General features: G+C 67.4%; 45 protein-coding genes. 27 read left to right on the top strand and 18 right to left on the bottom strand.

All coding sequences use genetic code 11. From position 1 onward, the window contains the following. Window positions 1–1,499 (top strand): ATP-dependent helicase C-terminal domain-containing protein (locus tag DU478_RS21350; RefSeq protein WP_325048114.1); only part of this gene is annotated, 1,499 nt, incomplete at its 5' end. Between the two features lie 266 nt (window positions 1,500–1,765). Here the strand turns inward: DU478_RS21350 and argF are convergent. Both argF and DU478_RS21340 read right to left on the bottom strand, forming a co-directional pair. Next, window positions 1,766–2,692 (bottom strand): ornithine carbamoyltransferase, encoded by a 927-nt coding sequence (gene argF, locus DU478_RS21345; protein ID WP_114512888.1) that lies wholly within the window; start codon window positions 2,690–2,692, stop codon window positions 1,766–1,768. 73 nt (window positions 2,693–2,765) lie between these two features. Then, entirely contained in the window at window positions 2,766–3,947 is a 1,182-nt protein-coding gene (locus DU478_RS21340) for an aspartate aminotransferase family protein (protein WP_114512887.1), read from the bottom strand. Between the two features lie 311 nt (window positions 3,948–4,258). Here DU478_RS21340 and DU478_RS21335 point away from each other — a divergent pair, with 311 nt between their 5' ends. The 4 genes from DU478_RS21335 to DU478_RS23230 all read left to right on the top strand — a co-directional run bounded on the left by DU478_RS21335 (window position 4,259) and on the right by DU478_RS23230 (window position 8,355). Then, on the top strand, window positions 4,259–4,729 hold the full coding sequence (locus DU478_RS21335) for a GAF domain-containing protein (RefSeq protein WP_114512886.1): 471 nt from the start codon (window positions 4,259–4,261) through the stop codon (window positions 4,727–4,729). A gap of 59 nt (window positions 4,730–4,788) precedes the next feature. Beyond that, window positions 4,789–5,769, top strand: a complete 981-nt coding sequence (locus DU478_RS21330) for a membrane dipeptidase (RefSeq protein ID WP_114512885.1) — start codon at window positions 4,789–4,791, stop codon at window positions 5,767–5,769. Between the two features lie 412 nt (window positions 5,770–6,181). Beyond that, window positions 6,182–7,840, top strand: a complete 1,659-nt coding sequence (locus tag DU478_RS21325) for a hypothetical protein (protein WP_114512884.1) — start codon at window positions 6,182–6,184, stop codon at window positions 7,838–7,840. After that, window positions 7,837–8,355 carry a DUF3726 domain-containing protein gene (locus DU478_RS23230; protein ID WP_199488398.1) on the top strand — a complete coding sequence of 173 codons (519 nt, stop codon included), beginning with the start codon at window positions 7,837–7,839 and terminating at the stop codon, window positions 8,353–8,355. Before DU478_RS21325 ends, DU478_RS23230 begins: the two co-directional genes overlap by 4 nt. Window positions 8,356–8,364: 9 nt before the next feature. Here DU478_RS23230 and DU478_RS21315 read toward each other — a convergent pair whose 3' ends face one another. Genes DU478_RS21315 through DU478_RS21305 form a run of 3 tightly spaced genes read right to left on the bottom strand, consistent with a single transcriptional unit; the run spans window position 8,365 to window position 11,233 of the window. Further along, window positions 8,365–9,369: a YcjF family protein gene (locus DU478_RS21315; protein ID WP_114512883.1), complete on the bottom strand. Its 1,005-nt coding sequence runs from the start codon at window positions 9,367–9,369 to the stop codon at window positions 8,365–8,367. Next, window positions 9,366–9,821: a GNAT family N-acetyltransferase gene (locus DU478_RS21310; RefSeq protein WP_114512882.1), complete on the bottom strand. Its 456-nt coding sequence runs from the start codon at window positions 9,819–9,821 to the stop codon at window positions 9,366–9,368. Before DU478_RS21310 ends, DU478_RS21315 begins: the two co-directional genes overlap by 4 nt. After that, window positions 9,818–11,233 (bottom strand): YcjX family GTP-binding protein, encoded by a 1,416-nt coding sequence (locus DU478_RS21305; protein ID WP_114512881.1) that lies wholly within the window; start codon window positions 11,231–11,233, stop codon window positions 9,818–9,820. Before DU478_RS21305 ends, DU478_RS21310 begins: the two co-directional genes overlap by 4 nt. A gap of 121 nt (window positions 11,234–11,354) precedes the next feature. On the opposite strand from DU478_RS21305, the gene truA reads away from it, so the two are divergent. The 3 genes from truA to DU478_RS21290 all read left to right on the top strand — a co-directional run bounded on the left by truA (window position 11,355) and on the right by DU478_RS21290 (window position 16,134). Beyond that, a complete protein-coding gene (truA, locus tag DU478_RS21300; RefSeq protein ID WP_114512880.1) occupies window positions 11,355–12,122 on the top strand; it encodes a tRNA pseudouridine(38-40) synthase TruA in 768 nt (255 codons plus the stop codon). Window positions 12,123–12,540: 418 nt separating this feature from the next. Continuing rightward, a complete protein-coding gene (gene ileS / locus DU478_RS21295; protein WP_114512879.1) occupies window positions 12,541–15,549 on the top strand; it encodes an isoleucine--tRNA ligase in 3,009 nt (1,002 codons plus the stop codon). A 132-nt stretch (window positions 15,550–15,681) separates the two neighbouring features. Further along, window positions 15,682–16,134 (top strand): methylated-DNA--[protein]-cysteine S-methyltransferase, encoded by a 453-nt coding sequence (locus DU478_RS21290; RefSeq protein ID WP_114512878.1) that lies wholly within the window; start codon window positions 15,682–15,684, stop codon window positions 16,132–16,134. 279 nt (window positions 16,135–16,413) lie between these two features. On the opposite strand, the gene DU478_RS21285 is transcribed toward DU478_RS21290, so the two are convergent. Next, a complete protein-coding gene (locus tag DU478_RS21285; RefSeq protein ID WP_114512877.1) occupies window positions 16,414–17,247 on the bottom strand; it encodes a prephenate dehydratase in 834 nt (277 codons plus the stop codon). Window positions 17,248–17,374: 127 nt separating this feature from the next. Between DU478_RS21285 and DU478_RS21280 the strand changes: the two genes are divergently transcribed. From DU478_RS21280 to DU478_RS21260, 5 genes are all read left to right on the top strand, one after another. Next, window positions 17,375–17,893 carry a c-type cytochrome gene (locus tag DU478_RS21280; protein ID WP_114512876.1) on the top strand — a complete coding sequence of 173 codons (519 nt, stop codon included), beginning with the start codon at window positions 17,375–17,377 and terminating at the stop codon, window positions 17,891–17,893. 162 nt (window positions 17,894–18,055) lie between these two features. Then, the gene (locus DU478_RS21275) at window positions 18,056–19,954 is read left to right on the top strand and encodes an extracellular solute-binding protein (RefSeq protein ID WP_114512875.1); all 1,899 of its coding nucleotides are present in this window, start codon (window positions 18,056–18,058) and stop codon (window positions 19,952–19,954) included. A gap of 30 nt (window positions 19,955–19,984) precedes the next feature. Next, entirely contained in the window at window positions 19,985–21,058 is a 1,074-nt protein-coding gene (locus DU478_RS21270) for a microcin C ABC transporter permease YejB (RefSeq protein ID WP_114512874.1), read from the top strand. 45 nt (window positions 21,059–21,103) lie between these two features. After that, window positions 21,104–22,258, top strand: coding sequence for an ABC transporter permease (locus tag DU478_RS21265; protein ID WP_114512890.1), 1,155 nt, complete (start codon window positions 21,104–21,106; stop codon window positions 22,256–22,258). 154 nt (window positions 22,259–22,412) lie between these two features. Further along, window positions 22,413–24,005, top strand: coding sequence for an ABC transporter ATP-binding protein (locus DU478_RS21260; protein ID WP_114512873.1), 1,593 nt, complete (start codon window positions 22,413–22,415; stop codon window positions 24,003–24,005). Window positions 24,006–24,023: 18 nt separating this feature from the next. Here the strand turns inward: DU478_RS21260 and hemN are convergent, their stop codons facing one another. Next, the gene (gene hemN, locus DU478_RS21255; protein WP_114512872.1) at window positions 24,024–25,379 is read right to left on the bottom strand and encodes an oxygen-independent coproporphyrinogen III oxidase; all 1,356 of its coding nucleotides are present in this window, start codon (window positions 25,377–25,379) and stop codon (window positions 24,024–24,026) included. A gap of 61 nt (window positions 25,380–25,440) precedes the next feature. Here hemN and fnrL point away from each other — a divergent pair, with 61 nt between their 5' ends. The 5 genes from fnrL to DU478_RS21230 all read left to right on the top strand — a co-directional run bounded on the left by fnrL (window position 25,441) and on the right by DU478_RS21230 (window position 30,878). After that, window positions 25,441–26,184, top strand: coding sequence for a transcriptional regulator FnrL (gene fnrL, locus DU478_RS21250; RefSeq protein ID WP_114512871.1), 744 nt, complete (start codon window positions 25,441–25,443; stop codon window positions 26,182–26,184). 94 nt (window positions 26,185–26,278) lie between these two features. After that, window positions 26,279–28,042: a DNA polymerase III subunit gamma/tau gene (locus tag DU478_RS21245; RefSeq protein ID WP_114512889.1), complete on the top strand. Its 1,764-nt coding sequence runs from the start codon at window positions 26,279–26,281 to the stop codon at window positions 28,040–28,042. Window positions 28,043–28,303: 261 nt separating this feature from the next. Further along, window positions 28,304–28,648, top strand: coding sequence for a YbaB/EbfC family nucleoid-associated protein (locus DU478_RS21240; protein ID WP_114512870.1), 345 nt, complete (start codon window positions 28,304–28,306; stop codon window positions 28,646–28,648). Between the two features lie 137 nt (window positions 28,649–28,785). Then, complete coding sequence (gene recR / locus DU478_RS21235) at window positions 28,786–29,379, top strand: recombination mediator RecR (protein WP_114512869.1); 594 nt, start codon at window positions 28,786–28,788, stop codon at window positions 29,377–29,379. Between the two features lie 77 nt (window positions 29,380–29,456). After that, on the top strand, window positions 29,457–30,878 hold the full coding sequence (locus DU478_RS21230; RefSeq protein WP_114512868.1) for a DUF2252 domain-containing protein: 1,422 nt from the start codon (window positions 29,457–29,459) through the stop codon (window positions 30,876–30,878). 67 nt (window positions 30,879–30,945) lie between these two features. On the opposite strand, the gene DU478_RS21225 is transcribed toward DU478_RS21230, so the two are convergent. Then, complete coding sequence (locus DU478_RS21225; protein ID WP_114512867.1) at window positions 30,946–31,725, bottom strand: DUF1013 domain-containing protein; 780 nt, start codon at window positions 31,723–31,725, stop codon at window positions 30,946–30,948. A 151-nt stretch (window positions 31,726–31,876) separates the two neighbouring features. Between DU478_RS21225 and DU478_RS21220 the strand changes: the two genes are divergently transcribed. Next, the gene (locus tag DU478_RS21220; RefSeq protein WP_114512866.1) at window positions 31,877–32,521 is read left to right on the top strand and encodes a ribonuclease T2 family protein; all 645 of its coding nucleotides are present in this window, start codon (window positions 31,877–31,879) and stop codon (window positions 32,519–32,521) included. Between the two features lie 352 nt (window positions 32,522–32,873). Here DU478_RS21220 and DU478_RS21215 read toward each other — a convergent pair whose 3' ends face one another. From DU478_RS21215 to DU478_RS21205, 3 genes are read right to left on the bottom strand one after another with little or no spacing between them, the layout of a single operon-like run. Continuing rightward, window positions 32,874–33,848, bottom strand: a complete 975-nt coding sequence (locus DU478_RS21215; protein ID WP_114512865.1) for a quinone oxidoreductase family protein — start codon at window positions 33,846–33,848, stop codon at window positions 32,874–32,876. Between the two features lie 11 nt (window positions 33,849–33,859). Continuing rightward, complete coding sequence (locus DU478_RS21210) at window positions 33,860–34,846, bottom strand: NAD(P)H-quinone oxidoreductase (protein ID WP_114512864.1); 987 nt, start codon at window positions 34,844–34,846, stop codon at window positions 33,860–33,862. 10 nt (window positions 34,847–34,856) lie between these two features. After that, the gene (locus DU478_RS21205) at window positions 34,857–35,543 is read right to left on the bottom strand and encodes a COQ9 family protein (RefSeq protein WP_114512863.1); all 687 of its coding nucleotides are present in this window, start codon (window positions 35,541–35,543) and stop codon (window positions 34,857–34,859) included. Window positions 35,544–35,656: 113 nt separating this feature from the next. Here DU478_RS21205 and rpsU point away from each other — a divergent pair, with 113 nt between their 5' ends. Beyond that, window positions 35,657–35,863, top strand: coding sequence for a 30S ribosomal protein S21 (rpsU, locus tag DU478_RS21200; protein ID WP_008207378.1), 207 nt, complete (start codon window positions 35,657–35,659; stop codon window positions 35,861–35,863). A 132-nt stretch (window positions 35,864–35,995) separates the two neighbouring features. Here rpsU and DU478_RS21195 read toward each other — a convergent pair whose 3' ends face one another. Together DU478_RS21195 and DU478_RS21190 are read right to left on the bottom strand one after the other, a co-directional pair. Then, window positions 35,996–37,579, bottom strand: a complete 1,584-nt coding sequence (locus tag DU478_RS21195; RefSeq protein WP_114512862.1) for a GMC family oxidoreductase — start codon at window positions 37,577–37,579, stop codon at window positions 35,996–35,998. 36 nt (window positions 37,580–37,615) lie between these two features. Then, window positions 37,616–38,074, bottom strand: coding sequence for an Lrp/AsnC family transcriptional regulator (locus DU478_RS21190; RefSeq protein WP_114512861.1), 459 nt, complete (start codon window positions 38,072–38,074; stop codon window positions 37,616–37,618). Window positions 38,075–38,213: 139 nt separating this feature from the next. Between DU478_RS21190 and ald the strand changes: the two genes are divergently transcribed. The 3 genes from ald to DU478_RS21175 all read left to right on the top strand — a co-directional run bounded on the left by ald (window position 38,214) and on the right by DU478_RS21175 (window position 40,908). Further along, window positions 38,214–39,335 (top strand): alanine dehydrogenase, encoded by a 1,122-nt coding sequence (gene ald / locus DU478_RS21185; RefSeq protein WP_114512860.1) that lies wholly within the window; start codon window positions 38,214–38,216, stop codon window positions 39,333–39,335. 133 nt (window positions 39,336–39,468) lie between these two features. Then, window positions 39,469–39,894 carry a large conductance mechanosensitive channel protein MscL gene (gene mscL, locus DU478_RS21180; protein WP_114512859.1) on the top strand — a complete coding sequence of 142 codons (426 nt, stop codon included), beginning with the start codon at window positions 39,469–39,471 and terminating at the stop codon, window positions 39,892–39,894. A 126-nt stretch (window positions 39,895–40,020) separates the two neighbouring features. Continuing rightward, a complete protein-coding gene (locus DU478_RS21175) occupies window positions 40,021–40,908 on the top strand; it encodes a cation diffusion facilitator family transporter (RefSeq protein ID WP_114512858.1) in 888 nt (295 codons plus the stop codon). A gap of 105 nt (window positions 40,909–41,013) precedes the next feature. Here the strand turns inward: DU478_RS21175 and DU478_RS21170 are convergent, their stop codons facing one another. From DU478_RS21170 to DU478_RS21155, 4 genes are all read right to left on the bottom strand, one after another. After that, window positions 41,014–41,466, bottom strand: coding sequence for a YtoQ family protein (locus tag DU478_RS21170; protein WP_114512857.1), 453 nt, complete (start codon window positions 41,464–41,466; stop codon window positions 41,014–41,016). 78 nt (window positions 41,467–41,544) lie between these two features. Continuing rightward, complete coding sequence (gene pheT, locus DU478_RS21165; RefSeq protein ID WP_114512856.1) at window positions 41,545–43,941, bottom strand: phenylalanine--tRNA ligase subunit beta; 2,397 nt, start codon at window positions 43,939–43,941, stop codon at window positions 41,545–41,547. A 163-nt stretch (window positions 43,942–44,104) separates the two neighbouring features. Continuing rightward, window positions 44,105–44,392, bottom strand: a complete 288-nt coding sequence (locus DU478_RS21160) for a YrhK family protein (protein ID WP_114512855.1) — start codon at window positions 44,390–44,392, stop codon at window positions 44,105–44,107. Window positions 44,393–44,515: 123 nt separating this feature from the next. After that, the gene (locus tag DU478_RS21155; RefSeq protein ID WP_114512854.1) at window positions 44,516–44,917 is read right to left on the bottom strand and encodes a BLUF domain-containing protein; all 402 of its coding nucleotides are present in this window, start codon (window positions 44,915–44,917) and stop codon (window positions 44,516–44,518) included. 180 nt (window positions 44,918–45,097) lie between these two features. Between DU478_RS21155 and eno the strand changes: the two genes are divergently transcribed. The 4 genes from eno to DU478_RS21135 all read left to right on the top strand — a co-directional run bounded on the left by eno (window position 45,098) and on the right by DU478_RS21135 (window position 48,956). Then, window positions 45,098–46,399 carry a phosphopyruvate hydratase gene (eno, locus tag DU478_RS21150; protein WP_114512853.1) on the top strand — a complete coding sequence of 434 codons (1,302 nt, stop codon included), beginning with the start codon at window positions 45,098–45,100 and terminating at the stop codon, window positions 46,397–46,399. 122 nt (window positions 46,400–46,521) lie between these two features. Beyond that, a complete protein-coding gene (locus tag DU478_RS21145) occupies window positions 46,522–47,760 on the top strand; it encodes an aminopeptidase (RefSeq protein WP_114512852.1) in 1,239 nt (412 codons plus the stop codon). Window positions 47,761–47,814: 54 nt separating this feature from the next. After that, window positions 47,815–48,489 (top strand): ligase-associated DNA damage response endonuclease PdeM, encoded by a 675-nt coding sequence (gene pdeM, locus DU478_RS21140; RefSeq protein WP_114512851.1) that lies wholly within the window; start codon window positions 47,815–47,817, stop codon window positions 48,487–48,489. Between the two features lie 53 nt (window positions 48,490–48,542). Beyond that, window positions 48,543–48,956, top strand: coding sequence for a PaaI family thioesterase (locus tag DU478_RS21135; RefSeq protein ID WP_114512850.1), 414 nt, complete (start codon window positions 48,543–48,545; stop codon window positions 48,954–48,956). A 372-nt stretch (window positions 48,957–49,328) separates the two neighbouring features. Here DU478_RS21135 and DU478_RS21130 read toward each other — a convergent pair. Continuing rightward, a partial coding sequence (locus DU478_RS21130; protein ID WP_114512849.1) for a formate--tetrahydrofolate ligase occupies window positions 49,329–50,662 on the bottom strand: 1,334 nt, incomplete at its 5' end.

Here is a 50,662-nt window from a genome sequence, read left to right as displayed (position 1 = left end):
GCGCCGAGGCCGCGCAGCGCGCCGGGCGCGCGGGGCGCGTGGCGCCGGGCGCGGCCTACAAGCTCTGGACCCGCGGCGAAGAGGGCGCGCTCCATGCCTATACGCCCGCCGAGATCGAGGCGGCGGACCTCGCCGGCCTGGCGCTGGAACTGGCGGTCTGGGGTGCCGGACCCGAGGCGCTGCCCTTCCTGACCCCGCCGCCCGAGGGCGCCTTTGCCGAGGCGCAGGCGCTCTTGCGGATGCTGGGCGCGCTCGATGGCGCGGGGCGGATCACGCCGCATGGCCGCGACCTTGCCGCCCTGCCGCTGCATCCGCGGCTGGCGCATATGCTGGCCCGCTCCGGGCGTGAGGCGGCGCCTCTGGCGGCGCTGCTGGCCGACCGCGATCCGCTCACCGGCGCGCCCACGGACCTGACCCTGCGGCTCGAGGCGTTGCGCGACCCCGGGGCCTTCACCGCCGCCCGACCCTATGGCCTGAACCGCGGCAGCCTCGCGCGCATCCGCAGCGAGGCCCGCCGCTTGGCCCGCACCGCGCCCGAAACCGGCCCGCTGCCGCCCGAAGAGGCCGCCGCCCTGGCCTATCCCGACCGCATAGGCCTGCGCCGCAAGGGCGAGGCGCCGCGCTACCGGCTGTCGGGCGGCAAGGGTGCGGTGCTGCCCGAAACCGACACGCTGGCGAACGCACGGCTGATCGTGGTCACCGACACCGACGGCAACCCGCGCGAGGCGCGGATCCGCCAGGCGATCCAGATCACCGAAAGCCAGCTGCGCGGCCTCTTCGCCGACCAGATCGCCTGGGAAAACACCTGCACCTGGTCACGCCGCGACCGCCGGGTCGTGGCACGGTCGCAGGAAAAACTCGGCGCCATCGCGCTGGATGACCGGATCTGGAAAGACGCACCGCCCGAGGCCATCGCCCGCGCCATGCTCGACGGGGTGCGCGAGCTTGGCCTGTCGCTCAGCGATCCGGCGCGCCGTTTCCTGGCCCGCGTCGCCATCGCCCGCGACGCCGGCAGCGACCTTCCGGACATGACGGAACCCGCGCTGCTGGAGCGCCTCGATGATTGGCTGCTGCCCTTCCTCGAAGGCGTGCGCAGCGCCGAGGACTGGAAACGCTTCGACGCGCTACCGGCCCTGCGCGCGCAGCTCGACTGGGACCGGATGCAGACGCTGGATCGGCTGGTGCCGGCGCGCTTCACCACGCCGCTGGGCCGCGAGATCGCCATCGACTACACCGGCGAGCACCCCGAGATCAGCCTGCGCCTGCAAGAGATGTTCGGCCAGACCACCCACCCCACGGTCGGCACCACGCCCCTGCGCGTGACGCTGCTCTCTCCCGCCGGACGCCCGGTCCAGACCACGATGGACATTCCGGGCTTCTGGGACAGCTCCTACGCCGACGTGCGCCGCGACATGCGCGGGCGCTACCCGAAACACCCCTGGCCGGAAAACCCGCGCGAGGCCGACCCGACCCTGCGCGCCAAGCCGCGCGGCCAGTGACCGCCGCCTCCAGCCCGCGCCCGGTCCGGTCCTTCTTTGGTTCACAACACCCCTCAAAGAGCACGAGGGGCAGCGGCTCTTGTATCCCCGGCACGGCGATCCGACGCCCCCGGAGACCCCGCGCGCCGACAATCCGGCTTCGCGCGCCTGGGCGCACGACCCGCGACCGCGTCTCCAGATTCGCGCTGGTCCTGCTCTTCTTCGGTTCTCAATAACCCTCGGAGAGCACGAGAGGCAGAGCCTCTCGTATCCCCGGCACGGGGATATCAGGCCCCGAGACACCACCGCATGATCGCCTTCTGCGCGTGCAGACGGTTCTCGGCCTCGTCCCAGATCACCGAATTCGGGCCGTCCATGACCTCCGACGTCACCTCTTCCTCGCGATGGGCGGGCAGGCAATGCATGAAGAGCGTGTCGGGCTTGGCCGCCTCCATGAGTTTGCGGTTCACCTGGTAGGGCCGCAGCATGTTGTGACGGCGCTCGCGGGCGGACTGCGCGTCATGCATCGACACCCAGGTGTCGGCGATGATCAGGTCGGCGCCCTCGACCGCCTTCATCGGGTCGCGCTCGATGGCGATCTGCGCCCCGGCGTTGCGTGCCAGCCCGACGAATTCCATCTCCGGATCCAGCTGCACCGGCCCGGTGAAGGTGAGATCGAAGCCGAACTGCCCCGCCGCATGCAGCCAGGAGGCACAGACGTTGTTGCCGTCGCCGGCCCAGACCACCTTTTTCCCGGCAATGGGGCCGCGGTGTTCCTCGAAGGTCAGCACGTCGGCCATGATCTGGCAGGGATGGGTGCGGTCGGTGAGGCCGTTGATCACCGGCACATCGGCGAATTCGGCCATTTCCGTCAGCACCGCCTCGTCAAAGGTGCGGATCATGATCAGGTCGACGTAGCGGCTCAGCACCCGGGCGGTGTCGGCGATGGTCTCGCCATGGCCCAGCTGCATGTCGCTGCCCGACAGCACCATGGTCTCGCCGCCCATCTGGCGGACGCCCACGTCGAAGCTGACGCGTGTGCGGGTCGAGGGTTTCTCGAAGATCAGCGCCACCATGTGGTTCTTCAGCGGCTGTTCGGCATCGGGCGTGGCCTTGGGCGCGCCGTTGCGGGCGGTCTTCATGGCGCGGGCGCTGTCGATCATGTGCCGCAGGTCGGCGGGGTCGGTTTTGTGGATGTCGAGGAAATGGTTCATCGGTCTGTTCTTTTTGGTCATGCCGGACCGGGGCGCTGCCCCGGACCCCGGAGATTTATTGGCAAGATGAAGATCACGCCATTTCGTGCGTGAGTGCAGTGGCGGCGGCGTCGAGGCGGGTGACGGCTTCGGCAATCTCTTCATCCGAGATCGTGAGCGGCGGCAGCAGGCGCACGACGTTGTCGGCGGCGGGGACGGTGACGACTTCGGCGGCATAGCCGGCGTTGACCACCTCCGCCGGAGCGGGCTTGCACTTGAGCCCCAGCATCAGCCCGAGGCCGCGGACCTCTTCGAAGACGTCGGGATGCGCGGCCACCAGCCCTTCGAGCTTCTGCCGCAGCAGGCCCGCCTTGCGGTTGACCTCGGCCAGGAAGGCCGGATCGGCCACGTGGTCCATCACCGCGCAGCCCACGGCGCAGCCCAGCGGGTTGCCGCCGTAGGTCGACCCGTGCGTGCCCGCGGTCATGCCCGAGGCGGCCTCTTCGGTCGCAAGCACCGCGCCCAGGGGGAAGCCGCCGCCGATGCCCTTGGCCACCATCATGATGTCGGGGGTGATGCCCGCCCATTCATGCGCGAAAAGCCGCCCCGTGCGGCCGACGCCGCATTGCACCTCGTCGAGGATCAGCAGGATGCCGTGCTCGTCACAGAGCGCGCGCAGACCCTTGAGGCATTGATCGGGCAGCGGGCGGATGCCGCCTTCGCCCTGAACCGGTTCGATCAGGATCGCGGCGGTCCGGTCCGTGACGGCGGCCTTCAGAGCCTCGTGATCCCCCCAGTCGATGTGGGTGAAGCCACCGAGGATCGGCGCGAAGCCCTTGATCATCTTTTCCGATCCGGCGGCAGCGATGCCGGCCGAGGACCGACCGTGGAACGACCCGGAAAAGGTGATGATCTCGGTGCGCTCGGTCTGGCCCTTGTCGTACCAGTATTTGCGCGCCATCTTCACCGCCAGTTCGCAGCTTTCGGTGCCGGAATTGGTGAAGAACACCGTGTCGGCAAAGGTCGCCGCCACCAGCTTGTCCGCAAGCGCCTGCTGCTGCGGGATCTGGTAGAGGTTCGAAACATGCCAGAGCGCGCCGGCCTGTTCGGTCAGCGCCGCCACCAGGGCGGGATGCGCATGGCCAAGCGCATTGACGGCGATACCGGAGCCCAGGTCCAGAAAGCGTCGTCCGTCCGCCTCGATCAGCCAGCTGCCTTCGCCTTTGACGAAATTCAGCGGCGCGCGGTTGTAGGTCGGCAGAACGGACGGGATCATCTGGGTATCCTCCATTGGAAAGCCCGATTGGTGCCAACTGCACCGGGGCAAGTCAAGTTTCGGCAGGTCGAGGTCTGGGAGAGACTGCGCAAACGGCAAACACCCTCGCGATCATCGCGGGGCGGGATCAGGACTGTCGTCGTGTGGCGTTTGCTTGCATCATGCAAGGGCCGTTACGGTCACCCATGAAAAAAATCAAGCGGAAAAGCGCCGCAAGCGCGTGGTCGCCCCACGCGTTAATGATTCGTTAACAACTCTTAACGACGGTACGAGGAAACGAAGGGAGCTACCTCGGAAAGGGGGCTGCTGTCGTGACACTCCGTACCTATCCCCGTCTGGTCCCGGGGCGCCGCTTCGACCAGTTAGTCGATTATGCCTGCGTCGCGCTGCACAGCGAGATCTCGACGATCTCGGTGTCAGAGCCGCATTGGAACCGGTTCATCGCCGTCCACGGCTTGCCGGACGCCCTTGTCGAAACCGGCGGCTACGTGATCGAGCAATCGATTTGCGGCCACGTTGCCGCGATGGGCAAGCCGCTGGAAATCAGCGACGGCCATGTGCACCCGCTGGTGTCGCGCTCGGCCACCGTGCGTGAGGTCGGCATCGTCAGCTACCTTGGCCATCCGCTGCACGCCCCAGACGGTCGCAGCATCGGTGCGATCAGCGTCTGCAACACCCGGCGCCGCGACTGGACCGAGGCCGATCACCACACCCTGTCGCTGCTGGCCAGGCTCACCGACCGGGCCATCCTGCGCGTCCTGTCCGCCGACAGTCCGGCCTAGCCCCGCCCGGAACACGTTTAGGATTTGCTGCTCCGGCAGGGCTCGGCTAGCGTCGGGACATGCAAGCGCCCCTGATCGACAACCTGCAATATGCCAACTGGTCCGAGAAGGTGTTCCGCCAGCTGCGCGGCGGCGGCGTGGACGCAGTGCATGTCACCATCGCCTACCACGAGAATTTTCGCGAGATGGTCGCCAACCTGGAAGCCTGGAACCTCTGGTTCGAACGCTTTCCCGGCCTGATCTTCAAGGGCACCACCGCCGCCGACGTCCGCCGCGCACAGGAGACGCGGCGCACGGCGGTGTTCTTCGGGTTCCAGACCCCCAGCCCGATCGAGGACGACATCGGCCTTGTCGAAATCGTGCACCAGCTGGGCGTGCGCTTCATGCAGTTGAGCTACAACAACCAGTCGCTGCTGGCGACCGGCTGCTACGAGGACGAGGACCCGGGCCTCACCCGCATGGGCCGCGCCGTGGTGGAGGAGATGAATCGCGTCGGGCTGGTGGTGGACATGAGCCATTCCGCCGAACGCTCCACGCTGGAGGCGATCGACCATTCGACCCGCCCCATCGCCATCACCCATGCCAATCCCGACTGGTGGCATCCGGCGCGACGCAACAAGTCGGACGCGGTGCTGCGCGCCTTGACCAACGCGGGTGGGATGCTCGGGTTTTCGCTTTATCCGCATCACCTTGCGGGCGGCACCAACTGCCGGCTGTCGGACTTCTGCGAGATGGCGGCCGAGGCCGCCAGCCGCTACGGGGCCGAGAACCTGGGGATCGGGTCGGACCTGTGCCAGGACCAGCCCGACAGCGTTGTCGCATGGATGCGCGCGGGCCGCTGGACGAAGGCGGCGGACTACGGCGAAGGCTCTGCCGATGCGCCGGGTTTCCCACCGATGCCCGACTGGTTCCAGGACAACCGCGACTGGGACAACCTGCGCGACGGCCTGCGCGAGACCGGGTTTTCGCGGGAAGAGACGGACGGTCTGCTGGGTGGCAACTGGCTGCGGTTCTACGAGACGAGTTTCGGCCCGGCGTGAGGGGGGGGCACGGCAGGTCGCTTCCCGAACCGCAAGATTTTCGCAGCAAGCAATGCAAGAAAGGCCCACACTCCGCCTTGAGCGCGATGGCCGCTTCGAGCCCGTTGTGGACGGCCCCCCTTTCCTCCAGGCACGGAATCGAGGCCGCCACAGGCGGCCGCCGTGCCAGCGCCGGACCGGCCCCATGGGCCGGCGCTTTGTCTGTCCTGGGCGCCTAGCTTTTCGCGACAACGGTCTTGGCGACCATAAAGCGCATCAGCTCAGCCGCCGGATGCGCCGTCCCCCGGTCCGGCGCTGGCACGACTGGGCAACGTCCGCTTCGTCCTCAGAGCCGACATAGGTCTGACCCTCTGAGCCTTGCCCCCGACGCAAATCTCTTCCCAGACGCCCGGTCTTTTGCCACTCTCCTTCCATGAAGGACCATCTGCCCCCGCCCCCTCAGGCCGACCTGCGCGGCCCCGACGAGGTCATGCGCCTTGCGCGTATGGGTGCGGCCTTTCCGACGCGGCTGTCGTTCCTGCGGGTGCTGTTGCGGCGGCTGGGCGCCGAGGGCGCAGAGCTGCGCCGGCCGGTCTGGAACATCGACGCCCAGGGCTATGGCCACGCGGTCTACAGCATCGCGCTCGGCGGGCGGGACTACAGCCTTGTCGCGGTCGCCACCCATCTGCCCGATGCGCAGCGCACCGACCGGGTGATCGCCACCGCCTGGGACAGCTCTTACGTGCTTTTCGACGGCGTGCCGCAGGATTATGACATCGCCCGCATCTGCGCCAACGCGCCGCTGCAGGAGGCCGGGCGGTTCACCGAACGCGACCTCGTGCTGAGCCGGGCCAACAAGTCCGTGCGGCTTTTCGATCATGCGGTGGCGGCGCTGCGGGCGGGGCGGCAGCCCGACGCCGCGCTGGTGCGAGACACCGGATACCTGATGCGCACCACCGCGGTCTACGGCAACGGCAAGTTCGGCATCGCCGACCGCGACCTCTTTGCCGACCGGCCCGGCCTGTCGGGGCCGTTCGCCGCCGAGATGCTCACCGTCTGGATGATCCGCGCCTTCACCCATGACCTGGTCGCGCATCTGGGCGGTGCGCCGCTCGACCGACACCTGCGGCGGCAACTCGGGATCGGCAATTCCACGGGGCTGGGCATGGCACCGTTCCTGGTGTCGCATCCCGTGCTGCTCAACAACTGGATGATGGCGCGCGAAATCGCGCTGGCGCGGGTGCTCGCACAGCCGTCGGTATCCCCCGCGCAGGCAGAGACGCTGCGGCGGCTGGCGCGCCGGGCGGCGCAGCACCTGGCCGAGTGGCAGGTGCCCGACCCCGCCTACCAGGGTCGAATCGCCACGATGCGGCTGGAATGGCCCGCGGTGATCGCGGCGCTGGGAGATGAAACCTTTTCGACGTTTCAACCGTTGGACCGCGTGATGACCAGAACGCGCACCCTCTCCTGCGACACGCAGGAACTGACGGCAGCCCTGCTGATCGAACCCTTCGGCGATCTTGTCGACGGGTTGGCCGAGGGCATGTCTGACCCCCACGGCCCGCAGGCATTGAGGCTGGCGGACACCGGAGCGCTGCGCGATGCCATCGCCGCACGGTTCGGCTGGGCGCTGGCCATCGACTTCGACGACCCCGAAGAAATTCGCCAGTTCTGGTATGTGTCCGAGGAAAAGCTGGAACCGCGGCTGGGCGACCGCTTCGCCGAGCCGGGCGCGGAGCGGGAAAGCCCGCTCGACATTGCGCGGCGGGTGCAGGCGCTCTGGCGCGATCTGCCCGAGGCGGCAGGCGAACTGCGCGCCTTCCGTCTTGCGCATCCCGAGCACGAACTGGCCCTGACCCGTGTCGCCTGCGCGGTGCGGCAACCGTTTTCCGAGATCCGCGACAACCTGATCTCGGCCCGTTGCCTACCCATCGACATGCTGCGCTGCAAACTGGCCTTCTTCGGCGCGTCGAAATTCGATCCCAAATCCGACCGCTGGACCCGCATCACCCTCGCGCAGGGCGCGCCGCTGCCCGACGAAGTGTCGCAGCCGGATGCGGACGACTGGTGGTTGCCGGTGTTCGCGTCATGAGCCTGTCTGCCAACGAAATCCAGGCGCTGGCCACCAAGGCCGCGCGCGGGGCGGGCTTCCCGCCGGGCCAGGCGGAAAGCTATGGCCGCGCAACGGTCATGCATCTTGTCGCCGGGCGCGATCCGCAGCCGCTGCGCGATGCGCTGGCCCAGGTGGACAATAGCCCGATCCTGCGCCTTCCGCTGCTGGTCGACGACATTCTGGCGGCCTGCGCCGCGGTCAAGGGACCGGCGGAACTGACGCTGAACCCGGACGACAGCGCGCTGGCGCCAAGCTATGCCGAGCTTGCTCCGGTGCGGTTGCGCGACTGCACACTGATCACTACCGGCGAACAGCCGCGCCTGCGCGTGGATGCGGAGCTCGACACGCCCTGGCGCCCGAAGCTGCCGCCGCGGCTGGACCTTCCGGCACGGCTGCGCGCGACGCTGAACGAGCTTGCGCAGAACACCTACGTGCCCGCGTCAGAGGCGTCGCGCCTGCGCGGTGCCGGTGCGGGCCTGTCGGACAACGACTGATCCGCGGCATCATTTCTCCTGAGAAAACAGACCGCTGAGCGAGGTTCGGATGATCCCCCGCACCGATGGCCGTTGCTTGCGCGAGAACGGCAGCGGGCGGCAGACCTCCATCGCCGCGACTCCGACCCGCGCGGTCAGCGCGCCATTCACCAGACCCTCGCCGAACCGCCGCGACAACTTGGCCAGCAGGCCGCCGCCCAGGATCGGTTCCAGCATGTCGTCGCCCACGGCGACCGCGCCCGTCGCCACGAGGTGCGAGAATACGGCCCGCGTCAGCCGCCAACTGCCCAGCGTGCCGGAACGCCCTCCGTAGATCTCAGCGATGCGCCGGATCATCCGCAGGTTCGACGTCAGCGCCGCGCCCACATCCGCCAGCGCCAGCGGGACGAGGGCCGTGACCGTGGCCACCTGCCGCGCCGCCGCCTCGACCTCGCGACGGGCGGCGAGGTCGAGCGGCGACAGCAATTCCTGCTCGGCAAGGTCGAAAAGTGCCACCGCGTCAAATACATCCTCCTGCCGCTCGGCCAGCCGGTCGCGACCCCAGCGGGTGTCGTCGCGCCCCTTGTAAAGCGCCACAAGCTGCGCCACCGTGCCGCGTGCGGCGGACAGGTCGTCATCCGCCAGCGCCTTGGCGGCGTCGCGGTGCAGCCGGTCGACGCGGCCCAGTCGCGACATGGCCGACAGCTCCTTTACCACGATCAGCACCACCACCAGCGCAAAGAGCGCCATGAGCAGTGCCACCGCATAGCCCAGCAGCGGCGTGCTTGTCACAAGATCGGTCACGAAACGCCAGGCGGCGATGGACACCAGCGTGCCGACCAGCGCGCCCAGCAACCGCCAGAACCAGCGCGCCAGTTTCGACGGCTTGCGCGCGGCGATGGCAGCCGCGGTGGCCATGGCCTGGCCCTTGGGCGCGGGCAGGTCGGTGTCGGGCACCGGTGGCGCTTCGGCGGGGTTCTGGCCGGGCTGCGACTCGTCGATCTCGAACAGCACCGGGCCCTTGCGCGTGCTCATGTGGCGGCCTTTCTCATCCAGTGATACTCGATATCCGGCAGGCCCTCTTCATTGTTCGACCCGTCGCCGCGCGACGCCTCGACAAAGCCTTCGCGCTGGTAGAAACGCTGCGCGCCGGTGTTGGCTTGGAAGGTCCAGAGCGACAGGCGTTCGGACTGCGCCTTGGCCGCATCCATCAGTGCACGTCCCACGCCTTCGCCGCGGGCCTGGGGCGAGATGAAGACGGCATGGATGAAATCTTCCTCCCGCGCGAGGAACCCGAGAATCAACGGCTTGTCCAGATGCTCGGCCACGGTGACCCAACCGCGGTCGATCATGCCGGCCATGTGGGCGATATCCTCCGCCCCGGTATGCAGCCGCGGTTTCCACGGGTTGGCGGCGACGGCCTCGGTCAGGATCGCGCCCAGCTTGCCGGCGTCGGTGGACCGCGCGGGCCGCAGGAAAAAGCTCATAGCCGGTCTCCGAACAGGAACTGCGCCGCGCGGTCCAGCCGGATGTGCGGCGGCCCCTCGCCGGGCTTGAGGCTGAGCGGCGCGGGCGCGAAACGCATGACCTGGTAATCCTGGTCGAGCCAAGCCTCGGCCCCCTGCCGCGCCGGTCCCAGCAGGTGCGCCGGGTCCTCGGGCAGCGCGCCGGGATAGAAGGCCGCCTGCTTGCCGCTGTCCAGCAGCGTGCCGCGCACCACGTCGAGCGAGCCGCCCTGGTGCGGCCGCGTCTCTTCGGTGGTGGCGCGCAGGGCGGCGATGGACATGGCGGCGGTCTCGGCTCCGGCGAACCGCGCGCGGTCGCGGGCGTCGCGGGTCAGCGCCTCCATGATGCCGGTCAGGCGGCGGTGCTGGGTGTGATGCAGGTGGTCGGCCTTGGTGGCGGCAAAGAGGATCTTCTCGACCCGCTTGCCGCGCAGGATCTGGCTCAGGAAGGCGTTCCGCCCCGGCCGGAAAGCCGACAGGATGTCGGCCATGGTGCGGCGCAGGTCCTCGACCGCCGCCGGCCCCTGGTGGATCGCGCCCAGCGCGTCCACCAGCACCACCTGACGGTCGATGCGCGAGAAGTGATCGCGGAAGAAGGGCTTGACCACCTGGGCCTTGTAGGCGTCGAAGCGCCGCTCCATCTCGCGCCAGAGCGACCGGCGCGGCGGACTGTCCAGCGGCGGCAGCGGCGCGAAGGTCAGGACGGGCGATCCGGCCAGGTCCCCGGGCAGCAGGAAGCGTCCGGGCGTGAGGTCGGAAAATCCGGCCTCGCGCGCCGCCGCGAGATAGTCGGTGAAGCCGCGCGCCAGCGCCTGGGCGCGCCCCTCCTCCAGCGCGGCCGCGCCGTCTTCGGCCCGCGCGGCCTGCAGGAACGTCGCCCCCGCGGGCCGCGTGTCGAGCCGCGTCAGCGTCTCCACCGACCACTCGGCATAGCTCTTGTCCAGCAGCGCCAGATCCAGCAGCCATTCCCCGGGATAGTCGATGATATCGAGATGCACTGTGCGCGGCCCCTGGAACCCGGCCAGCAGCCCCGACGGCCTGACCCGCAGCGACAGGCGCAGTTCGCTGATGGTGCGGGTGCTGTCGGGCCAGTGCGGCGTGCGCGCCGTGAGCGCGGCGAGGTGGTTCTCGTAGTCGAAGCGCGGCACGGTGTCGTCCGGCTGCGGCTGCAGGTACGCCGTCGCGATACGCCCATCCGCCGCCGCCACGAGGCCCGGCATCCGCGCCCGGTCCATGAGGTTGGCCACCAGCGAGGTGATGAACACCGTCTTGCCCGACCGCGCGAGCCCGGTCACGCCAAGCCGGATCACCGGTTCGAAAAACGCTTCCGACACCGTGCCGGTGACGTTTTCGACCCCGCGCGTCAGCGTGTCGGCGATGGTGCCCAGGACCAAAGGTTGCCTCCTTCGTGTGTCTGCCCGCATTGACCTTCGCGACAAGATAGACATGGCGGCGCCCAAGGGCCAGAGCCGGATGGGGATTGCTGCGCTTGCCTGCCCGCGCTAATCCCCGCCCATGCCCCGCTACGCCCTCAGGATCGAATACCACGGCGCGCCGTTTGCCGGCTGGCAGCGGCAGGCCGACCAGCCGTCGGTCCAGGGCGCCATCGAGGCGGCGCTGGCGCGGCTCGAGCCCGGACCGCACACCATCGCCGCCGCCGGGCGCACCGACGCGGGCGTGCATGCGCGGGGGCAGGTCTGCCATTGCGATCTGGAAAAGGACTGGAGCCCGTTCCGCCTGTCCGAGGCGCTGAATCACCATCTCAAGCCGGCGCCGGTGGCGGTGGTCGCCTGCGCGCAGGTGGCACCCGACTGGCACGCGCGCTTCTCGGCCATCGAGCGGCGCTACCTCTACCGTATCCTGCCGCGCCGCGCGCCGCTGACGCTGGAGGCGGGGCTGGTCTGGAAAGTGCCCGGACCGCTCGACGCGGGCGCCATGCAGGCGGCCGCGCGGCAACTCGTCGGCCGGCACGATTTCACCACCTTCCGCTCGACCATGTGCCAGGCCGCCTCGCCGGTGAAAACGCTGGACGCGATCGACATCGCCGAGGTCGAGACCGCGGCGGGCACCGAGGTGCAGGCCCGGTTCCGCGCCCGGTCCTTCCTGCACAACCAGGTGCGCAGCCTGATCGGCACGCTGGAACGGGTGGGCAGCGGCGCCTGGGCTCCCGGGGACGTGGCCCGCGCCCTCGCCGCCCGCGACCGCGCCGCCTGCGGCCCGGTGGCCCCGCCGCAGGGGCTCTCCCTCACCGGCGTCGGCTATCCGGACGATCCCTTCGCCTGAGCGTCCGGCCCATCGGTCGCGACCGCACCGGCGCCACACCCGCCAGCCGCCCTCCTGCCCTCGCAGCAGCCTCATCCGCCGCGCGCCCACAGCTTCGCCCGGCGCCGCGCCCTGCCCTTCTCCGGTTCCAATAACCTCAGAGAGCACGAGAGACTGGTCTCTCGTATCGCCCAATGGGCGATACCGCTGCGCCGACGCGCAAGCCCATCGGACGACACCGCTGCGCCAGACAGAGCGAATCCCCCACTGGACGCCCCTGCCCTGCGGGCCTATAACGCGCCCCATGATGCACGCCCTCGCGATCATCCTGCGAATTACATGCCCGGCGCCGTAAACACACGTTGCGCCGGGATAAGGCGTCTGGACCGCCGCGCCGCCCCTCACCCTATCTGATTTCCGACTGCCGAGGACGCCCCAGATGTGCGCCGACACCACCGAAACCGCCGAGTCCGTCGACTACAAGGACACGCTGAATCTTCCGAGAACCGAGTTCCCGATGCGCGCGGGCCTGCCCAAGCGCGAACCCGACTGGCTGGCCCGCTGGGACCGCATCGGCGTCTACGAACGCCTGCGGGACCGCGCCGGCAACCGTACCCCCTTTACCCTGCATGACGGCCCTCCCTATGCCAACGGTCACCTGCACATCGGCCATGCGCTCAACAAGACGATCAAGGACATGATCGTGCGCAGCCACCAGATGATGGGACACGACGCGCGCTATATCCCCGGCTGGGATTGCCACGGCCTGCCGATCGAATGGAAGATCGAGGAAAAGTACCGCGCCAAGGGCATGGACAAGGACAAGGTGGACGTCGTCGATTTCCGCCAGGAATGCCGCAAGTTCGCCGAAGGCTGGATCGATGTGCAGCGCGACGAATTCAAACGCCTGGGCATCACCGGTTGCTGGGACAAGCCGTACCTCACCATGGACTACCGCGCCGAACGCATCATCGCCGAGGAATTCCAGAAATTCCTGATGACAGGCACGCTCTACCAGGGCTCCAAGCCGGTGATGTGGTCGCCCATCGAAAAGACGGCGCTCGCCGAGGCCGAGGTCGAGTATCACGACAAGGAAAGCTTCACCATCTGGGTGAAATTCCGGGTCGCCTCTTTCGACATGCCGGATGTGGAGCTGTCGGACGAGGAAGCCTCGGACGAGGATCGCGAGGCGGTGGCCAGGTCCGTGGCGCAGGCGGCGCAGGATTTCGTCGGCGCCCATGTGGTGATCTGGACCACCACGCCCTGGACCATCCCGTCGAACAAGGCGGTCGTCTTCGGCAAGGACTTCGCCTACGGGCTTTACGAAGTCACCGATGCGCCCGAGGAGTCCTGGGTCGCCAAGGGCGACCGTTTCATCCTGGCCGACAAGCTGGCCGAGCAGACGCTGACCAAGGCGCGGCTCGAGGCCGGCCAGTGGCGGCGGGTGCGCGACGTGCGCCCGGCGCAGCTGCGCGGCATGACGTTGACGCATCCGCTGGCGGGGGCCGAGGGATCGGGCGGCGAATGGGACCAGCCCCGCGATTTCCGCGCCGCGGATTTCGTGACCGACGAGGAAGGCACGGGATTTGTCCATTGCGCGCCCAGCCACGGGATGGAGGAATACGAGCTTTACCGCGATCTGGGCATGCTGGGCGAGGTCATCACCTACAATGTCGAGGATGACGGCAAGTTCCGCGACGGCCTGCCGTTCTTCGGCGGCACCTACATCCTCAACCGCAAGGGCAAGGAAGGCGACGCCAACACCGCCGTGATCGACAAGCTGGTCGAGGTCGGCGGCCTGCTGGCGCGCGGCAAGATCAAGCACTCCTACCCGCATTCCTGGCGTTCCAAGGCGCCGGTGATCTACCGCAACACGCCGCAATGGTTCGCCGCCATCGACCGCCCGGTCGGTGACGGGCAGGACAGTTACGGCACCACGATCCGCGAACGCGCGCTCCGGTCGATCGACGAGCTGGTGAAGTGGACCCCGCAAAAGGGCCGCAACCGGCTCTACTCGATGATCGAAGCGCGGCCCGACTGGGTGCTGTCGCGCCAGCGCGCCTGGGGCGTGCCGCTGACCTGCTTCACGAAGAAGGGCGCCCTGCCCACCGACCCGGATTTCCTGCTGAAGGACGAGGCGGTGAACGCCCGCATCCTCGAGGCGTTCGAGGCCGAGGGCGCGGATGCCTGGTACAAGCCGGGTGCCAAGGAACGGTTCCTGGGCAATGACCACGATCCGGCCGAGTGGGACCAGGTCTTCGACATCCTCGACGTCTGGTTCGATTCCGGCTCCACTCATGCCTTCGTGTTGCGCGACCGCGAGGACGGGACCGAGGACGGCATCGCGGACGTCTACATGGAGGGCACCGACCAGCATCGTGGCTGGTTCCATTCCTCGATGCTGCAGGCCTGCGGCACCATGGGCCGCGCGCCCTATCGCAATGTCGTCACCCACGGCTTCACGCTGGACGAGAAGGGCAACAAGATGTCCAAGTCCATCGGCAACACCGTGGCCCCCGACGATGTGGTCAAGCAGTACGGCGCCGACATCCTGCGGCTCTGGGTGGCGCAGGCGGATTACACCGCCGACCAGCGCATCGGACCCGAGATCCTGAAGGGTACGGCGGACAGCTACCGCCGGCTGCGCAACACCATGCGCTTCCTGCTGGGGGCGCTGTCATCCTTCGAGGAGAAAGACCGAGTCGATCCCGCCGACATGCCGGAACTGGAACGCTGGGTGCTGCACCGGATGGCGGAGCTCGACCACAAGGTGCGCACCGGCTATGCCGCCTTCGATTTCCAGGGGGTGACGCAGGCGCTCTTCAACTTCGCCACGGTGGAGCTTTCGGCCTTCTATTTCGACATCCGCAAAGATGCGCTTTACTGCGACGGCGACACGCCGCGGCGGCGCGCCGCGCGCACGGTGCTCGACCTGCTGTTCCACCGCCTGACCACCTGGCTGGCACCGGTGCTGGTCTTCACCATGGAAGAGGTCTGGCTCGAACGATTCCCCGGCGACGACAGTTCGGTGCATTTGCAGGACATTCCCGCGACGCCAGCGGACTGGCGGGACGAGCCGCTGGCGGCGAAGTGGTCCAAGGTCCGGCAGGCCCGCCGCGTTGTGACGGCCGCGCTCGAGGTGCAGCGTACCGACAAGGTCATCGGCGCATCGCTCGAAGCGGCCCCGGTGGTGCATGTGGAGGATGCCGACACGCTGGAGGCGCTGAAATCCGTGGCGTTCGAGGATGTCTGCATCACCTCCGCCATCGCGCTGACCGCCGACCCCAGCCCGTCCGAGGCCTACCGCCTGCCGGACGTGCCGGGTCTGGGCGTGGTGTTCGAGCGCGCGCAGGGCGAGAAGTGCCAGCGCTGCTGGAAGATCCTGCCGGACGTCGGTACCCATGCGCATCCCGGCGTCTGCGGGCGGTGCGACGCGGCGGTGGCCTGAGGCCGCCGCGGCGTCGCTCATGAGACCGGAGCGGCGCGCCGTCCGAGGCATTCAAGGCCGGCCGGCGCGCCGCGGAGCGGGCAGCACCGTCGCGGCTTGCGCCATTTCGCCTGCCCGGTCAGGATGACGGACATGGCCAACCGCACCCTGCCCTCGCCCCTGGGGCCGATCAACGTGACCGAGGCTGGGGGCGCCATCACCGCGCTGGCCTGGGGCGCCGGCGGCGCGGACTGCACGCCGCTTCTGGAACGGGCCGAGGCGCAGTTGCGGAGCTATTTCGCCGGCGGCACTGACGCCTTCGACCTGCCGCTTCGGATCGCGGGATCGGAGCTGCAGCGGGCGGTCTGTGCGCGCATGCAGGCGATCCCGCACGGGGAAACCGTGACATACGGCGATATCGCGCGGCACCTGGGCGTGCCGGCGCAGGCGGTGGGCCAGGCCTGCGGACGCAACCCGATCCCGATCCTGATCCCCTGTCACCGGGTTCTGGGCGCGCAGGGGCTGGGCGGGTTTTCCGCCCGCGGCGGGGTCGAGACCAAGGTCTGGCTGTTGCGCCACGAAGGGGCCGCCGGGCTGCTGATCTGAGGACGTGTCGCTGAAACGCCGGTGGGCGGTGCGAACGGCGTCGTCCGGTGCGCTTGCGCATCGGCGAAGCGGCACCGTCCTTCAGGCGATACAAGAGACGTCGTCCGATGCGCTGGCGCATCGGCGCAGCAGGATCGCCCGCTGGGCGATACGAGAGACGCTGTCTCTCGTGCTCTCTGGAGGTTTATCGGCAAGATGAAGGAAGGCGCTTGCGGAGCTGCTGCGCGAGACGGTGCGGGAGACGGCTTTTTGGGCCGGGCGGGGCCGCGGCGCGGCCGATCAGACCCGGCGCGGATCGCGGGGATAGGTTCCGAGGATTTCCAGCATGTCGGTGAAATAGCCCAGCTCGTCCAGCGCCAGTTTCACCGGCGGATCCTCGGGGTGTCCCTCGATATCGGCGTAGAACTGTGTCGCGGTGAAGGAACCGCCGACCATGTAGCTTTCGAGCTTGGTCATGTTGACGCCGTTGGTGGCGAAGCCGCCCATCGCCTTGTAGAGCGCCGCGGGAATGTTGCGCACCTGGAAGACGAAGCTGGTGATCATGCCGTGATCGCCGCGGCGCGCCATGTCGGCCTGGCGCGACATGATGAGAAAGCGGGTGGTGTTGTTGCCCTCGTCCTCGATATGGCGCGCGAGCACCTCGAGCCCGTAGATGTCGCCTGCGAGTTCCGAGGCCAGCGCCGCGCGCGCGGGGTTTCCGGCCTCGGCCACCGCCTTGGCCGACCCGGCGGTGTCGGCGCCGGTGATGCGCTGGATCCCGTGTTCCGTCAGGAATTTGCGGCACTGGCCCAGCAGCACCGTGTGGCTCATCGCCTCGGTGATCTGCGGCAGGGTCGCGCCCGGCAGCGCCAGCAGGTTGATATGCACCCGCACGAAGGCCTCGTCGACGATGTGCAGCCCCGACTGCGGCAGCAGCGAATGGATGTCGGCGACGCGGCCGTAGGTGGAATTCTCGACCGGCAGCATGGCGAGGTCGGCCTCGGCGTTGCGCACCGCGTCGATCGCATCCTCGAAGGTGCGGCAGGGCAGCGCGTCGAAATCGGGGCGGGCTTCGCGGCAGGCCTGGTGCGAATAGGCCCCGAGTTCGCCCTGGAAGGCTATGGCTCGCGTCATCTGGGTCGGGCTCCGGGTCGGGGATGGGCGTTTGGTCGCGGCTTCTACACCTTGCCATGCGCGAGGGGAAGCAATAGATACCGGCGCAAAGACACGAGACTCCATACGACAATCACGGATAGGCCCCATGCTTGACACGATGACTTTCACCAAGATTCTCGGCGGTATCTGCGGCACGCTGCTGATTTTCCTGATGGGCAAATGGGCGGCGGAGACGATCTATCACGTGGGCGCCGGCGGCCACGGCGAAGAGGTGACGCAGGGCTATCTGATCGAGGTCGCGTCCGACGACTCTGGCGGTTCCGAAGAGGCGCCCGCCGATTTCGAGACCGTTTTCGCTTCGGCCGATGCCGGTGCCGGCGAACGGGTCTTCGGCAAGTGCCGTGCCTGCCACAAGCTTGACGGCAGCGACGCGGTGGGTCCGCACCTGAACGGCGTCGTGGGCCGTGACGTCGGGTCGGCCGCCGGGTTCGGTTATTCCGGTGCGCTGAGCGAGGCGGCGGATGTCTGGACGCCGGAAAACCTGAACGCCTTTCTGGAAAACCCGCGCGGCTATGCGCCGGGCACCACCATGAGCTTCAACGGCCTGCCGTCGGTCGAGGATCGCGCCAACCTGATCGCCTACCTGGACAGCACCGAAGGCTGAGCTTTGCCTCAGCACACCGGATCGAGGCCGCAGCCCGCGCTGCGGCCTTTTTTCGTGCGCTCGCGCGGAATTGCATCGAGGTTACATAATCGCAACTTGAATGTGGATGCGCGCGGACCATAGCTTATCTGAAACCACGTCCCGCATCTTCGGAGGAGCTTCATGCAGACCACGACCGCCCGGGCCCGGACCCGTGCAGCCGACACCCGCCCCCGTGCCGCCATCCTGACCGCGCTCATGGCGCTGTCCGTGGCGGTCCTGGCCACCGTCGCCGCGGCACAGGACGACGTCATCGAAGCCCATGGCGTGTCGACCTTCGGAGAGCTGAAATATGGCCCCGATTTCGAGCATTGGGATTACGTCAACCCCGACGCGCCCAAGGGCGGCGAGTTCTCGACCTGGGCCTTCGGCACCTTCGACAGCCTCACGCCCTACATCCTCAAGGGCAATGCCGCGGCCCTGTCGACGATCTTTTACGACAGCCTGCTGACCGGCAACCTGGACGAGCCGGATTCGATGTACGGGCTGGTGGCGCACACGGTCGAATACCCCGAAAGCCGCGAATGGGTGATCTTTCACATGCGCCCTGAGGCGACGTTCCGCGACGGCACGCCGGTCACCGCCGAGGATGTGGTGTTCTCCTACGAGACCCTGATCGAGAAAGGCCGCCCGTCCTTCAAGGTGTCGCTGAAGGATTTCCAGTCGGTGGAGGCGCTGGACACCCACAGCGTCAAGTTCACCTTCAACCCCGAAGGTCCGCTGCGCGAACTGTTGATGACGGCGGGCGGACTGCCGATCTTTTCCAAGGCCTATTACGATGAGGTCGATTTCACCGAATCGAGCCTAGAGGCGCCGATGGGATCGGGCCCCTACGAGTTGGCGAGTGTCGAACCGGGGCGTACCGTGGCTTACCAGCGCCGCGACGATTACTGGGCCAGGGACCTGCCGGTGGCCCGCGGCACCAACAATTTCGACACGATCAAGATCGAGTATTTCGCCGATTACACCACCGCCTTCGAGGCGTTCAAGGGCGGCGCCTACCTCTTCCGCGAGGAATACCAGTCCAAGATCTGGGCCACCGGGTACGAATTCCCAGCGGTCGAGAGCGGCGCGGTGAAGATCGAAACGCTGGACGACGGCCGCCCGGCGGGCACGCAAGGGTTCTGGTTCAACCTGCGCCGCGAGAAGTTCCAGGATCCGCGCGTACGCGAGGCGCTGGGGATGGCCTTCAACTTCGAATGGGCAAACGAGTCACTCTTCTACAGCTCCTACGAGCGCACCGACAGTTTCTGGGAGAACTCCGAGACATTGCAGGCCAGCGGCATGCCGTCGGAGGCGGAACTGGCGCTGCTCGAACCGCTGCGCGACCAGATCCCCGAGACGGTCTTTACCGAAGAGGCGTTTTCGCCCGAACCGCAAAGCGCGTCGGACCTCGGCGACCGCGGCGCGCTGCGCCGGGCCAGCCGCCTGCTTGAAGAGGCGGGCTGGGTCGTCGGCGACGACGGGCTGCGCCGCAAGGACGGGCAGACGCTTCAAGTGGTGATCCTGAACGACGCGCCGGGCTTCGACCGGATCATCAACCCCTATGTGGACAACCTGCGCCGCCTGGGCGTCGATGCCTCGATGAACCGGGTCGATGCGGCCGAGGCGCAGGAACGCGAGAAACGCTTCGACTACGATGTCGTGATCCAGCGTTTTGCCATGTCCTCCACCCCCGGCGACGAGCTGCGGTCAATCTTCGGGTCGGAAACCGCGAATGTCGAGGGTTCCGCCAACGTCGCGGGAATCGACAATCCGGCGGTGGATACGCTGGTGAACCACGTGGCCACGGCGCAAAGCCGCGAAGAGCTGATCACCGCGGTGCATGCGCTCGACCGGGTGCTGCGGGCGATGCATGTCTGGGTGCCGCAATGGTACAAGGGCGAGCACACGATCGCCTATTTCGATGTCTTCGACCGGCCCTATGACGACACGCCGCCGCCTTATGCCATGGGCGAGCTGTCGATCTGGTGGTACAACGCCGAAAAGGCGCAGTCGCTTCGGGACGCGGGCGCGCTGTAAGACCGCCGACACCGGGCAGGACCAAAGACCATGGGCGCGTATATCCTCAGACGGCTGTTGCTGATCATTCCCACGCTGCTGGGCATCATGATCATCAACTTCACCCTCGTGCAGTTCGTGCCCGGGGGGCCGATCGAACAGATCCTCGCCCAGATCGAGGGCGAAGGCGACGTCTTCGCGGGTTTCGCCGGCGGCGGCGGTGAAGTGGCGAGCGGCGGCGAGGAAGGTGCGGGCCGTCGCGGCCTGCCGCCCGAGTTCATCGCCGAGCTGGAACAGGAATTCGGGTTCGACAAGCCACCGCTCGAGCGGTTCCTCAACATGCTCTGGAATTACATGCGGCTCGACTTCGGCGAGAGCTATTTCCGGTCGGTGTCGGTGATCGACCTCGTTCTGGAAAAGATGCCGGTGTCTATATCGCTGGGCCTCTGGTCGACTCTCATCGCCTACCTCGTGTCGATCCCGCTGGGCATCCGCAAGGCGGTGAAGGACGGGACCAGCTTCGACACCTGGACAAGCGGCGCGATCATCGTGGCCTATGCGATCCCCGGCTTCCTGTTCGCGATCCTGTTGCTGGTGCTCTTTGCGGGCGGGTCCTACTACCAGATCTTCCCGCTTCGGGGTCTCACCTCGGACAACTGGGACCAGCTAAGCTGGGGCGGCAAGATCCTCGATTATTTCTGGCACATCACCTTGCCGGTCGTGGCCTCGACCATCTCGGCCTTTGCGACGCTGACCTTGCTGACCAAGAACAGCTTTCTCGACGAGATCAAGAAGCAGTACGTGATCACTGCGCGGGCCAAGGGGCTGGACGAGAGCCGCGTGCTCTATGGCCACATCTTCCGCAATGCCATGCTGATCGTGATCGCGGGGTTTCCGGCGGTCTTCATCGGGGTGTTCTTTTCCGGATCGCTCATCATCGAGACGATCTTTTCGCTCGACGGCCTGGGGCGGCTGGGGTTCGAGGCGGCGGTGGCGCGCGACTATCCGGTGATCTTCGGCACGCTGTTCATCTTCGGCCTCATCGGGCTCGTGGTCGGCATCCTGTCGGACCTGATGTATGTGCTGGTCGATCCGCGCATCGACTTCGAAAAGCGGGAGGGCTGAGCCATGTCCGCCGACCCGAACCCCGGCCACGTGACGCCCGAACCGATGCCCGGCAAGCCCGTGGCGCCTGAGCCGCAGCGCGGGCGTTTCGCGCTGTCGCCGCTGAACCAGCGCCGCTGGCGCAATTTCAAGCGCAACCGCCGCGCCTACTGGTCGCTGTGGATCTTCGCCATCCTTTTTGGCCTGTCGCTGTTCGCCGAGTTCATCGCCAACGACAAGCCGATCCTCGTCAACTATCGCGGGGAGTATTTCACCCCGATCTTCAACTTCTACCCCGAAACCGCCTTCGGCGGCGATTTCCGCACCGAGGCCGCGTATCGCGACCCCGAGGTGCAGTGCCTCATCAAGTCCGGCGGGCAGGTAAACTGCTTTGACGAACCCGCCGAAATCCTTGTCGCCATCCAGGACGGAACCTATGGCGCGGGCGTGGACGATTTCGTCGAGGGCTGGATGCTCTGGCCGGTGGTGCGCTATTCCTACACGACGCCGGTTGACCGACCGGGTGCGGCCCCCCTGCCCCCCAATTCGCAGAACTGGCTGGGCACCGACGACACCAAGCGCGACGTGGTGGCGCGGGTGATCTACGGGTTCCGCCTGTCGATCCTCTTCACCCTGATCGTGACGGTGCTCAGCTCGGTCATCGGCATCGTCGCGGGGGCGATCCAGGGCTATTTCGGCGGCTGGATCGACCTGATCTTCCAGCGCATCATCGAGATCTGGACCTCGACCCCGTCGCTTTACGTCATCATCATCCTCTTCGCGATCCTCGGGCGAAGTTTCTGGCTGCTGGTCTTTCTCACGGTGCTCTTCGGCTGGGTCGCGCTGGTGGGCGTGGTGCGGGCGGAGTTCCTGCGCGCGCGCAACCTAGAATACGTGCGCGCGGCCAAGGCGTTGGGCGTCTCGAACATGCGCATCATGTTCCGCCACATGCTGCCCAACGCGATGGTCGCCACGGTGACCATGCTGCCCTTCATCGTGACCGGCACGATCTCGACCCTGGCGGGGCTCGATTTCCTGGGCTTTGGCCTGCCGTCCTCGGCGCCATCCCTGGGCGAGCTGACGTTGCAGGCGAAACAGAACCTGCAAGCGCCGTGGCTCGCGTTCACCGCCTTCACGGTCTTCGCAGTGATGCTGTCGCTTCTGGTCTTCATCTTCGAGGGCGTGCGGGACGCCTTCGATCCCAGAAAGACGTTTTCGTGAGCGGTTTGGTGCGCCGATCAATAGCGCCCGCCCGGCATCGCCGGGCAGCCCCCGACCGCCCCCCCGGGCGGGGGCTTCACCCCCACCCGCGGTCAGGGACTGACCGGCACCCTTGCGGCAATTCCTCGAGCGCGACACAATCAAAGGCCCATCCATGACCGCGATCCTCGACGTAAAGGACCTCAAGGTCAGCTTCACCCAGGACGGCGCCACCACTCAGGCGGTGCGCGGCGTGTCCTTCACCGTGGGCCGCGGCGAAACCGTCGCGCTGGTGGGCGAGTCTGGCTCTGGCAAATCGGTCACGGCGCTGTCGACCGTGTCGCTGCTGGGCGGATCGGCCGAGGTCAGCGGCTCCGTCACCTATGACGGCCAGCAGATGATCGGCGCCAACGACGCGCTGCTGCGCAAGGTCCGCGGCAACGACATCAGCTTCATCTTCCAGGAGCCGATGACCTCGCTCAACCCGCTGCACACGCTGGAAAAGCAGTTGTCGGAGAGCCTCGCCCTGCACCAGGGGCTGACCGGCGACGCGGCGCGGGCGCGCATCCTCGAACTCTTGACCCGCGTCGGCATCCGCGAGCCGGAATCGCGCCTTGGCGCCTACCCGCACCAGCTGTCTGGCGGGCAGCGCCAGCGGGTGATGATCGCCATGGCACTGGCCAACGGGCCGGAGCTGCTGATCGCGGACGAACCCACGACGGCGCTCGACGTGACGATCCAGGCGCAGATCCTCGACCTTCTGGGTGAACTCAAGGCCGCCGAGGACATGAGCCTGCTCTTCATCACCCACGACCTTGGCATCGTGCGCAAGATCGCCGACCGGGTTTGCGTGATGCAATCGGGCGAGATCGTCGAACAGGGTCCGACCAAGCAGATCTTCGACGCGCCGCAGCACCCCTACACCCAGATGCTGCTGAGCGCCGAGTCCACCGGCACGCCCGACCCGGTGCCAGACAGCGCTGTCGAGGTGGCGGCGACGGAGAACCTCAAGATCTGGTTTCCGATCCAGAAAGGGTTTCTGAAACGCACCGTCGGCTACGTGAAGGCCGTGAACGATGCATCGATCAACGTGCGCGAAGGCGAGACAGTCGGCATCGTCGGAGAGTCGGGGTCCGGCAAGACGACGCTGGCGCTGGCGATCATGCGGCTGATCCAGTCCGAGGGCGGCATCACCTACCGCGGGCACGATATCCGCGCCTGGTCCACAAAGCAGCTGCGCCGGCTGCGGTCGGAAGTTCAGATCGTCTTCCAGGACCCGTTCGGCTCTCTCTCGCCGCGCATGACCTGCGAACAGATCATCGCCGAAGGTCTGGGCGTGCACGGCGCGCCGGACGGGCGGGACCACCGCGAGCTCGTGGCCGAGGTGATGACCGAAGTGGGCCTCGACCCGATGACCATGCACCGCTATCCGCATGAATTCTCGGGCGGGCAGCGCCAGCGCATCGCCATCGCGCGCGCCATGGTGCTGCGGCCGCGGCTGGTGGTGCTGGACGAACCGACCTCGGCGCTGGACATGACGGTGCAGGTGCAGATCGTGAACCTGCTGCGCGACCTGCAGCGCAAGTACAACCTCGCTTACCTCTTCATCAGCCACGACCTGAAGGTCGTCCGCGCCATGAGCCACAAGGTCATCGTGATGAAACAGGGCGACGTGGTCGAATACGGCACTGCCGAGCAGATCTTCGACGCGCCGGGCACCGAGTACACCCGCACCCTGCTCGAAGCGGCCTTCGCCGTCCCGTCCTGACCCGGCCCAAGGCCGCTGTCAGATCGCGGCGGAGTGACCGGCGCGGCTCAGGTCGTAGGCGTCGAAATGCCGGGCGATCAGGCGCACCAGCGGACGCATCTCCTCCGGCACAGCGAGGCCCGCGTCGCTCACCAGCAGCTTGCCTTCGAAGGCCGCCGCGGCGCTGCGGAACAGCGCGAAAAGCTCCGTCTCGGTCACGTCGAACGCCGACAAGATCTCGGCCGCGTCGATGCGCAGATCGCACATCACCGCCTCGATCAGTCTTGCGCGCATCCGGTCCTCGCCGGCGAAGACATGGCCCCGCGTCACCGGAAATTTGCCCGCGCGCACGGCAGCGACATAGGCCGAGGTCGCGGGCGCGTTCTGCGCGTAGCCAAGCGGAAACCGCGAAATCGCCGAGGCGCCCAGCCCCACCAGAACCGGTGCTGTGTCGTCGGTGTAGCCCTGGAAATTCCGCCGCAGCTTGCCGGTCCGCTGCGCGATCTCGAGCCCGTCGCCGGGCCGGGCAAAATGGTCGATGCCGATCTGGCGATAGCCGTCCCAGAGGAAGAGGCGCCGGGCTGTCTCGTCCAGGTCCAACCGCGCTTCGGGTCCGGGCAGCGCCTCGGTCGGGATCATCTGCTGGCGCCGGGCCACCCAGGGCACATGCGCATAGCCGTAAAGCGCCACCCGGTCCGGGGCGAAGGACAACAGTTTCTGCACCGTTTCGGTGATCCGTGCCCGGCTCTGGTGCGGCAGTCCGTAAAGGATATCGGCGTTGAGGCTGGCGATGCCCGCGTCGCGCACCATCTCGACCGCGCGGTGCGTGACCTCGAAGCTCTGGCTGCGGCCGATGGCGCCCTGCACCTCGGGGTCGAAATCCTGCACGCCGATCGACGCGCGGGTCATGCCCGCCGCCTGCAACGCCTCGGCCCGCGCCCGGTCGATTTCGTTGGGATCGATCTCGACCGAGAATTCGGCCCCCGGCGCGAAGGCCGCCACCTCTTGCACCGCGCCGGCAAGGTCGCGGATCATCTCTGGCGTCAGAAGCGTCGGCGTGCCCCCACCCCAGTGCATGCGGGAAAGCGTCACGCCCCGCGGCAGATGCCGCCGCAGCAATGCAAGTTCGGCCTTGAGCGTCTCGAGATAGGCCGCCACCGGCGACGCGGTCGCGGTGCCCTGTGTCCGGCAGGCGCAGAACCAGCACAGCCTCCGGCAGAAGGGGATGTGCAGGTAAAGCGAGATCTGGCCGCCTTCGGGGATCGCCTCGATCCAGCGGACCAGGCGGCCCGCATCCACCCCGCCGCCGAACTGCGGCGCGGTGGGATAGCTGGTGTAGCGCGGCACGCGCGCATCGAAAAGTCCCAACCGGGAAAGTTGTGTTCTGTCCATCATGCGATTACGTATGGAAGACAACGCGCCGCCTGACTTTGACCCAGATCAAGAGCGTTCCCCGATGATCCGCACCCAAGCACTCACGTTCACGCAGGATTGCAACGACTGCCCGATCCGCCACCGCGCGGTCTGCGCGCGCTGCGAGACGGACGAACTCGCGCGGCTGGAAGAGATCAAGTATTACCGCCGTTTCGAGGCCGGGCAGAGCGTGGTCTGGTCCGGCGACCGGATGGATTTCCTCGGCTCCGTCGTCAACGGCGTCGCCACGCTCACCCAGACCATGGAAGACGGGCGCACGCAGATGGTGGGCCTGCTGCTGCCGTCGGATTTCGTCGGCCGACCGGGCCGGGTCGAAGCCGCCTATGACGTCACCGCCACCACCGACCTGGTGATGTGCTGTTTCCGCCGCGCGCCGTTCGAGCGGATGATGCACGAAACGCCGCATATCGCGCAGCGATTGCTCGAGATGACGCTGGACGAACTCGACGCCGCGCGCGAATGGATGCTGGTGCTGGGACGCAAGACAGCGCGCGAAAAGATCGCCTCGCTGCTGGCGATCATCGCCCGGCGCAACGCCCTTGTCGGCACCGCCGACGATCACGCCGTGACGCTGGAACTGCCGCTGACCCGCGAAGCGATGGCCGACTACCTGGGCCTGACGCTCGAGACGGTGAGCCGCCAGATCTCGGCGCTCAAGCGCGACGGCGTGATCGTGCTCACCGGCAAGCGCCATGTCGCCGTGCCCGATCTGGTCCGCCTGATGGCCGAGGCCGGCGACGACACCGACGGTGGCCTGCCGGCCTGAACGGCACCTTCTGGTCGGCCGTTATCCGGTGGACGCCGCGCGCCCCGCGGCCTACCCTCTGCCCGTTCCGAACACAGGCTCCGACAGGTACCGCATGACCGACGCCCCGAAATACCAGGTTCTCGCCCGCAAGTACCGTCCCGAGACCTTTGCCGATCTCGTCGGCCAGGATGCCATGGTCCGCACGCTCAAGAACGCGTTCAAAGCCGACCGGATCGCGCAGGCCTTCATCATGACCGGCATCCGTGGCACCGGGAAAACCACCACGGCGCGGATCATCGCCAAGGGCATCAACTGCATCGGCCCCGACGGCAATGGCGGCCCGACCACCGATCCCTGCGGCGTATGCGAACACTGCACGGCGATCATGGAAGGCCGCCATGTCGACGTGATGGAGATGGACGCCGCCAGCCGCACCGGCATCAACGACATCCGCGAGATCATCGATTCGGTGCATTACCGCGCGGCCTCGGCGCGCTACAAGATATACATCATCGACGAGGTGCACATGCTGTCGACGCAGGCCTTCAACGGCCTGCTCAAGACTCTGGAAGAACCGCCGGCGCATGTGAAGTTCATCTTCGCCACCACCGAAATCCGCAAGGTGCCGGTTACCGTGCTGTCGCGCTGCCAGCGGTTCGACCTGCGCCGCATCGAACCCGAGGTCATGGTCGACCTGCTGCGCCGCATCGCCACGGCCGAGGCGGCCCAGATCAGCGACGACGCCCTGGCGCTCATCACCCGCGCTGCCGAAGGCTCCGCCCGCGACGCCACCTCGCTGCTCGACCAGGCGATCAGCCATGGCGCCGGAGAGACCACGGCCGACCAGGTCCGCGCCATGCTGGGCCTGGCGGACCGCGGCCGCGTGCTCGACCTTTTCGAACTGATCATGAAGGGCGACGCCGCCGGCGCGCTGACCGAGCTGTCGGGGCAATATGCCGAAGGCGCCGATCCGATGGCGGTGCTGCGCGACCTGGCCGAGGTGACGCACTGGATCTCGGTGGTCAAGATCACGCCCGAGGCCGCCGAGGACCCGACCATCGGCCCGGACGAGCGCACCCGCGGCCAAGCCATGGCGCAAAGCCTCGGGATGCGGCCGCTGACCCGCATGTGGCAGATGCTGCTCAAGGCGCTGGACGAGGTTGCCGGCGCACCCAACGCGATGATGGCCGCCGAGATGGCGGTGATCCGGCTCACCCACGTGGCCGAACTACCCTCGCCCGAGGAACTGGTGCGCAAGTTGCAGGACGCGCCGCCCCCGCCGCCCCCCGGCCCCGGCCCCGGCGGCGGCAGCGGCCGGCAGGATGCGGCGGGCCCGGTCGCCCAAGCGACCTACGCCTCCGGCAGTGCGAGCCACGGCTCCGGCCCCACAGCGTCAGGCGGCGGCGCCCCGGTGCAGGCCGTGGCCACCGACCAGGCGCTGGCGCGCTATCCGAGCTTCGACCATGTGGTCGAGGTGATCCGCGCAAACCGCGACGTGAAACTGCTGGTCGAGGTCGAAACCGGCCTGCGTCTCGCCGCCTACCAGCCCGGCCGGATCGAGTTCACACCCACCGACACCGCGCCGCAGGACCTGGCCGCCCGGCTGGGCTCGGCCCTGCAGCGCTGGACCGGCAACCGCTGGGCGGTGAGCATCGTGAACGGCTGCGACGCCGCCACCATCGCCGAACGGCGCGACGCCGCCGCCCTGGCCCTGCGCGCCGAGGCCGAAGAGCACCCGCTGGTCAAGGCCGCCCGCGCCGCCTTTCCCTCCGCCACGATCAGCGCCATCCGCACCGCCGAAGCCGCCGCCGCCGAAGCCGAGGCCGACGCCCTCCCCGAGGTCGAAGACGAATGGGACCCGTTCGAGGACGGTTGATGTGCTTTGCAAATCAACCGGGCGGGACAGAGCGAAAAACCAATCGGTTTCTTGCGGAGTCCTGCACCGCCAATCCACTCTTGCTCCTTCCCATCCCCAGCCCTTCCCCCCTTCTTCGGTTCAAAAATACCCTCAGAGAGCACGAGAGACAACGTTTCTCGTTTCGTCCGCAGGACGATCCAGCACGACGGACCGCCCACCCCTTGTGGCAGCGCCCCGCCGCGCGTATCTCTTGGACAACCCACAGATCAGGAGACACAGATGTTCAAGGGACTAGGCGGGCTCGGCGACATGGCCGGGATGATGAAGAAGGCCCAGGAGATGCAGGGAAAGATGGCCGAACTGCAGGAAGAGATGCATTCGATCATGGTCACCGGCGAATCCGGCGCGGGCCTCGTCAAGGCCACCTGCTCGGCCAAGGGCGAGCTCAAGGGTCTGGACATCGACCCGTCGATCTTCAACGGCGACGACAAGGAAGTGGTCGAGGACCTGATCCTCGCCGCCATCAAGGACGCCCAGCAAAAGGCCTCGGACCGCGCCCAGCAGGAAATGTCCAAGCTGACCGAATCCCTCGGCCTGCCCGCGGACATGAAACTACCCTTCTGATCCGCCTTCATCTTGCGGGATAAACTCCGGGGGTGCGGGGGCTGGCCCCCGCATCATACCGTTCTCGGGGCTCGGCTCCTTCATCCTACTGAGGGCGGGGGCTGGCCCCCACTCCCCTTCCACCCAACCGGGCCGCGATGACAGACCGCACCGATATCGACGCGCTGATCGACCTCATGGCGCGCCTTCCCGGCCTCGGGCCGCGGTCGGCGCGGCGCGCGGTGCTGCACCTGATCGCCAAGCGCGGCCCGCTGCTGACACCGCTGGCGGCGCTCATGCAGACCGTCGCCGACACCGCCCGCGAATGCCTCAACTGCGGCAACATCGGCACCGCCGACATCTGCCCGATCTGCGCCGACGACCGCCGCGCCACCGGCGTGATCTGCGTGGTCGAGGACGTGGCCGACCTCTGGGCGATGGAACGGTCGGGCACCTTTCGCGGCCGCTATCACGTCCTGGGCGGCACGCTCTCGGCGCTCGACTCCATCGGCCCCGAGGAGCTTCACATCCCGCGTCTGGTCGACCGCGTCGCCGCCGAAGAGGTGACCGAGGTGATTCTCGCGCTCAACGCCACGGTCGACGGACAGACCACCGCGCATTACATCGCCGACCAGCTCGAAGGCCGGGTGGCCCTCAGCAGCCTGGCGCAGGGCGTGCCCATCGGCGGCGAACTCGACTACCTCGACGACGGCACGATCACCGCCGCCCTCAACGCCCGCAAGCCGCTCTGACGGCACCGCATCCGGAACAGTCTCGCCCGGCCCCGCGTTGGCCCGCGTTGGCCCTCGTTGAAACAAAGGGAACCGGCATGGCGACATCCGTCGAGAAAAAGCAAACGAATTCCAAGACGAAGACCAAGATCGAACACCGTCACAAGGCGCAGAGCCAGGTGTCGCAATTCGCGGATCTTGCCAAACGCATCGCCAAGGGCGACCAGGTGATGCCCCCCGCCCTGCTCACCGGCACAGCGCGCCGCAGGCATCTGCGCTCTACCTTGCGCGAAGACCACGCGCAGCGGATCGAACAGCAAGCCCACGGCGCCGAAGAGAAATTCGCCAAGCTCGCCGAAAGCCGGTTCAAGTTCTTCCGTGGCACGGCGCTGCTCTTTTACCGCGACATGCTGGGACAGGACGGCGACATGCCCACGGTCATGGCGCTTGGCGACGTGCATCCCGAGAATTTCGGCGTCATGCCGGACAAGAACGGTGCGCCGATCTTCGGCGTCAACGATTTCGACGAAACCGTCTATGCGCCCTTCACCTGGGACATCAAGCGCGGCGCCGTCGGCTTCTGGATCGCCGCCAAGGAAGAAGGCGGGATGAAGCGCAAGAAGCGCCGGAACGTGGTCAAGGCCTTCGTCAACGGCTACCTCGAGGCGATGAAGGGCTACGCCGAACACGCCACCGAAAAGAACGACAGCTACCGCATGGACAACTCCCCCAAGGTCATCCGGCGGCTCTTCAAAGAGGCCTGGGAAGAGCGCCGCGACTGGCTCTGGGACGACTACCTCAAGCCCTCGGGCCGCGGTTTTCGTGCCGATGACGAATTGCAGCCGATCTCCTCCGAGATCCCGAAATTCCAGAAGGCCATCGACGACCTCGCCAAGTCGAACGGGCTGGACGTGCCCGACCGCGCCGGAGAACTGAAGGTCAAGGATGTCTGCGTGCGCCACGGCCAAGGCACGGCGTCGCTCGGCCTGCCGCGCTACTACGTGTTGATCGAAGGCCCCAGCAAGGACGCCACCGACGACATCATCATCGAGTTCAAGAGCGCCCGGCGCTCGGCGCTCGACGGGCTGACCCCGCCGGTGGAGTTCAACGCCGGTGACAAGGCCGACCGCATCGCCCATGGCCAGCGGGTCCAGTTGGCGCATGGCGATATCTTCTACGGGGCGGTCAAGATCGACGGCGAAAGCTTCATGTCCCGCGAACGCGCGCCGTTCCGCGACGACATCGACCTCGACGAGCTCAGCACCAAGACCTGGAAGGCCTATGCCCGCGTCTGCGGCGCGGCGCTGGCACAGGCGCATGCGCTGTCGGACGATCTGGGCCAGGTGGATTACGACGTCGAACCCTCGATCATCGCCGCCGCCACGCCGCACGATCTCTTCATCGACGACATCCTCGAATTCACCGTCGAGGCGGCGGACCGGCTGAAAGAGGACCACCGCATCTTCCGCCGCGACCATGCCCGCGGCGCCTTCAGCAAGGTCGACATGATCTATCGCTGACGCACCGGGCCGTGCAGCAAAAAGGCCCGCGCAGCGGCGGGCCTTTCGATCGCGGTGGGACGCGGTTTCAGCGGCGCGGATCGTCGCTGTCGTCGTCCTCGTCGTCGTCATCGTCGTCCGGCAGGTTGAAGAAGCTGTCGGCATCCGAGAAATCGCTGTCCTTGCGGGTGTCTTCCGCGTCCTCGGACTTGTCATCGCGCGGATCGGACAGGCTGAAGGTTTCCAGCCCTTCGATGGCGGTGGGCAGCCGCGGTTCGTCTTCCATGCCCAGGCTCTGTTCGGTGCTGACCAGCTTGCGGCGCTCGTCGTCCGACATCATGCTGTCGGCCTTCTTCGCGGCCTTGGCCACCGCGGCATCGAGTTCGGACTGCTTGCAGAGGCCCAAGGCGACCGGGTCGATGGGCTGGATGTTGGCGATGTTCCAATGCGTGCGCTCGCGGATCGCCTGGATCGTCGGCTTGGTGGTGCCCACCAGCTTGGAGATCTGGCCGTCCGACAGTTCCGGGTGGAACTTCACCAGCCACAGGATCGACGCCGGCCGGTCCTGGCGCTTGGAGAGCGGCGTGTAGCGCGGCCCGCGGCGCTTTTCCTCGCCCACGGCAGCGGGGTTGAACTTGAGCTTCATCTTGTAGGCCGGGTCCTTCTCGGCCCGGTCGATCTCGCCTTGGTCGAGCTGGTTGTTGGCGATGGGATCGAACCCCTTGACGCCGGTGGCGACGTCGCCATCGGCGATGCCCTGCACCTCGAGCTCGTGCATGCCGGTGAAATCGGCGATCTGCTTGAAGGTAAGCGTCGTGTTGTCCACCAGCCAGACGGCGGTGGCGCGTGCCATGATCGGTTTGTTCATCTGCCCTAACTCCTTGGCCATGGTGTCCCGAAGCATGTCTGTCCCGGCCCCCAAGCCGGGGCTCGGGAGGTCCCGAGATTTCGGGACGGGTTACCGTTGTCGGGGAACTTGGCGCCTATATAGTGGCGCAAAGCCGGAGAGGAAAGAGAAAATGCGTCTGCCGATCGCCCTGTGTCTGGGCCTGACCCTGCTCTGGAGCGCGCCCGCCCGCGCGGACGGCGAACAGGCCGGCGTCTTTGACTATTACGTGCTGTCGCTCAGCTGGTCGCCCACCTGGTGCGCGCTCGAAGGCGATGCGCGCGGCTCCTCGCAATGCGACGCAGAGGCCGACTTCGGCTGGGTGCTGCACGGGCTCTGGCCCCAGTACCATCGTGGATGGCCGTCCTATTGCCGCACGACCGAAGCGCCGCCGAGCCGCGCCATGACCCGCGACATGGCGGACGTGATGGGCACACCGGGCCTGGCCTGGTACCAGTGGAAGAAACACGGCGTCTGCGCAGGCCTGCCGCCGCGGGATTACTATGCCCTGGCGCGGCGGGCCTTCGAGCAGGTGGTGAAACCGCCGGTGTTCCGAAAGCTCGACAAACCGGTGAACCTGCCCGCCCGCCTGATCGAAGAGGCGTTCCTCAAGGAAAACCCAGGGCTCGAGCCCGACATGCTGACCGTCACCTGCAAGGCCGGACGCATCCAGGAGGCGCGCATCTGCCTGTCGCGCGCCCTCGATCCGGTGCCCTGTGGCCGCGACGTCATCCGCGACTGCACGCTGCAGGACGCGCTGTTCGACCCGATCCGGTAGTCGCGCGGTCGCGCCCGAAGGATTTCATGCCTCCGGCGGGAGTATTTTCCACCCTTGGAAACAAAGTCTTAACCACGGATGGGTCTGATGGGGTCACGGTACAGGCGGGAGCGCCGATGACCGTGCCCTTGGAAGCGCGGATAGCCTCGCTTTCCGGCCCGTGCGCCGATGTGCGTACGGGCCGTTTCCGTTTCAGGCTGTTTCCAAGGGCGCAAAATACTCCCGCCGGAGGCTTTGATGCCGCGCCACATGCGGTCCGGTCAGGCGGCGCGTCACACCGCCGCCCGCCCCCGAAGCGGCGGCCCGAAGGCCGCCGCTGAGACCTCCAGTGCGCCGCAGGCGCGCCGCCGGATCAGAGGGTCAGCACGGTGCTTCCGGTGGTCTTGCGGGCCTCCAGCGTGCGATGCGCCTCGGCCACGTCGTCCAGCGGGAAGCGCTGGTCGATGCGGATCGTCACGTCGCCGGCCACCACCTTCCCGAAGAGCATCCGCGCCATCTCCTGGCAATCCTCGTGGCGGGCGATATGGGTAAAGAGCGTCGGCCGGGTGATCTTGAGCGACCCCTTCTTGCCGAGCATCCCAATGTCCAGCGGCGGCACGGCGCCCGAGGCGTTGCCGAAGGAAATCATCATGCCCAAGGGCCGCAGGCTGTCGAGCGAGCCTTCGAAGGTGTCCTTGCCCACGGCGTCCATGACCACGTCGACGCCCTTGCCCCCGGTCAAGTCGCGCACCTCCTTGGACCAGTCGCTGCTGCGGTAGTTGATGCAGTGGCTGGCGCCATGCTCCAGCGCCAGGGCGCATTTCTCGTCCGTCCCGGCGGTGCCGATCAGCGTGATGCCTTCGGAGCGCGCCCATTGGCAGGCGATGAGACCCACGCCCCCGGCGGCGGCGTGAAAGAGCACCGTGTCGCCCTTTTTCAACGGCGTGGTGCGGTGAAAGAGGTACTGCACCGTCAGCCCCTTCAGCATCATCGCGGCCCCCTGCTCGAAAGACAGGTCATCCGGCAGCGGGCAGACCTGGGCCGCGGGCATGACGCGTTCCTCGGTATAGGCGCCGGGGGGCTGGGCGGCATAGGCGGCGCGGTCGCCGGGCTTCAGATGCGAGACGCCCTCGCCCACCGCCTCGACGACACCCGCCGCCTCCATGCCCAGCGCATGGGGCAGGTCCATCGGGTAGAGCCCGGTGCGCTGGTAGACGTCTATGAAGTTGAGCCCGCAGGCTTCGTGGCGGATGCGCAACTCTCCGGGGCCGGGATCGCCGACCGGGCGGTCCTCAATCACGAATTCCTCGGGGCCGCCGTGTTTCTTGATGACTGCTGTTCTTGCCATGTCAGGCTCCTTTATCCAGCGACGTTGAGAACGATCTTGCCGATGTGATCGGACGTTTCCATTCGGGCATGGGCGGCGGCGGCCTCGGCGAGGGGAAATTCGGAATCCATCACCGGATGCACCGCACCGCTGTCCAGCATCGGCCAGATATCGCGGCGCAACGCGTCGGCGATGCGCGCCTTGGCGAGGTTCGACTGCGGGCGCAGGGTCGAGCCGGTGATCGTCAGCCGCCGCATCATCACCTGGGCGAAGTTGAGCTCGACCTTCGGCCCCTGCAGGAAGGCAATCTGCACCAGCCGTCCGTCGTCGGCCAGCGTCTTGACGTTGCGTGGCAGGTAGTCACCGCCGACCATGTCGAGGATGAGATCGGCGCCGCCCTCGGCCCGCAGCACCGCGACGAAATCGTCCTCGCGGTAGTTGATCGCCCGTTCCGCGCCCAGTTCCAGGCACTTGGCGCATTTCTCCGCCGATCCGGCGGTGGTGAAGACCCGCGCGCCAAGGCGGCTGGCCAGCTGGATCGCCGTGGTCCCGATGCCGGAGGAGCCGCCATGCACCAGGAACCGCTCGCCCGCTTTCAGGCCGCCGCGCAGGAAGACGTTGCTCCAGACAGTGAAGAAGGTTTCCGGCAGGCAGGCGGCCTCCTTGAGGCCCATGCCCTTGGGCAGCGGCAGGCAGTGCGCCGCCGGCGTGGCCACGTATTCGGCATAGCCGCCGCCGGGCAGCAGGGCGCAGACCCGGTCGCCCAGGGCAAGCTCGGTCACGCCGTCGCCGAGCGCCACGACCTCGCCCGAGGCCTCGAGCCCCGGCAGGTCGCTCGCACCCGGGGGCGGAGCATAGGCCCCGGCCCGCTGCAGCGCGTCCGGGCGGTTGACGCCCGCATAGGCCACCTTGATCACCACCTGGCCGTGGTCCGGTTCGGGCACGGGGCGATCGGCGAGGCGCAGCACCTCAGGTCCGCCGGGTTCGGAAATCTCCACGGCGCGCATGGTCTTGGTCATCTCGTGCTCCTTATCGCGGGCTGGTCCAGCGTCCCGGCAGGTCCGGATCGGACACGGCGCCGGGTGCGCGCACCTTGCTTAGCACCCAATTCGGCCCGGCGAAAACCTTGTTGAGAAAGGCGTTGCCGCGCACCTGTGCCTTGACCTTCTCGATCTGCATGACGTCGCCGATGCGCCGGTCGAGGAAGTCCCAGGTCGCCTGGCTGCCCAGCGAATCGTCGCCCAGCCAGTAGAGCACCGTGGAGGAATAGACCCCCGCGAGCGTCGCGCGCTTGGTATACCAGTTGATGTCGTCGGAGGTGTCGCCCAGTTCCGTCCAGATCCGGTCGGCGGTGCCCCAGATCGCGCGGGCGCCGTCGGCGGCGTGCATCGGCAGGGCAAAGAGCGTGGTGCCGCGGCGCACGACCTCGCGATCCTCCACGACTTCGAGCCGCAGGCGCACCGCGCGCGCGATCCTGTCGCGGAAGCGCAGCGCGTTCAGATCCTCGGCGCGCAGGCGCTCGGCCATCAGGTCGTCGCCGCGGCGGTGATAGGCCAGCGCCAGGTCCACCGCCCCGCGCGGCAAGAGCGCCCGAGCGACCACCGGATCGACGCCCGCATCGGCCACCGCGGCGCGCAAGGTCACCTCGGACCAGCCGTCGAACGGTACGTGCATGAGCGCCGCATCGAGGATTTTCTGCACAGTGTCGTCGGTCATGGCCTGTCCTTCGGTCTGTTTCGGTGAACACTAGACAAACTAGGCGGCCTTTGCTATACGGCCACCTCCTGCAAATCCTTGCAACTCAAACTTAGAAAGGTGGTGAAAACCACATGCAGGTTAGTGTTCGCGACAACAATGTCGATCAGGCGCTCCGTGCCCTGAAGAAGAAGCTCCAGCGCGAAGGCGTGTTTCGGGAAATGAAGCTCAAGCAGCATTTCGAGAAGCCGTCCGAGAAGAAAGCGCGCGAGAAAGCCGAAGCGATCCGCCGTGCCCGCAAGCTGGCACGCAAGAAGGCGCAACGCGAAGGCATGCTTTAAACGGCATTTCCGACACGCAAGACGCATTGACGACCCCCGGGCAGCCGCTTCGGGGGTTTGTCGTTTTCAGGGCCGGAAATCTCGAGATTTCCGTTCCGTTTTTCTCGAGAAAAACGCGGCCCGGCGGCACCGTCAGGCCCCTTGCAGGACAAGATCCGCGGCCTTTTCCGCGATCATGATCGTCGGCGCGTTGGTGTTGCCGCTGGTGATCCGCGGCATCACGCTGGCATCGACGACGCGCAGGCCATCCAACCCGCGAAAGCGCAGGCTGGCGTCCAGCGGCGCGCCCGCATCCTCTCCCATCCGGACCGTGCCCACGGGGTGAAAGATCGTCGTGCCGATGTCACCCGCCGCGCGCGCGAGGTCCACGTCGCTGTCGATCCCGTCCCCCGGCTTCACCTCTTCCGGCGCGTAGCGCTGCATCGGCGCCTGCGCCATGATCCGCCGCGCCTGCCGGATGGCGGCCACGGCCACCTGCCGGTCGGCCTCGGTGCTCAGGTAATTGGGCCGGATCTCGGGTGAGGCGCGGAAATCCGGGCCGGTGATCCGCACCGTGCCGCGGCTTTCCGGGCGCAGGTTGCAGACGCTCGCGGTCATCGCCGGGTAGCCGTGCAGCGGCTGGCCGAAGGCCTCAAGGCTCAGCGGCTGCACGTGGTATTCCAGGTCGGCGGTCGCAAGATCTGGGCGTGACTTCGAAAAGGCACCCAGCTGGCTCGGGGCCATGGACATCGGCCCGGAGCGTTTCAGCGCGTATTCCGCCGCGATCCGCGCCTTGCCCAGCCAGGACCCGGCCAGTGTGTTCAGCGTCTTGGCCCCGGTCAGACGCCAGGCGCAGCGCAGTTGCAGATGGTCCTGCAGGTTGGCGCCCACCGCGTCCGAGACGTGGACCGGCGCGATGCCGTTGTCCTGAAGGACCTCGCCCGGGCCGATGCCGGAGAGTTGCAGGATCTGCGGCGATCCGATGGCCCCTGCCGACAGGATCACCTCGCCCGCCGCGCGCGCCTCGAACACCTCGTCCCCGCGGTGCCAACGCACCCCCACGACACGGGGCCCGTCGAACAGCAGCGTCGAAACCTGCGCCTTCGTCTCGATCTTCAGCTTGTCCTTCGGCGCGCCGCGCAGGAACGCCTTGGCGGTGTTCATCCGCCAGCCATTGCGCTGGTTGACGCGGAAATAACCCACGCCCTCGTTGTCGCCGGTGTTGAAATCGGCCACCGCCGGGATGCCCGTCGCCACGGCCGCGTCGCGCCAGTGGTCCAGCACGTCCCAGTGCAGGCGCTGGTTCTCGACGCGCCATTCGCCGCCCGTGCCATGCGCCTCGGACGGGCCGTCGACGTAATCCTCGGATTTCATGAAATAGGGCAGAACGTCCTCCCAGCCCCAGCCGGTCAGACCCATCTGGCGCCAGCCATCGTAATCCGCCGCCTGACCGCGCAGGTAGAGCATGCCGTTGATCGACGAACAGCCGCCCAGCAGCTTGCCGCGCGGATAGAGCAGCGACCGGCCATTCAGCCCCGGCTCTTCGGCGGTGCGGAAACACCAGTCGGTGCGTGGGTTGCCGATGCAATAAAGATAGCCCATCGGGATGTGCACCCAATGGTAATTGTCGCGCCCGCCGGCCTCGAGCAGCAGCACACGGCGGCCCGCGGCACTCAGCCGCTTTGCCAGCACGCAACCGGCGCTGCCCGCGCCGACGATGATGTGATCCCAGTCCATGGCGCGCAGACTATCCCCGCAGGCGACGGGCGCAAGTCAGACCGGCAGCGCCGTGGTCTTGAACACCGTGCGCAGTGCAAAGGACGACTGCATCTGCGTCACCCCCGGCAGCCGCGTCAGGTATTGCCGGTGGATGCGGGCGAAATCCTCTGTGTCCTCGGCCACGATCTTGAGCAGGTAGTCGGCGCTGCCCGCCATCAGGTGACATTCCAGCACATGCGGCACCCGCGCCACGGCCTTTTCGAAGGCGTCCAGCACCTCGTCGGCCTGGGTGGCGAGCTTGATCTCCACGAAGACATAGGTCGGCATACCCAGCTTGCGCGCATTGAGAAGAGCCACGTAGCCCGCGATCACGCCCGACGCCTCGAGCCGCTGCACCCGGCGGTGACAGGCCGAGGGCGACAGGTTGACGGCCTCCGCAAGGTCCGCGTTCGAAATGCGCCCGCCAGCCTGCAGGGCACGGAGAATCCGCCGATCCGTCTCGTCCAGGGTCATCGCCGGAGAATCCTTTCGTTCAAGCGCCGGTTTGTCGAAGAGTCTGCGAATGATCGCGCAAACAGCCGGAGAAATCGACAGAGTAATTGCGCGCCTGCTGCGCTATCCGCTGCAAAAGCCAGTGCAAGGAGGCCAGGCCATGAAAATCGGATGTCCGACAGAGATCAAACCCCAGGAATTCCGCGTCGGGCTGACCCCGAACGCCGCGCGCGAGGCGGTGTCGCACGGCCACGAGGTGATCGTGCAGGCCGGTGCGGGCCGTGGTGCGGGATTCGAGGATGCCGACTATGTCGAGGCGGGTGCGGCGATCATCGACACGGCGGAAGAGATCTTTGCCACCGCCGACATGATCGTGAAGGTCAAGGAACCCCAGGCGGTGGAGCGCAAGATGCTGCGCGAAGGCCAGCTTCTCTTCACATATCTGCACCTCGCCCCCGATCCCGACCAGACCCGCGACCTGCTCGCGTCGGGCTGCACCGCCATCGCATATGAGACCGTGACCGACCCGCGTGGCGGCCTGCCCCTGCTGGCGCCGATGTCCGAAGTGGCGGGCCGCCTGGCGCCGCAGGTCGGCGCCTGGACGCTGCAGAAGGCCAACGGCGGCCGCGGCGTACTGATGGGCGGCGTGCCCGGCGTCGCGCCGGCCCGCGTCATGGTGATCGGCGGCGGCGTCGTCGGCACCCACGCCGCGCGCATCGCCGCCGGGATGGGTGCAGACGTCACGGTCCTGGACCGCTCGCTGCCGCGTCTGCGTTACCTCGACGACGTTTTCGGCGGCACGTTCAAGACCATGTACGCCAGCGCCGGCAACACCATCGAGCTCGCGCGCCAGGCCGACATGGTGATCGGCGCGGTGCTGATCCCCGGCGCCGCCGCCCCCAAGCTCATCAGCCGCGCGCAGCTGTCCGAGATGAAGCCCGGCGCGGCGCTCGTCGACGTCGCCATCGACCAGGGTGGCTGTTTCGAGACCTCGAAGGCCACCACCCACCAGGACCCGGTCTACGAGGTCGATGGGATCATGCACTACTGCGTCGCCAACATGCCGGGCGCCGTGGCGCGGACCTCGACCATCGCGCTGGGGAACGCCACCATGCCGTTCATGCTGGACCTCGCCGACAAGGGCTGGAAACAGGCCTGCCAGGACGATCCGCACCTTCTGGACGGGCTCAACGTGCACGCCGGCAAACTCACCTACTTTGCCGTGGGCAAGGCGCTGGGGATCGACGTGACCTCGCCGCAGGTGATCCTCCGCGAAAGCTGACCGTTTGCCGGAGCGGGGAAAGCGATTGGGCTTTTCCCGCTGCCCGCGCAAAACGCTTGTGCCATTCCCCGCCCTGCGCTTTTACTGTCAACGCTTCTGAAACAATCAGAACGAAGTCAAACGTGGGGACACAATGATTAACGAATTCAAGGATTTCATCGCCAAGGGCAATGTCATGGACATGGCCGTCGGCATCATCGTCGGCGCCGCGTTCACGGCCATCGTCACGTCGCTGGTGGGCGACATCATCAATCCGATCATCGCGCTCTTTACCGGCGGAATCGACTTCTCCGGCTGGTTCTACACGCTCGACGGGTCCGAACATCCGTCCCTCGACGTAGCGAAAGAGGCCGGGGCGCCGGTCTTTGCCGTGGGCAGCTTCCTGATGGCGGTCATCAATTTCCTGATCATCGCCTTCGTCGTCTTCCTGCTGGTCAAGATGGTCAACCGCGTGAAATCCGCCGCCGAAAAGCCCGACGAGGTCGCCCCCGAGGTCGACACCGGCCCGTCCGAGCTCGACGTGCTGCTGGAAATCCGCGACGCGCTCAAGCGCGGCTGAGACACCTCCGCTTTGCCCGACAGCCCACGCCGACCGCGCGGGCTGTTTTCGTTCACCCTGCCGGTTGCGGCGCGATTGGTGCGGCGCTATCACCGCGCCAGACGCGACACGGAGCGGTTGGACGCGATGACCAATGCCATCAAGATCGCCTGGGGCAGCATCGCCGTCGGCATCACGGTTCTGGCGATCAAGACACTCGCCTGGTGGATGACCGGATCGGTCGCGCTCCTGTCCGACGCGCTGGAAAGTATCGTCAACGTCGCGACAGCCATCGCCGCCCTGATCGCCTTGCGGGTGGCGGCCGTTCCAGCGGATGCGAGCCATCCCTTCGGCCATCACAAGGCGGAATATTTCAGCGCCGTGCTCGAAGGCGTGATGATCGTCGTCGCCGCCCTGCTGATCATGCGCGAAGCCTATGGCGCCTTCATGTCGCCTCGGATGCTCGACGCGCCCTATGCGGGGATCGCCATCAACCTGCTGGCCGGGGTGCTGAACGGCGCCTGGTGCCTGGTGCTGCTGCGCGCCGGGCGGCGGCTGTCCTCACCGGCGCTGGCCGCGGACGGACGGCACCTGCTGACCGATGTGGTGTCGTCGGTCGGGGTGACGGCGGGCGTGGCGCTGGCGGTGCTGACCGGCTGGCACTGGCTCGATCCGGCGCTGGCTGCGGCGGTCGCGGTCAACATCCTGTGGTCGGGCTGGGTGGTGGTGCGCGGTTCCATCGGCGGGCTGATGGACGAAAGCGTGTCCGACGCCGAGCTCGAGCAGATGCGCACGCTGATTTCGGAAAATGCCGAGGGCGCTGTGGAGGCACATGACCTGCGCGCCCGCAACGCCGGGGCCGCGACCTTCATCGAGTTTCACCTCGTGGTGCCCGGAGAGATGAGTGTCGAAGACGCCCACGACATCTGCGACCGGATCGAGGCCGCGATCAAGGCCGAGATCAGCCAGTGCGCCGTCACCATCCACGTGGAGCCGGAGCACAAGGCCAAACACACCGGCATCGTGGTGCTCTGAGTCATTGCGCTTGAATCGGATCACCTGTCGCAGCCTGATCTGCGGGACGCGTCAGGTGTCTTGAGTCTTATCGAGAGAAGATTCGAATGCTTTGGCCCCGCAGGATCATTTGCCCGGCAGCGTCCCGGTCAGAACGTAGCGCAGGATGTCGACCACCTGCCCCGGTTCCCGCGCGACGGCGAGTGCCGCGGCGTCCACCTCTTTCAGCGCGTGGTCGTGGTCGGGTTGCTGCAGCACGATCAGCGACTTGCCCAGCGCCGCCGCCATGCCCGCGTCGAAGGCCGCGTTCCACTGCTTGTACTTCTCGCCGAAGCGGACCACGACCACGTCGGCATCCTCGATGCCCTTGCGGGTGCGGATGGCGTTGACCATGGCGCCCTTGTGGTCGTGCCAGTACTTGTTCGGTTCCTCGCCCAGGATGGTCACGCCGCAGTCGTCGCTGGCGGCGTGATCGGTGACCGGGCTGGTGAAGGTGATGTCGAGCCCCTGCGCGCCGTCGATGATCTGCTCGCGCCAGTCGGTGTGAATCTCCCCGGAAAGATAGACGTTCAGGCCCATGGTGATCTGTCCTCTCGATATGTCGTTTCGGCATGACCTAAGGCGCGCGGCGGCGCGGGCAACCGCCCGCGCCCCGGTTCAGCCGCGCAGCGTGCCGCCGGTGGCCTTGGTCACCTTCTCGACGATCCGGGCCGCCACGGCCTCGATCTCGGCCTCTTTCAGGGTCTTGTCGACCGGTTGCAGGCGCACGGTGATGGCCAGCGACTTCTTGCCCTCGCCCAAGCTGCCGCCGATGAATTCGTCGAAGACCCGCACGTCGGCGATCAGCGCCTTGTCGGCTCCGGCAGCGGCATTGACGAGGTCGAGCGCCGCCACCTCGGCATCGACGACGAAGGCGAAATCGCGCTCCACCGGTTGCAGGTCGTTGAGCGTCAGCGCCGGGCGTGCCGCTCCGGTCTTGCGCGGCAGCGGAATCTCCGCAGGCCAGAGGGTGAAGGCCACGGCGGGGCCCTTCACGTCCATCTCGCGCAGGACCTTGGGGTGCAATTCGCCGAAAATGCCCAGCACCTTCTTGGGGCCGAGGCAGATCTTGCCGTGCCGCCCGGGGTGCCACCAGTCGCTGGCGCCGCGCAGAATCTGCACCTTGGCGGGCGCGCCCATCGCCGCAAGCAGCGCCTCGGCATCCGCCTTGGCATCAAAGAGGTCGACCGCGCGGGCCGCGCCGTGCACATCCTTGGGACCGGTGCGCCCCACAAGCAGGCCCGACACCAGCAGGTGCTGTTCCTCGGGCTCGCCGCCGTGAAAGGCCGCGCCCACCTCGAACAGCGCCTGGTCGGCGAAGCCGCGCGCCTGGTTGCGCGCCGCGGCGCGCAGCAGGCCGGGCAGAAGCGCCGGGCGCATGTGGCTCATTTCCGAGCTGATCGGGTTCGCCAGCATCGTCGCATCGTCACCACCGCCGAAAAGCGTCGCCGCCGCCTTGTCGATGAAGCTGTAGGTCACGCATTCATTGTAGCCAAGCGCCGCCGCCGTGCGCCGTGCGGCCTGTTCGCGCTTCTGCACCGGCGACAGGATCGGCTTCGGCACGCCTGCCTGCACGCGCGGCAGCGGCTTGCCCTGAAGCTTGGTCAGCGAGGCGACGCGGGCCACCTCTTCGACGAGGTCCGCCTCGCCCATGACGTCCGGGCGCCAGCTGGGCACCTGCGCCATGTCGCCTTGAAGCGTGAAGCCCAGCGCCTCGAGCGTGGCGCGCTGCTCGGCCTCGGGGATCTCCATGCCCACCAGCGATACCACGCGCGCCGGGTCGAGCCTGTAAGCGCGGGAGGTGTCGGGAATGGCGCCCGCGACCACAACCTCGGAGGCCTCGCCGCCGGCGTGGTCGAGGATCATGCGCGTTGCATGCTCGAGCCCCTGCGGAGTCCACGCGGGATCGATGCCGCGTTCGAACCGGTAACGGGCGTCGGAATTGATCTTGAGCGCGCGGCCCGTGTAGGCGGTGCGGATCGGGTCGAAATAGGCCGCCTCGACGAAGACATTCGTGGTCTCGTCGGTGACGCCGGTGGGCAGGCCGCCCATGACGCCGGCGATGGACTGCACGCCGGCCTCGTCCGAGATCAGCGTCATCTCGGGCTGGAAGCTGTAGGTCTTGTCATCGAGACCCATCATCGTCTCGCCGCCCGCGGCGCGGTGGATGCGCAGCCCGCCCTTGAGCTTGTCGGCGTCGAAGACGTGCAGCGGGCGGTTGCGGTCGTAGGTGAAGAAGTTGGTCACGTCGACGAGGAAGGAGATCGGCCGCAGCCCGATGGCGCGCAGCGCGGTCTGCAGCCAGGCGGGGCTGGGGCCGTTCTTCACCCCGCGGATAAGACGACCGTAGAAGATCGGGCAGGCCTCGATGGTGTCGGCGTCGATGCTCACGGAAACGGGGCACGGGAAGGCACCCGGCACCGGGTCGGTTTCGCGCGGCTTGAGCGTGCCGAGGCCGCGCGCGGCGAGATCGCGGGCGATGCCGCGCACGCCCAGCGCGTCGGGGCGGTTCGGGGTGATGGCGATCTCGATCACCGGGTCGACCTGCTGCGGGCGGTTCTGCGCCAGCCAGTCGGTGAACCGCTGCCCGACCTCGCCAGAGGGCAGTTCGATGATGCCGTCGTGTTCGTCCGAAAGCTCCATCTCGCGTTCGGAACACATCATGCCGTAGCTTTCGACGCCGCGGATCTTGCCGACGCCAATGGTGGTGTCGATGCCCGGAACGTAGGTGCCGGGCTTGGCGACAACGACGGTGATGCCCTCGCGCGCGTTGGGCGCGCCGCAGATGATCTGCAATTCGCCCTCGTCGGTGGCCACGCGGCAGACCTTGAGCTTGTCCGCATCGGGATGCTTTTCGGCGTGCAGGACCTTGCCGATGGTAAAGTCGCCCAGACGCTTCGAGGGGTCTTCGATGCCTTCGACCTCGAGCCCGAGATCGGTCAGGGCCTCGGCGATGGCGTCGACGGAGGCGTCGGTCTCAAGGTGGTCCTTGAGCCAGGAAAGCGTGAATTTCATCGGTCTTCACTCTGCATGCGTTGCGTCTGGCGCGGTCTTAGCGGATCGGGGGATTGGGGGAAAGGGGCGCTGGCCGCTTCGCGGGATCGCCCGGGTGCCCCGGGCGATACGAGAGACGCTGTCTCTCGTGCTCTCCGGAGTTTATCGGCAAGATGAAGGGGGCCTATGGATCGCCGGTTTCGCGCCGTGCCAGGCGGTCGAGCTTGCCCATGCGCCAGAGCTTGAGTTCCCGCACCAGGCGCAGGGTGGGTTTGGCCATGAAGAAGACCGACCCCAGGATGAAGAGCCAGACCGCGGGGGTCTCGAAGGCCGGAAAGAGGAACAGGACCGAACCCACGAGGAAACAGAGCGCGGCGAGGAAATCGACCGCCGTATGCGCGATCTCGAACAATGCGTAGACGCGGCGGGTGTCGGCGTTGCGGTCGCGGTTGCGGTGATGAAAGAGCATCATGGCAAATCCTTTCGTGTCGTCCGGAGCGTCTTGCGTTCGGCGTGAAGCGTGATGCATCGCCTGGCGCTCGGAACTCCCTGATTTTCAGGCAGCGTCAGGCGGGTCGGAGGCAACGCCAAACGCTCAGTGCAGCGCCTCGCGCCAGAGGCGGGTGAAGACTGCCTCGACCTCGGCCTCGCTGGCCTTCTCCACTGCACCCTGCGCCACCTCGCGCTGCGACCACATCCAGGATTTCGCCGGATCGTCGCGCATCGACCAGCCGGGAAACATCCGGCGGTCGGTGCGGCGTGTCACCAGCACCTGGACGTCGACGTGCCGGTCGTCGCGGGCGATGCGGCGAAAGGCGTCGCGCACCGGCGCATCCGGCCCTTCGAGCAGTTGCAGGTAGAGATCGCCGCGCGCGATCAGCGCCCCGGTGATGTCGTCGCGGCTGTTGCAGCGGCGCGCGTCCAGCAGGATGCCCGCCAGCATGGCGTTGTCATATCCGAACGGCCGGGAGGCGTAGATCAGGCGGGTGTAGGACATGGGGCGCACTCCTTTGGTCCAGAACTATCGTTTCGCATGGGAATGTCGAGCGGCCCGGCCCGCGCTGCGGGCGGGAAGGTGCCGCCGCATGGTACCGCTAACACAAGTTCCGTCGCACGGCTTTCCTCGGCGCATCTGCCGGGTTATAGGTTGCCCGAGTCCTTACAAGGGAAAGTTCTTATGACGCAGATTTCGGATATCAAGGCGCGCGAAGTTCTCGACAGCCGCGGCAATCCCACGGTCGAGGCGGATGTGATCCTCGCCGATGGCGCCTTCGGTTCGGCCATGGTGCCCTCGGGGGCCTCAACCGGCGAGCGCGAGGCGCTGGAGATGCGCGACGGCGGCGGCCGGTTCCTGGGCAAAGGCGTGCAGAAGGCGGTGGGCCACATCAACGGCGAGATCCGCGACACGCTGATCGGCATGGAGGCCGAGGACCAGCGCGGCTGCGATCACGCGATGATCGACCTCGACGGCACCGACAACAAGGGCCGACTGGGCGCCAACGCGGTGCTGGCGGTGTCGCTGGCGGTGGCCAAGGCGGCGGCGGCCAGTGCGGGCGTGCCGCTGTACCGCTATGTCGGCGGCGCCAACGCCCATGTGCTGCCGATCCCGGCAATGAACATCATCAACGGCGGCGCGCATGCGGCCAACCCGCTGGATTTCCAGGAATTCATGGTCATGCCGGTGGGCGCCCCGTCGATGGCCGAGGCGATCCGCATGGGCGCGGAGATCTTCCACACTCTGAAAAAGGAGCTGTCGAAGAACGGTCATGCCACCAACGTGGGCGACGAGGGCGGCTTTGCCCCCGACGTGGCCAACGCGGTCGAGGCGCTGGATTACGTGATGGCAGCCATCGAAAAGGCCGGGTTCAAGCCGGGGTCCGAGGTGGCCATCGCGCTCGATCCCGCGACCTCGGAATTCTGGACCGATGCGAACGGCGGCGGCTACGACTACAAGGGCGAAAACCTCGTCCGTTCGGTCGAGGAGCACAGCCAGTATCTGCAGAAGCTGGTGGCCGACTACCCTATCATCTCGATCGAGGATGCCATGGCCGAGAACGACACCGCCGGCTGGCAGGCGATCACCAAGGCGATTGGCGACAAATGCCAACTGGTCGGCGACGACAATTTCTGCACCAACGTCAAGTACCTGAACGCCGGGATCGAGAACGGCATCGCCAATTCGATCCTGATCAAGATCAACCAGATCGGGTCGCTGACCGAAACGCTGGACACCGTGGATCGCGCGCACAAAGCCGGCTACACCTGCATGATGTCGCACCGCTCGGGCGAGACCGAGGACACGACCATCGCCGACCTCGCCGTGGCCACCAACTGCGGCCAGATCAAGACCGGGTCGCTGTCGCGCTCGGACCGCACCGCGAAATACAACCGCCTGCTGCGCATCGCGGACGAGCTGGGCGGCTCGGCGGTCTACGGCAACCCGCATTTCGTCAAGGCACGGGCGGGCCGCTTCGCCTGATACGCTGCCCCCGCGGCTTTGCGACGGCCCGCCCCGGTGGCGGGCCGTTTCGCATGAGCGGGGCGCTTGACCTTGGCAGGGGCCTGACCCAGATTTCGCGGCAAACACCAAAGGAGCAGCAGATGGATATCGACAGCCGTTTCGGCGCAGAACTCGATAAGCTTGCGAAGGTCATCGTGCACACCGGGCTTGCCCTGCGCGCGGGCCAGGACCTCGTGGTCACCGCGCCGGTGGAGGCGCTGCCGCTGCTGCGCCGCGTCACGGTCGAGGCCTATCGCGCCGGCGCCGGACTGGTGACGCCGATCCTGTCGGACAGCGCGTTGGCGCTGGCGCGCTACCGTCACGCGCCGGACGACAGCTTCGACCGCGCGCCGGGCTGGCTCTTCGACGGCATGGCACGCGCCTACGAGGCCGGCGCCGCGCGGCTGGCCATCGTCGGCGACGACCCGATGCTGCTGTCGGACGAGAATCCCGAAAAGGTGTCCCGCGCCGGCAAGGCGCAGTCGCGGGCCTACAAGCCGGCGCTCGAGAAGATCTCGAACTTCGAGATCAACTGGTCCATCGCCGCCTATCCCAGCGCCGCCTGGGCGCGGCGCATGTTCCCCGACCTGCCCGAGGACGAGGCGGTGACGAAGCTCGCCCGCGCGATCTTTGCCGCCTCCCGCGTCGACCGCGACGATCCCGTCGCCGCCTGGGCCGAGCACAATGCAACGCTGCGGGCGCGCACGGAATGGCTGAACGGCCAGCGGTTCGACGCGTTGCATTACACCGGCCCGGGCCTCGACCTGACCGTAGGCCTCGCGCGGGATCACGAATGGCACGGCGGCGCGTCCGAGGCCAAGAACGGCGTCGTCTGCAACCCGAACGTGCCGACCGAAGAAGTCTTCACCACGCCTCACGCCCACAAGGTCGACGGCACCGTACGGTCGACCAAGCCGCTGTCGCACCAGGGCAGCCTGATCGACGGCATCGAGGTGCGGTTCGAGGGCGGTCGCATCGTCGAGGCCCGCGCCGAAAAAGGCGAAGCGGTGCTGAAGGAACTGCTGGGCACCGACGAGGGCGCCGCGCGGCTGGGCGAAGTGGCGCTGGTGCCGCATTCCTCGCCGATTTCGGCCTCGGGGCTTTTGTTCTACAACACGCTTTTCGACGAAAACGCCTCCTGCCACATCGCGCTCGGGCAGTGCTATTCCAAGTGCTTCCTGAACGGCGGCGACCTCAGCGCCGAGGAGATCGCTGACAAGGGCGGCAATGCCAGCCTGATCCATGTCGACTGGATGATCGGCGGGCCCGAGACCGATATCGACGGGATCGCGGCCGATGGCACCCGCGTGCCGGTCTTCCGCAAGGGCGAGTGGGCCTGACGACAGGCGCGGTGGCCTCTTGTCACCGCGCGCCGCTTGCGCCATGAACAAAGCATGAACCGCTTCGATTTCACCTTTGCCGGGGCCGCGCTGGCCGCCCTGCCCTCGGGGGCGCTGCACTGGCCCGCGCGCGACCTGCTGGTGGTATCCGACCTGCATTTCGGCAAATCCGCGCGGCTCTCGGCCTTGGGCGGCGCGCAGCTGCCGCCCTATGAGACGCGCGAGACGCTGTTGCGGCTGGAACGGGACCTGGCCCACACCGGCGCGCGGTCGGTGATCTGCCTCGGCGACAGTTTCGACAGCCCGGCGGCGGGGGCGGCGCTGCCCGAAGAAGACCTGATGTGGATCGCGCGGCTACAGGCCGGGCGCGACTGGACCTGGATCGAGGGCAATCACGATCCCGGCCCGGTGGGTCTGGGCGGCACGCACCGGGCGCAAATGACGCTGGGGCCGCTGACCTTCCGCCATATCGCCAGCGACGCCAGCGCCGAGGTGAGCGGACATTACCATCCCAAGGCACGGCTCAGCCTGCGCGGCCGGATGCTGTCGCGGCCCTGCTTCCTGCTCGACGATGCCAGGCTGATCCTGCCCGCCTTTGGCGCCTATACCGGCGGCTTGCGCTGCGACGGGCCGGAGCTCAGCGCGCTGATGGCCCCCGGCGCACAGGCGATCCTCACCGGTCCGACGCCCTGCGCCATCCCGATGCCGCGGAGGACGGTGCGCGCGTGAGCCCTTGCGCCTGCCCCCTTGCGCCGGGCCGCGCCCTGCGCTCAAGTGGCGCCATGGACATAGACACCCGCATCCGCACCAGCTTTACCCGGCAGGACATGATGACCACCTTCGGCGCGACGCTGGAGTCGGTGGCCGAGGGCCGCGTGACCATCGCCGCCCCGATCCTGCCGCTGGCCCACCAGCAGCAGGGCTTCGGCCATGCGGCACTGACCTTCGCCATCGGCGATTCGGCGGCAGGCTATTCGGCGCTGACCCTGCTGCCGCCCGAAAACGAGGTGGTGACGTCCGAGATGCGCATCCACCTGCTCGCCCCCGCCCGCGGCGACCGGCTGCTGGCCCGCGGACGCGTCATCCGTCCCGGCAAGCGGCTGGTGGTCGTCGCGGCGGATGTCTATGCCGAGGCCGGGGGCGCCGAGACGCATATCGCCCTTCTCACCGGTACCATGGTCCCCGTCCGCGCGTAGGGTGGGGTTACAACCCACCGTGCCAACCTCCGCCACCGCGCCCTGCGATCGCCCCTCCTCCGGCGTCGAAGTCACCGAGCGTGAATCCGCGACCGTTCCGGGCATCCCCCCGACCGCGCCACCTTCCGCGGGACGAAGGATCAAAGGACCGACCCCGCCCCTTCTCCGGTTTCAAAAAACCTCCGCCGGAGGCACCGGCGCGGCCTTGGGCCGCGGCGGTTCGGCGTGGGGTCTCTCGGCCGGGCGGGGTGTCGCAGGGTGGCGGGACCGGTGCCTCTTTCCACCCCGCCCCATTTCCACCGTGCCGGACTCCGCGGGTTGGCTTTGCCAACCCGCTCTGTCCGGTTCGGCGCCTTCGTGCGCGAAGGCGCCTTAAAACAGCCCTTCGATCAGCCCCTCGTCGTTGAGCCGGATGCTCTCGGACGCCGGCACCCGGGGCAGGCCCGGCATCGTCATGATCTCGCCGCAGATCGCCACGACGAAGCCCGCTCCCGCCGACAGCCGCACCTCGCGCACCGGCAGCCGGTGGCCCGTCGGCGCACCGCGGCGGGTGGGGTCGGTGGTGAAGGAATACTGCGTCTTGGCCACGCAGATCGGCAGGGTTCCGTAGCCCTGCGCTTCCCACTCCTTCAGCTGCGCCTTGATCTTGCCGTCCGCATCCACCCCGTCGGCGTGGTAGATGCCCTTGGCGATCGCCTCGATCTTTTCGAAGAGCGGCATCTCGTCCGGGTAGAGCGCCTTGAACTGTGCCGCCCCCGAATCGGCCAGATCCGCCACCTTGCGCGCCATCTCCTCGATGCCGGCGCCGCCCTCGGCCCAGTGCTTGCAGAGCACCGCCTCCGACCCCTGCTCGGCGACGTAGTCCTTCACCGCCTGCACCTCGGCCTCGCTGTCCCCGGCGAAGTGGTTGATGCCCACGATCACCGGTACGCCGAAGCTCTTGACGTTGGCGATGTGCCGCCCGAGGTTGGGGCAGCCGGCCTTCACCGCCTCGACATTCTCGGCGCCCAGATCGGCCTTGGCGACGCCGCCGTTCATCTTCATCGCCCGCACCGTCGCCACGATCACCACCGCATCAGGCGCAATCCCGGCCTTGCGGCACTTGATGTTCATGAACTTCTCGGCGCCCAGGTCGGCCCCGAAGCCCGCCTCTGTCACCACGTAATCGGCGAGTTTCAGCGCCGTCGTCGTGGCGATGACCGAGTTGCAGCCATGCGCGATGTTGGCAAACGGCCCGCCGTGCACGAAGGCCGGGTTGTTCTCCAGCGTCTGCACCAGGTTGGGCTGCATCGCGTCCTTCAGCAGCACCGTCATCGCGCCCGCCGCCTTGATGTCGCGGCAGAAGACCGGCGTCTTGTCGCGGCGGTAGGCGACGATCATGTCGCCCAGGCGACGTTCGAGATCCTTGAGATCGCGCGCGAGGCAGAGGATCGCCATGACCTCGGAGGCGACGGTGATGTCGAACCCGTCCTCGCGCGGAAAGCCGTTGGCGACGCCGCCGAGGCTCGAGGTGATCTGGCGCAAGCTGCGGTCGTTCATGTCGACGACGCGGCGCCAGGTGACCCGGCGCTGATCGATCTGCGCCTCGTTGCCCCAGTAGATGTGGTTGTCGATCATCGCGCTCAGAAGGCTGTGCGCGCTGGTGATGGCGTGGAAATCGCCGGTGAAATGCAGGTTCATGTCCTCCATCGGCACCACCTGCGCAT

The organism is Thalassococcus profundi, from assembly GCF_003344785.1.
GTDB classification, from domain to species: domain Bacteria; phylum Pseudomonadota; class Alphaproteobacteria; order Rhodobacterales; family Rhodobacteraceae; genus Puniceibacterium; species Puniceibacterium profundi.
This window is presented reverse-complemented; position numbering and strand designations above follow the sequence as displayed.

Bases quoted from the DNA above. Each gene is read 5' to 3' on its own strand.
- DU478_RS21160 (WP_114512855.1), bottom strand. From the start codon at position 44,392: ATGATGCTCTTTCATCACCGCAACCGCGACCGCAACGCCGACACCCGC.
- rpsU (WP_008207378.1), top strand. From the start codon at position 35,657: ATGCAGGTTAGTGTTCGCGACAACAATGTCGATCAGGCGCTCCGTGCC.
- DU478_RS21290 (WP_114512878.1), top strand. From the start codon at position 15,682: ATGGCCAACCGCACCCTGCCCTCGCCCCTGGGGCCGATCAACGTGACC.
- fnrL (WP_114512871.1), top strand. From the start codon at position 25,441: ATGATCCGCACCCAAGCACTCACGTTCACGCAGGATTGCAACGACTGC.
- DU478_RS23230 (WP_199488398.1), top strand. From the start codon at position 7,837: ATGAGCCTGTCTGCCAACGAAATCCAGGCGCTGGCCACCAAGGCCGCG.
- DU478_RS21135 (WP_114512850.1), top strand. From the start codon at position 48,543: ATGGACATAGACACCCGCATCCGCACCAGCTTTACCCGGCAGGACATG.
- DU478_RS21270 (WP_114512874.1), top strand. From the start codon at position 19,985: ATGGGCGCGTATATCCTCAGACGGCTGTTGCTGATCATTCCCACGCTG.
- DU478_RS21330 (WP_114512885.1), top strand. From the start codon at position 4,789: ATGCAAGCGCCCCTGATCGACAACCTGCAATATGCCAACTGGTCCGAG.
- DU478_RS21280 (WP_114512876.1), top strand. From the start codon at position 17,375: ATGCTTGACACGATGACTTTCACCAAGATTCTCGGCGGTATCTGCGGC.
- truA (WP_114512880.1), top strand. From the start codon at position 11,355: ATGCCCCGCTACGCCCTCAGGATCGAATACCACGGCGCGCCGTTTGCC.
- DU478_RS21285 (WP_114512877.1), bottom strand. From the start codon at position 17,247: ATGACGCGAGCCATAGCCTTCCAGGGCGAACTCGGGGCCTATTCGCAC.
- DU478_RS21170 (WP_114512857.1), bottom strand. From the start codon at position 41,466: ATGGGCCTGAACGTCTATCTTTCCGGGGAGATTCACACCGACTGGCGC.
- DU478_RS21310 (WP_114512882.1), bottom strand. From the start codon at position 9,821: ATGAGCTTTTTCCTGCGGCCCGCGCGGTCCACCGACGCCGGCAAGCTG.
- hemN (WP_114512872.1), bottom strand. From the start codon at position 25,379: ATGATGGACAGAACACAACTTTCCCGGTTGGGACTTTTCGATGCGCGC.
- DU478_RS21215 (WP_114512865.1), bottom strand. From the start codon at position 33,848: ATGGCAAGAACAGCAGTCATCAAGAAACACGGCGGCCCCGAGGAATTC.
- DU478_RS21195 (WP_114512862.1), bottom strand. From the start codon at position 37,579: ATGGACTGGGATCACATCATCGTCGGCGCGGGCAGCGCCGGTTGCGTG.
- pdeM (WP_114512851.1), top strand. From the start codon at position 47,815: ATGAACCGCTTCGATTTCACCTTTGCCGGGGCCGCGCTGGCCGCCCTG.
- DU478_RS21325 (WP_114512884.1), top strand. From the start codon at position 6,182: ATGAAGGACCATCTGCCCCCGCCCCCTCAGGCCGACCTGCGCGGCCCC.
- DU478_RS21175 (WP_114512858.1), top strand. From the start codon at position 40,021: ATGACCAATGCCATCAAGATCGCCTGGGGCAGCATCGCCGTCGGCATC.
- DU478_RS21340 (WP_114512887.1), bottom strand. From the start codon at position 3,947: ATGATCCCGTCCGTTCTGCCGACCTACAACCGCGCGCCGCTGAATTTC.
- recR (WP_114512869.1), top strand. From the start codon at position 28,786: ATGACAGACCGCACCGATATCGACGCGCTGATCGACCTCATGGCGCGC.
- eno (WP_114512853.1), top strand. From the start codon at position 45,098: ATGACGCAGATTTCGGATATCAAGGCGCGCGAAGTTCTCGACAGCCGC.
- DU478_RS21190 (WP_114512861.1), bottom strand. From the start codon at position 38,074: ATGACCCTGGACGAGACGGATCGGCGGATTCTCCGTGCCCTGCAGGCT.
- DU478_RS21155 (WP_114512854.1), bottom strand. From the start codon at position 44,917: ATGTCCTACACCCGCCTGATCTACGCCTCCCGGCCGTTCGGATATGAC.
- DU478_RS21205 (WP_114512863.1), bottom strand. From the start codon at position 35,543: ATGACCGACGACACTGTGCAGAAAATCCTCGATGCGGCGCTCATGCAC.
- ileS (WP_114512879.1), top strand. From the start codon at position 12,541: ATGTGCGCCGACACCACCGAAACCGCCGAGTCCGTCGACTACAAGGAC.
- mscL (WP_114512859.1), top strand. From the start codon at position 39,469: ATGATTAACGAATTCAAGGATTTCATCGCCAAGGGCAATGTCATGGAC.
- argF (WP_114512888.1), bottom strand. From the start codon at position 2,692: ATGAACCATTTCCTCGACATCCACAAAACCGACCCCGCCGACCTGCGG.
- DU478_RS21225 (WP_114512867.1), bottom strand. From the start codon at position 31,725: ATGAACAAACCGATCATGGCACGCGCCACCGCCGTCTGGCTGGTGGAC.
- DU478_RS21275 (WP_114512875.1), top strand. From the start codon at position 18,056: ATGCAGACCACGACCGCCCGGGCCCGGACCCGTGCAGCCGACACCCGC.
- DU478_RS21240 (WP_114512870.1), top strand. From the start codon at position 28,304: ATGTTCAAGGGACTAGGCGGGCTCGGCGACATGGCCGGGATGATGAAG.
- DU478_RS21265 (WP_114512890.1), top strand. From the start codon at position 21,104: ATGCCCGGCAAGCCCGTGGCGCCTGAGCCGCAGCGCGGGCGTTTCGCG.
- DU478_RS21220 (WP_114512866.1), top strand. From the start codon at position 31,877: ATGCGTCTGCCGATCGCCCTGTGTCTGGGCCTGACCCTGCTCTGGAGC.
- pheT (WP_114512856.1), bottom strand. From the start codon at position 43,941: ATGAAATTCACGCTTTCCTGGCTCAAGGACCACCTTGAGACCGACGCC.
- ald (WP_114512860.1), top strand. From the start codon at position 38,214: ATGAAAATCGGATGTCCGACAGAGATCAAACCCCAGGAATTCCGCGTC.
- DU478_RS21245 (WP_114512889.1), top strand. From the start codon at position 26,279: ATGACCGACGCCCCGAAATACCAGGTTCTCGCCCGCAAGTACCGTCCC.
- DU478_RS21210 (WP_114512864.1), bottom strand. From the start codon at position 34,846: ATGACCAAGACCATGCGCGCCGTGGAGATTTCCGAACCCGGCGGACCT.
- DU478_RS21145 (WP_114512852.1), top strand. From the start codon at position 46,522: ATGGATATCGACAGCCGTTTCGGCGCAGAACTCGATAAGCTTGCGAAG.
- DU478_RS21230 (WP_114512868.1), top strand. From the start codon at position 29,457: ATGGCGACATCCGTCGAGAAAAAGCAAACGAATTCCAAGACGAAGACC.
- DU478_RS21315 (WP_114512883.1), bottom strand. From the start codon at position 9,369: ATGAGCACGCGCAAGGGCCCGGTGCTGTTCGAGATCGACGAGTCGCAG.
- DU478_RS21260 (WP_114512873.1), top strand. From the start codon at position 22,413: ATGACCGCGATCCTCGACGTAAAGGACCTCAAGGTCAGCTTCACCCAG.